Origin of the sequence: Butyrivibrio sp. (genome assembly GCF_017635265.1) — a bacterium.
Lineage (GTDB): Bacteria > Bacillota > Clostridia > Lachnospirales > Lachnospiraceae > Butyrivibrio.
Window position 1 is genome coordinate 1 of sequence record NZ_JAGBLU010000118.1, and the last position, 46,676, is coordinate 46,676.

A 46,676-nucleotide genomic window follows, 5' to 3' on the forward strand; every position below is an offset into this window, starting at 1 on the left:
GAGTTCCGTCATCAATGAAGTTCGTGGTGTAACTGATCGGGCAGACAGCGGAATCCTTATCAAAGTTCATGTCCTTGGCAATGATCCTGTTGACCTCAGCAATGTCGTGTGAGTCTTTCAGAATCTGTGCCGCGGTTTCAGTCGTGCCTCCATAGACAAACACATTAAAAGTGGTGTTCTCCATAATGTGCTTGTACTCGTTCTTGTTTTCAATGCCTGTTCCGCTGATAGAGGCGTTCCATGCGGCTTCCACCTTGTCAGTTACGTTGTTTGTTGTGAACCTCACAACAATCTGTCGTCCAAAATCTACGCTGGTAACAAGAGCCGCCGCAGGATTTTTCTCATCGATGCCATTGTCTCTCAGGTCATCAGGAGTCACCTCATCGGCAAAAAGCGACGATGCGGTAAGCGCTTCAACCCTTGCGGTATAGTATATCTGATTAAAGCAGATGAGCATTTCCTTTTGAACTCCATTCGAATATGCCTTAAAATCCACACCGAAAAGCTTGTCCGCACGCTGGATGCCAAGTTTTGCCTCTATCTGTTTCGAATCATATACGAACGCGCTCCTATAGGACATTTTCGCCGCTGCTTTATGGCCATCCTCGAACCATTTTTGAACCATCGCATTTACCGCAGCCATTACCCTGTGACGATTTGGCTTGTTCACAACCACAGGCTCATTCGTATTTCCATTGATATCAAGGCCTACCGTTATCGGCTTTCTCGGAAGATCCTCCCCGGATATAGCATTCGGTCTTCCATCCACCAGTGCAGAATCCGCATGTACAATAGCACCGGGATAGACGCTGTTAAGGTTCCCACTGATTGCAGATAAATCTGCTGTCTGATCTTCAGCTTTTTCCTTGACGCGGCTTATGATAATAAAACTGTTATCGTCGCCTTCCCTGACGCTCGGTTTGATATCAAGTTGCGGGTCCGTACCCTTGTCAACCAGAATTTTGGACTTATCTGGTGCAAGATCCTTCAGATATTTTTCAAGTATACGCTTGTTATTCGTTACTGTTTCCATATTATGATTGCTCCTTTCCAGATTTTAATGATATTGATGTAATGCCTGTATCATTGAGATACCCTCAAAAATATAACAGCCTGTTCCAGAACAAGACTTCTGTTCAATGTGGTTTTGATTATTCGCGATAGGCTTACCGCTTTTTCATGCCACTGATTTTGCGCTTACAATATACAGCCTGCTTGTTAATGATGAGCAGGCTGTATGTTTTATTCACTTTTTTGCATATACCACAGCGGACTTCTCCATTGTTGCCGGGAAAAACCGAATCCTTATGTTCCACTGATTTAGCCAGTTTGCCCGGAACATTCAGCCATGAAATATATAAAGGCTTCAAGTTACCCAAATAATCATCGAATGGACTATTATCGGCATATCCCGGTATTTATTTTCCCTTTAAAGGGGAGCACCTCTTTCATGCATTGCAGAATCCCCCTTTCCGCACCTGCAACCCGGTGCTGTGTATTCAACATAAAAAGCCGGTATTGTTTTGTTGCACTCTAACTGTATCAAACTGAAATGGTATTTCTAATTACCATATATGAAAGCATTTTTATCTTTTCATATGTGGTAATTATCAAGCGAGTTTCCTTCACGCACGATGAAACAAAAAACGCAGGAGGAAACCCGATATGATATCTTTTGAACCTATGAGAAAACTTATGAAAGAAAAAGGAATCACCCAGTACCAGCTATTGAAGGACGGAGTCTTGCTCCCGGCACACGTGACACGGATGTCATGCAAACATAATTTCACACTGAAATTCATAGACAAGCTCTGCAGGGAGCTGGATTGCCAACCTGGGGATTTGATAGAGTATGTTGGGGATGAGTGAAGAGTGGATATGGTTCTAAATGTTTGATGAAGGAAAGTAGAAATAATTATAGAAATGTACATAACAAGACAGCTATGACATTTGATTATTCAATATCATAGCTGCCTTTCTTATAACAATCCAAGGGGATATTATTAGATTGCCTGATAAAGCTTTATCAAAGATAATATGTAATTATTATCTGATGACTGTATTCAAGAACTTCATACCATGGAATGAGGCAGTCCATTCACTCAAATTATACTCCACCTTGCTCTCTTTACCGTCAGCCGGATCTATAACGGTCATTCCGATCCCATCATTCGATATCTTTTTAATATTTTTGTTTCCAACCGCATAAACATAATGCCGAGGATCTGGTTGGCCACCTAAATCATATCCCATAATAAGAATTGCACTCTCTCCATTTGCCAGATCTTGTATAACATGGGGGTCTTTCAAATGTCTAGTGGGATCAAGAATATGTAACAAATTTCTAAAATTGGCATCCGCAGAAATAACCTCTGTGTTAATTCCCAAACGATTATTGAGATAATCTGAAATTCTAAACGGATTAGAAAAGCCTCTCATCGCATCGGCCATAGCATGATTAAAATTATCAATAATCTGCATATCAGCCATATTAAACCTTACATTATTATAGATGATATGAACTTCTTCCTCATCGTTTACATTGTTAGCGGGCAGATGTCCACCTGCAGTTTCCCAAACCCAGTACGCCGCTGCATATGCTCCACATCTTACATCTCCTCGACTCTGATTAATATATGGCATAAATCATTCTCCTTTCAATTGATACTTCCTGCTCTTTATGTTGTATCCACATTATATTCACTGTCACTTCCAATTCCAATTATCACAAATGAAATTCTAGAAAGCTATTAGAATAAGCAAGGTATATGCAAAACATATTCTCAAAAAAATCTAAAACTATCTGTTCTGAATCTGGATCCACTCACAGCTCTTATTCCTAGTTTCAAAATAATCATCAAAGCAAATGAGAAGGCCAAGATATACTAATTGTATAAAGATGAATAAAGCTACTAAATTGATTTTCATTAAATTGTGGATACCTTCACCGAAGACTATGACAGCGCCAGTTGATACTAATAACATCTTTAATGATAGGTTGCACCATCGTTTTATATAGTAATGAACGCCAATCCAAATACCATAGCAAGCACCAACAATTAGAGCTATCACCAAAATCAAGCTAGTTATCCTAAGAAGCCATGCCATGCCGGCAGAATAGGCATAAAGCTTTGTGGCTCCGCCTATATACCTGGAATAATATGGAGTTTTCAACCAGTAAGTATAGTCATTTATTCCATTCCAAACCCACATGAAGGGCAGTGTTAATGCATCCCACAAGTCATTTAAGAATGCAGGATACGCAATAAGACAGCAGAAGAGGGTAGTAGCAAGAGATTCCCAAGCTATACGCTCCTTCTTCTTTGCTCTATCCACCATGAACTTTGCATTTTTCTTTGCCTCGATCTTGGCCTCAACAGCTTTGTTAATCTTTCCATCAGCCAGTTCCTTGTAGTCAGCTATGTCTTTCTTCGCCTTAAGCTCGGCAGCCTCCTGGGCTGCCTGAGCTTTTTGTACCGCTTCAACATTAGATATATCAACGAGCTTTCTAGTATCAACGAGAAGGCTCTGAGTGTCTTCGAGATCTGCAGCTAATTTCTGCTGTTCTTTCCTGCTCAAGAGCCCGCCTCTGTTCCTCAAGTCGTCGTTCTCTTTCGCGATCGACTGATTTACGCTCTGCACTGATGAGTTCTCTGCTCTGAGCTCTGCTATTACAGATATCAGTTCTGACTTCTCTGACAAGCTGCTCTGTATCTGATTTCTCAGATCCTCTATCCGCATATCCTTCTGATGGTTCTCCGCTGTCAGCTTCCGAAGAGCCTCCGACTGAGCCTCCACCAGAGATTCCAACGATGGCTGATTCGACTTCTGCGTAGTATCGTTCAAGGCATTCAGATTCCTCGGGTTTATTTCCAGGTTCTGTGGCTTCTGTATTTCCAAGCCTGAGTTCATTCTGTCTTTCAAATTCAATTGCTAAATCCTCCTTGTTCACTTTAAGACCTGAAAAGGTCTTTTCAATCTTGCTGTCACGGACCTTATCTCCGCGTTCATTTTCAAATACTATGTGCTTGCGTTTATCCTCCCACTTTACTGACCATCCTTTTTCTGCCATGCCTGAAATGAATTCCTTTTTGCAGGCAGACCTTGGGATCACTTCCATAAGGGCAATACCACAGTCTGCCAAAAAGCTCTTTTTTGAGTCATTGGTAAGAAGCTTGTAAGTGTTCTTATTCCATGCGATGATCTCGCCAGGCTCGATAGGCGTACCATCAAAGTGACGTCCTTTCTCAGCTACATGCAGTCCTTTTTCACGGCAAAGATTATTAGTGAATACCTTCTGCTGCTCCAGATCCTTTTTGGACTGATGGAGCTTTCGGCCATCAATATAGGAAACGCTGTTGGTTACGATATGACAGTGAAGGTGATCTCTATCCTGATGAACAGCAACTACGCTCTGGTGTCCTGAAAAGAACTCCTCTGCAAAAGCCTTTCCAATTTCAAGCACCTCAGCAGGGGTGACCTGTTCATCTTTGTGGAAACTGATCACGTTATGGGCACACATCCTTCCAGAATCCTTATCCCACAGCTTCTTTTCTTCAATCCAGGTCCTGTACACCGCATCGTAGTTGACTGTAGGTTCAAGATACGGTCCGATTACATCCAGATAGCCTTCCTTAACCTTTTCATCCTTTAGCACGTACTCTATGGTATTTCTCAAGCCCCCGTGGCTTTTAGCGGGCTTACCGACTGCCTTATTAATCGCCATCTTTTATCATCCTCCTTTCGAAATTCCAATATCTTATCAGAAATCTCATTCAGTTTTTCTATTGTTGGTAAAACACCCTGACCATTTGCAGCATGTGCCATCTGGTTGATATTGGTAGCTATACCTCTTAGCTGTCTGTCCTGATCAGCAAAATTCCTGCTGATATCCTTTATTACCTCTAACTCCTTGGCAGAGGTGATGTTTGAGTCACGGATTGCACTTATGATAAATGACTGCTGTGTCAATCCGGATTCTTTTATTTTGCTCTGCAATGCATCATACTCAGCAGCATTCATGCGTATGGTGATTGCTTTATTTCTTCTTCGTTTAGCTATTCCCATGATTAAATTTGCTCCTCTCATTTTTTGCGCTGGTTTCCAAAGGGAGCGAGACCCTTTGGCGGAGTGCAGAGGCAGAGCCTCTAGACTATTGAACGTAGAAAGAGAAATTATCCGGGGGATGATTTCTTTTTCTGAAGTCTGGTAGTCGGCTCCGGTGTGCAGAGGTTGGATAAACCTTTGCTGGGGGTTCCAAGGGGGCAAAGCCCATCTGGCAAGTTTAGCGAAAGAGAAAATGCCGATAGGCGTTTTCGATGAAGCGGTGCAATGTGGCTTGCCACTTTGCGAAACTTGCCATATTTTTCCATCGCCGATATGGCATTCAGTGTAGGGTCGGCTCGGCGGGCGATGGGGAAATATGTGGTCTTGCGATTTGCCCGGGCGAGAGATACCGATGCAGGGATGGAGAATGCTGCTATAGCTTCCGGCAGGAAGTGATAGTAGTATTCTTCATCTCTGCAAACAAAGAAGGAGCAAACAGTCCAGTGGACTATTTGCCCCTTCGAAGTGGTCAGGTATCAAACGAACCGGGAAGAAATGAAAGCGGTGCGAACTGCGCCGTTTTCATTTCTGGTAAATCGCCTCGCTGCAGCGAGCAATCTCAGTTTTCGCCCTCATGGCATCATTTTGATGCCGTATGAATTATCAGGTGGCTCCAAAGTGATGCCACATTAAAATTCATCAAGAAAACTGAGAGCATCTTCACTGACAGCCCTATATTCATCTGTCTGTGGCTCATCCTTGGTTATCGCTGTGGTAGTGTGCCTTTTTTCACAAACAGATGCTTTTTTGATCAGCCTATTATCAGCTACCAGCTTATTGGCGACCAGTTCAGCAATTCTTTCGGCAACCACATTTAATGAAATACTTTCCATGCTCTCAGTACTTACTGCACCTTTACATATAAGTCTGAGAGCTACTGCATTCTTGGATATATTTTTCTCTTCAGAAATCCTTTGGAGTAATTCCCAGGCTTCTTTATCCTGGGGATTATCCATACGAAATCTGATGCTCAATCTCTTTTCTGACATACAATCACCTCTGGGAAGAAGGCTCAAGCCCCCTTCCTAAGCTGATGCTGTGCGTTATAGAGTTCTTCGTAGCCCTTGGCTGTAGCACAGATGTCTTCAATAATCTCCACACTTGAAGCATCATATTTTCCGAAGTTCCTTATAAGGCATCCTCCGCCTCCGATGATATGGAGCTTTACAAGCTCCGGATCATATTCATACTCACTGAGCTTTTCGAAGATCATCTCGGTATATCTGACCGCTTCGCGCCTCATTACCGCCTGAATCCTTTCAGAAACTTCAGCGGATCCATTTATGAGGAAATCCTCAATTATGCTTTCATCCGGGATTTTTCCGCATTCTGCCTGAACCTCGTTCATGATATGCTTTACGCACTCATGAACGCCGATCTTATCTGTAAACTTTTTGTCAGATAAGGGGCGGCCGTTTGTTATCACCAGCGTGTTCATGGTGCCGTTGCCTATGTCAGCCAGCATATGCACTCCCTTGTAGTCTCCAAGGGAAGCTGCTATTGCTGCATATCCCTGCGGATAGACTGCAACATCGCATATTCTGATGTGATAGTACTTCCCGCAGTACCTGTAACTGACTTCAGGTCTTTTCATCAGATAATCCCTGAATGAGCTTTTCTGCTTGGACATCCAGTGAAGGGGAAGTCCTGCAGCAAGTATCAGATCGGCTGACCTTAAACCTCTGATCTCAAGCTCTTTTGCAATTGCTGCCAGCGTGAGGATATAGTAGTCACCATCCTCATCCTTATTGGCAATGAATACTTTATGGCTTTCGCCGATAACGTAGTACATGCCATCAAGCTGCAAGACGTTGGTTGCTATTGCAGGCTCCTCGCTATAGGACTTAACTCCGCTCTTAAACACCACATTCCTTGTTTTCATGTTTCCATAACCGTGATCAATTCCGATCACTAACTTTCCATCTGCATACAAATTATTCATACCTTTAAAATCCTCCGTTTTCTCTGATATTTGTTTTTAGTTACATAAGAGCTTCTTTTCCAGCTCTTCAAAGTCATACTCGTTCTGCTGGAAATTGCAGAAGGTATTCTTTCTCGGCGGCGAGCTCTGAAAAGCTGACGGCCTGCCAAGCCGCTCCTTGCACCAGCTCCTTATGGTCTCGTAGTTAAGGCATCCCTTATAGCCACGATCCCTGATACGCTGTATCTGGTAGTCAACGTTTGCCTTGCCAAACTCTGAAACCAGATCATCATATTCAGCATCCGTGAGTGTGTCCGCCTTACACACTTCTTGAGTAATAGATTTATAGTTATTAGATTTATTATTAATATATTGTGGCGGGTTTTCCGCATGCGGTTTTCCCGTATCCCGATTTACCGCATCCCGGTTTTCAGGACACGGTGAAGATTCAGGTTTTATGGGGAATTCTTTGATTATCTTTCTGCCTGGATCATCAGGTGAAGGTGAGGGTGATGCGATAGGAGATTCGTGGACTTCAAGGTTAGTTGAATCAAACTTGCCTCCACCATCCCTGTTCTGCTCTCTCGTGATATAGCCTTTTTCTATGAGGCTGTTAAGAGTCTTGGACACCCTGTCCTTTCCATCCGGGAGGATCTGACAGAGACCTTTGATTGTCAGATTCCAGTTATCCGGCAAAGAAAGAAGGGTAAGAAGCATACCACGCTCTGTTAGTGATAGGTTTCTGTCCCTCATGATGTTTTGGGAGACTACTGTATAGTTTCCCTGAGTTTTATTTTTAAGTATTGCCATTTAGTTGCTCCTTTGACTGGATAAAAAAAAAGAGCTTAAAAAGCTCTCCGTAAACTTAAGTTACAAGTTTATAGAGAGCTTTTTTATTCTACTATTTGTTCTACCAAAAAGTTCTTATTATGTTTTTTATTCCATGTTAATCTGTGTTAAACTATGTTTTGGGACTTGAGCGAGATAGGAAATAAGCCGAGTTGTCACATAAAGGGATAAGATAAAAAATCCCCCTCAATATTCGGGACGCAGAGGCCGCAAGTTCGAATCTTGTCGCCTCGATTCAGAAATAAAGGCTGAGCCGTCAAAAGCTCAGCCTTTACTAATTTACTCTACAAGCTGTCCGTAGAAAAGAAGCTCCGGATTCTCGCTGTCTGTGAGAATCATATATTTAAACGGTTCATCTGCTACAAACTCTTTTACTTCGGGCTCTTCAAGAGCACAAGCTTCAGTCACCATAACTGCTGTAGCAGCTGCGGCTTCAATACCTTTCTCGTCCACCTTGATCTTAGTTTTCTGAATAATATCAGAAATAAAAAGTTGCATCTCGTCGCTCATTATTGAGAAGTCTGCATCAGATGTAAATGCCGCCTCAGCTCCACGGGCTTTGCAGAAATCTATTAGCTGATTTTCTGACAGCGCTGTCTCTGATTCAAATTTCGGAAGCTTAACTTGAACCTGCTGAGAATCTGCTTCAGCCATCCTGGCTATAACATCATCCACTTCACCAATGATAAATACAGCATTTATGCCACCATTCATTGGAAGGACTACAAACTTTCCTTTCTCATCCTCATAATACTTGAACTTGTTTTCCTGATTCATGAAATCTTTTTTTACTGTTTCTCCGGGAAGAGTTTTAAAATCGCCTTCTTCCGTAGCATATTCATAGAAATCATTTACCCAGGAGGTGCGTAGATACAGCGTATTTACCAAAATAAGATCGGCATATGACAGGTCGTTACTGATGTATGGGATTAGACCATTGGTGTTTTCGTTGATCCAGCCATTTACTGTATCTGTAATCTCGTCTTCAGAGACATTTTCAGCAGTTGCTCCGAAAGTATCTCTCACATATTTCATATATTTCACGGACAACTCTCCGCTGGATTTTGTATTTCTCCAGATGGAGTTTTCCAAATTAAAAGCACCTTCCGGCTCCTTGGCATCATCACCGTAATAATCCCTGTATTTGTTAAATTCTTTTCTGGCTGACTTTAACCATTCATCATATGTATCCACCGATTCTGATACACTTTTGTACCATGCGGTCAGCTCATCCATGCTGCTAAATCCCATGGCATTCAAAAGTTCATCTTTTGTCTCATTATCGGCGCCTGCCACAGCAAGTGACAGAGCTGCTCTAAAGGAAGTCGGGGATATCATGTAGTTCTTGTCTTCAAAGCCGGTTTTCTCGATAAAATCTATAAGCGAACTGTTAAAATTCATGTTTATATCCACATCCTTAATCTCCAAAACCGTAACCTCTGAAACATCTGTTGTGCTCACATCTGTATTTGAGCTTCCATCTTCCTTGGACGTTATCTGTGTATTTCCCGGTTTTTCCGTATTCCCACATCCCAAAATAACACCGGTAACTAATAATATTGATAGTAAAACTGATATTATTCTTTTCATAATGTTCTCCCTTGTCATTACTGTCTTACGAATACTCTCCATACTCCTTCATTGGGATCGATGTGCACTACTATCGCATCCTCATTAAGTACAAAGTATTCTGTCTCTGCTGACCTGTCAAAGTTCTGCTGTCCATCTTCTGAAGGTTCGCCATCCGTATATGATGTGACCTTAAGTAAGCCATCGTCTAAGATTTCGCCGATATACTCTTCGCCGGAGTCTTTGTAAATTGCTCCCCCGTACATTAACATTGCAGGATAGTCGGAGTCATCAGACTCTGTAATTACAGATTCTTCTGTAGCTTTTGCTTCGTTTCCCTCTATAGCTTCAATACCGTCTGTTTCTTCACTTGCTTCAGGATTTCCGGATGTCAGCATAGGAGAACCTTCGGTTAATTCCGGGGCAGCTTCTTCACTTTCCTCAGGAATAGCCTCCAATGTTGTGATTTCTTCTGTTTCATCTACAGACTCATATACAGTAGTTACATGATTGTTTCTGATTACAATTCCTGCCACAACCATAAGCAAAAGACCTGCCACAGCAAGATAATAACGCTGAAAATGCGCAATTTTACTATGTCTTGAAACTGTTTTATCAGCATTTTTTATGTACTTTGAATCTATGCCGCCAATGGCATCTAATAAATCATGTTCATTCATACAGTGAATCCTCCGTCTGCAAGATGCTTCTTAAGTTTTTCCCTCATCCTGAAAAGCGTGGTCTTTACTTTACTCTGGGGAAGAGAGTATTTTGCACATATCTCAGTTACGGAATCAAAGTACCAGTATCTTCTGACAAAAATGTTCCGCTGCTCCTCAGAGCATGAATCAAGAAAACGATTTATGCACTCAGAAAGCTCTTTTGCATCAAACTCCTGTGAAACATCAACGCTTCCCGGGATACACTCCTGCATCTCGTCAGTAAGCTCGCAGTACAGGGCAGATCTCTTTTGCCTGTTCTCATGACGAAGCCTGTCTATAGCTAGATGTCTGACAATCTTTCCGACAAATGAAAAAAGATACGTCCTTGGCTCGTTGGGCGGTATCAGATTCCAAGTCTGGAGGTATGCATCGTTTTCGCATTCCTTGGAAGTTTCTGCATCTGATAGTACGTTCTGGGCTATTCTTTTAAGTTTGGTTCCGTATTTCTGAGATGTCTGCGTTATAGCTGATTCATCTCTTGATAAGTAGAGCTCTACAATCTGTGAGTCATCCATGAAGATGATCCTCTCTTTCTTTTTAAGGCCTTCACCTTATATAGCGACATTAATCATAGCATGGTTACATTTTTTGAAAAAATATTATTTCGAGTGATATGTTTTAATGTCCTGAATCGTATTCCAATTATTTTATTATGCATTTTCCGATTGGATTTGGAAAAATCTTACCTCCAACCTCCGGTTGTATATACTTGAAAACTGCGTCATTGTGCGTAACAGTACAATACTCTACAATTGTTCATGTAAGAACTGAAATGAAGCTTCGTTTCTTCAAAAATCACACAAGGAGAACGCGAAAATGAATATTGGAAACAAGATTAAGGCGCTTCGCCTGAAATCCAGCACAACACAGGAGGCGCTTGCAGATGCACTTGGAGTGAGCAGTCAGTCTATATCTAAATGGGAGAACAATGTGTGTGCTCCGGACATATCACTGCTCCCGTCAATATCCGAATTCTTTGGTGTTACAATTGATGAACTTTTTGATTTGTCTGTAGAGCAGAAGTTGCACCGCATTGAAAATATGCTTGATTATGAAAGTGAGCTAACAGACGAAGTGTTTAACAATACAAAGGAGTTTCTGCTGGATATAAAAGATGACTATGATGAAAGCCATCCCGACAGGATGGATGGAAGGATTTACACATTCCTTGCACATCTTTATCATCACAGAATGTTAAGTGACAGCAGATATGTCAGTCAGTATGCAAGAAAAGCTATGAATTTACATCCTAACGCCAAAGAGGACCAATGGCTCCTGCAAAAGAGTGAAGGCGCTGTAGTCTGGGATTGGAACGCAAGGCAGCATAACAGCACTATAGAATTTTTCAAGGAATTAGTCGAAAAGTATCCTGAAATCGGTAGGAATTACTTGTTTCTTATGGACAACCTGATTGTGGATCATCGTACCAAGGAGGCTGTAAATTATCTTGCTTCCTATTCAAAACTTCCTGATCATAATGCTGTTCTTGTTCCAGTATATGAAGCATATATTGCCTTTGCCGAGTATCGTGTTGAGGATGCATGGAAAATAGTATCCCATATCGAGGAGAAGTTTCATGACAGCTACGATGCGATGTTTGAAGTAGCCGGCATTTACGCATCCAATGCAAAATACGATGAGGCTTTGGAAAAATATCACAAGGCTGAGGAAATATATGTAACTAACCACAAGGAACATATATGTATGGATCATCTTCAGGCACAGGCAAGAATTTATGAAATACTTGGAAAATTTGAGGATGCCATTAAGTATGTCGAACTACAGATTAAATATCTGGAAGAAGAGTGGAATATCACTGAAGGTGCGGATGTTGCAGCTCTTTTTGAGGAAAAGAGAAGACTTCTAGATAAGATAAAGGCAGATTTTTGATTTAAGCTTTCTTTTATCACCTAGCTATATCTTCATTTATTGTTCATTATTATGTTAATATTTATATAGAATAACAATCATGGAGGTAAGAGCAGGCATGAGAACAAAAGAAAAGAAAATCATAAATCATAAAATTCTCGATAAGCATTGGCTTATTGGAACAATAGGACTTATGCTTTGGGGCGCGATCATAAGTAATGTTGTTGCATCGATAGCTTTTATCGTACTAAAAAGAATCATTCCATTACCAACAGAAGATATTAATTATATTGGTTTAATAGTTGGTGCTTTCATTACACTATGTATTTATAAAAGATGGTTCTATCCCGAATATGAGGGCACTCTTAAAACAGTTAATCTTGGCAGATGGATCATTATTGGTTTTATCATAGTTATAATATGGCTTTTGCCGGATGTTATAACTTCCCTCATTCTAAAAACAAACTTTGCACCTCCCACATTGCACTCTGTCCTTATGGCCTGTGTCGCAGGAACTGTTGAAGAAACAATATTCAGAGGACTTCCTGCTTCATACCTGATGAGGCAGATAAAAAAGAAATCTCTAATACCATGGGTAGTCATAACAACAGGATTAGTATTCGGCCTGGTACATGCTGCAAACATATTAGCAGGCGCAAGAATAGATTCTTCTATTTTACAAGTAGTTACCGCAACCTGCTCAGGCATCATGTTCGCGGCACTTTTCCTTCGAAGTGGAAGTCTTTTACCATCAATTATCGCTCATACAATTAACGATATATATGCTTTCATGAATGTTGATCTAGTATCAGAAGGAATACTGGATGGCGCTCTAAAAACTTCAGATATAGTTCTAAATCTTGTTCTTTCTGTAGTTGAACTTGTAATTGCCTATTTTATTTTGCGCCCGGCTGTATGGGACGAAGTTATGGAAACCTGGAATAGAAAATGGAACCAGCCCAATGAATCAACTTAAAGATAAAAGCGGATTTGAGAATTTCTCAAATCCGCTTTTTTGATAAGCAAATGTATCCACCTTCTTTTGTTACTCCCAGAACAATTCATCAAGTGTTTTATCAAGAGCCTTGCATATAGCAATACAAAGGCTGATTGTGGGATTGTAGTCCCCCTTTTCTATGGCATTGATTGTCTGCCTTGATACCTCGCACAGATCGGCAAGTTGCTGCTGGGACAGATCCTTGCCGGCGCGGGCAGCTTTCATCTTAAGATTCTTCATCCGCAGAACCTCTCTTATCCAGGAAATACTTGATTGCTATGCCAGCAAGCACTACTGCAAAAGAAACTGCAAACAAAGTATTAAATGAAAAACTTGTTGCAAAACCTGCATCATTAAAGCCGCGATCAAGACTTACTATTGCACAGTATGCATTGCTTATAGTAACTATAAGCAGAACTATTATCCATGTTTTTGCATTCTGGCCAACCTGCAGATATGCATCGTTAAATATGCAGTACAATGTGTAAACAACTATACCGATGTATGCAGATGCAAGTACCACAAACTGTGGAGAAACAAACTCTTTTGTTATTCCATAAAAGAAAAAAGAATAAAATGCGTTGATAACGACAACTGTCATGAAGCTTATCTTATAGCCCTTGCCTCTTATAAGTATCTGCCTTTCGTCGTAGTGCTCCTCTCCTGCATGATACTTTTTCCTAAGAAAAAATGATATCAGTAAAATCGCAAATGTAACTGCAAGTCCAACTAATACTCCCAATGAATAACTACTCATAACTAACCTCCAAAAAAGAATCAAATTTATAAACTACTTTCTCAGCTGATAGTTACATAATACATTCGCGATAGCAAAATGTCAACTATATTTTACATTTTGTCGTTGTGATTTTCTCTTCTTTTTCTTCTGACTCTGTTGATATGCCTCACAAAGTCCCCATTTTCAATAAGTTCAGCCAAAATGTACTGCTCAAGAGCCGGAACTGTACAGGAATAAAAACCAATCTTATCCCTAAACTGATCTTCAAGCCTCTCAGGAATTACCATATAGGCCGTTCTCATAAAAGAGCCGATGGTTCTGCTAAAAGTATTAACATAGATAACTCTTCCACTGTCATCCCGTGAATACAGCGTCTCTTCAGGCTTTCTGCTCTCTGAAAACTCTGATTCAAAATCGTCCTCTATAATGATTCCATTCCGCTTCCGGCTCCATTTGATATACTCAGATTTCTTTGCAGCAGAGGCCGTAACTCCTGTTGGAAAGCTTCGATATGGGGTAACATGAAGGACTTCTGCGCTGCTTTCCCACAAGGATTCGCTGTTTATTCCATCAGCTACCAGCGGCAGTTTATCGGTAGTTACCCCCTCTGCCTCATAGACATTTAAAATTTTGTGATAGGAAGGATCCTCAATAGCAAAAATCTTTTCTCTCCCCAAAGCTCTTACTATAAGGCCATACAAATATTCGGCTCCGGAGCCTATGACAATTCTTCTATAATCCGCCTCTATCCCCCTGTTTTTGGCAAGATAATCCGATATGGCCATTCTTAAGTTTTCGCAGCCATAAGCGTCAGGCCTTACCTTGATCTCTTCCCCGTATTCTGACAACACTCTTCGGGCGGTCCTGGCATATATGTTAAAAGAAATCTCTTCTGCCTTCTCGGCCACTTTAAAACTGCTTACTTTTCTAATTGGCTGCTCTGACTTATTACCATAAAAATATTCATTTTCCCTATAGCTTACAAAATACCCAGATTTTTCTTTTGAAAAAATATATCCCTCTTCAAGCAAAAGCTCATAGGCATGCTCAACCGTGATAACGCTTACTCCGTAATTTTCAGCAGTGACACGCTTTGACGGGAGTTTTGTATCATACCCATAAATGCCTGAAACTATCTTTTTCTTCACGTCCTCATAAATTTCAATATATCTGGTCATATATTTTTCTCCATTTTTGGTGATTTTAATAGTACCACCTTGATGTTATATTACACATTATGAAAAATCAATATGGAGGAGCAATATTATGAATAATCAGGAGAAAAACAAGACTTTAATAAAGCTGACCTATTCAGGCCTCATGGCAGCTCTTTGCTACGTCGGATACGCCATCTTCCCTGCAATCAACGCTGCCGGAACCAAGATTCATGTAGGAAATGCATTTGTAGTCCTCGGGGCACTTTTACTTGGTGGCCCTTATGGCGGAATCGCAGGAGCAATAGGCCTTTCACTTGCCGATATCCTTGGAGGGTACGCTCAGTCAGCTCCCAGAACTTTTATCTGCAAGCTTGTTATCGGACTGATTGCAGGTCTCGTTGCTCATAAAATTGCCAATATTTCACATAATCATCCAAAGGCTTACCTTGTAAAGTGGTCAATTATTTCTGCCATTGCAGCACTTGGTTTTAACTGCATTTTCGAGCCATCACTTAAATATGTATGGTACACTCTTTTAACTCCCGATGCTGAAAAAGCAGCATCAGCCATCAAGGCTTTAGTTGCAATAACAACTTATACAACCATCATCAATGCAGTTATCAACTCAGCCATCGCTGTAATTGCCTATCTGGCACTTCGTCCGGCCCTATACAGACTTGGTCTCTTTGGCGAAGTTGATTCAACATCACTTCACGAAAGCAATGCCTGAAAATGATATGACAGAGTAGATCTTTGCTTGCGAATACCCGCCTCGGACGCGGTTTCATTTATGCAACACTTCCTGTCATTGTTAAAGGCTCAGGGTGTCACTCCCCTGAGCCTTTTCATTTTATTCGGCTTTCTCAGCCTCATTTTTCTTTTCTGCATTTTCTGCCTCATCAGGCGCTTCTACTCTTTCAACCTTATCACTGAGGTCTTCAAGAATAATCTTCATCATATCTTCACTTGACGGATTCTCAAGATCCGCAACTCTTCTGGCCTGATTAGTTATTATCTCTTCAAAGAGGTTTCTTACTTCTCTGGCATTTGCAAAATTATCAATATTTTCAATCTTTTTAGCAGTAATAAGCGCCCTTATCTGATGCTTTGCGTCCTCTTCCACAGTATAATCATATTTATCACAATTCATGTAGAATATTTTTTCAAGCTCATCGATATTATAATCAGGGAACTCAATATACTTGTTGAATCTGGACTTTAGTCCCGGATTGCTATCGATGAATTTCTTCATTGGCCCCGTGTATCCGGCCACAATAACCACGAAGTCATCTCTGTTATCTTCCATTGCCTTAAGGATCGTATCTATAGCTTCCTGACCAAAGGCATCATCTTTCTGCGCAAGGGCATAGGCTTCATCAATAAAAAGAACTCCTCCCATAGCTTTTTTTATCTGCTCCTGAGTCTTAATCGCAGTCTGCCCCACATACCCTGCAACGAGTCCTGATCTGTCAACCTCGACGAGCTGTCCCTTTGAAAGAACACCGATCTGCTTGTATATCCTGGCAATAATTCTTGCTACAGTTGTTTTTCCTGTCCCGGGATTGCCTGTAAAAACAAGATGAAGAGAAACCGGTACGGATTTAAGCCCCTGTTCCTTTCTGGCCTTTTGAACCTTAACGAAAGAAGTCAGTTCTTTCACATCATCCTTTATTGTATCAAGGCCGATAAGCTTGTCTAAATCCTCCATTGGATCTGTTTCCGGTTCAGGCTCTTTTACTTCTTCTGTTTTCTCAACTGCAGGACCTGACTTCACAAGCGCTTTTGCCTCATCAATGGCATCTCTTGCCTGTTTTACAGCATCTGCTTCGCTCTTAGCCTCAGGCTTTTTTACATCAGTAGTTTTAGGAATACTTGTAAAAAAGTCATTATACATACTCCCTAATAAATCTCTATCCATTATTTTTCCCCTAACACGTTTTTTACAAAAAGAAAAGCGGCAAACCATATGGTCTGCCGCCCAAAATCTGCTATTAATCGTTTAAGAACCATCCGCCTCTTGTGAGGAATGTTCTATTGGTTACAAGTGCATCAACGTCCTGTCCAATAATCTGAGAAGCCTGTGCCTTGTAAGTAGCAGCCTGCGCAGTACCTAAATTCTTATAGAAATCATAAGACATTTTCTTGCTTCCATCAAGGTTTTTAAGTCCCTGTGCAATATGGCTTTCCATCTCATGAGCATCATCTGTCTCTCTAAAGAGGATAAAGCTTGAGATATAAGGATTGTTCTCAGCCATTGTATAAGCGTATGTAATTGAAGCTGCCTGAGCATCCTCTCCAAAGCTTGATGTAAATCCAATCTCTGAGAGAGAAATATTACGCACGTTCCCACTTGGTGCAAGGAATGATGCCTGACACATGTAATCTGTAAGTATGTAAATGTTCTCCATTGTGATATAAGGTGTTGAAAGAGAATTACTTACATACTGTGACTGCTGTTTCCATGCATATGGATCAAAAAGCGGTGCATTGTAAGGATGAACCGAAAGTGACCAGTCAATGTTACCTTCACGATTTATGTAATAGTTAAATCTGTCCAGATACTCTTTTGACAGAAAGCATCCCGGATTGGATTTTCTGCACCATTCCTGGTCAAAAGAAGTATACACTCTGGCATTGGCATTGACAGCCTTAATCTCGTTGTAGAAAATACGGAATGCCTTAACATACTCGCTGACATTGAGCTCAAGGTTGGTTGAGTTCATGTAATACCATTCAGTTCTGGCATTTACTTCATTACCAATTACCCAGTTATCAACAGTTCCGTACGCTCCACCTGAATATCTCTGAGCAAGGAAAGCTGCGATTGCCTTAAGATGCTGTGTTCCGCCGTCTTCCTTGGTATTCATGGCATATCCAGGACAAACATGCTCATCCCTTGAAAGCGGATGAATAAGGTCAGCTGCTGCATCTGTTTTGTTGTTAAGGACTGTCATTGTAAGCTGGAAGTTATTGATTGAACACCAGCGAACAAATCCGTCATACTGGGCAAGTGCTGTACCGTTAAACTGATAATCAACACCATTGTAGTTAAATGTGACCACATTGGAACCGTCTCCAGGTCCTACGATATCACCCATGTAAAGGTTATAAACCATCTGTGCGATTCCAAGATCCTTGAAAGTTGCCTCATCTGCACTGTTTGGCAAAATACCCTTCATACCGTGGTCATTACGTGCAACTGTCTTTGTAGCAATAGCTTCAGGGTTTGTGATGTAATGTTCATCACTTACCTGAACCATTGAACCACTGCTCTTTACTGCTACTAAAAACTTTTTACTTAAGTTTGAATCCGCTGTATAGAAGTTAAGAGGGAAAGTAAAAGTAGCATTTCCTGCTCTCTCTGTTGTAGCTACAACCTTTCCAACCGTTCCATCCTGATAAACTTCGTCAGCATAAAGATAATATTTGCCATCATCAGAAGAAGGCAGCGTACTTGCTGAAACATTAACTACTACCTGATCTCCCTGTATTGTGCATGAGCTTATGCTTACAACTCTGCCTGCAGCAATTGCCACAGCTCCTGCATTATCTGTAATATGGCTATAGCTTGAAACTGCACACATAACTGTAAGTGTCGTCAATGCTGCGCCAATTACCCTCTTGATTAAAGATCCTTTTCTCACAACATTCCTCCTGGTAAAAACGATAATTTATAGACCATTAATAATATAATTATTCTCTGTGCTTATGTCAAAAAAATTTACGCTTTAACAATACTTTCTACAAATGCATCGACCTGTGGCTGGTCTGAAGCATGAAGAGCACTCTTAATGGTCAATATACTTTCAAGTATCGTTACATTTTTAAGAAGTGACAATTTGTCAGTCATAAGTTTTGCTGTCATTGGAGCCCATGTTCCATTTTGTCCGAGAGCGAATACGCGATTCTGAACTCCCAGTGCAATCATGTCATTTATAAAGGCCTCCATAGGAGGATATATGCCTCCGTTGTATGTAGGACAGATCAAAACAACTTTTTTGCATCTCCACACTTCTCCTATCAGATAGGAAACATCTGTGCCGGACACATCATATACTTTAACGTTTCCGCCATTTTCGCGAATTCCTGCTGCAACTGCTTCTGCCGCACTGGCTGTATGTCCGTATAAACTGCCGTAAACTACCAAAGTGTCCTCAGTCTCAGGTGTATATGTGCTCCATTTCTGATATTTCTCCATAAGCCATTCTATATTCTTTCTCCAGACAGGTCCATGAAGAGAAAGAATCATCTGAATATCAAGTCCTGCTGCCTTCTTCAAAGCAGCCTGCACCTGCATTCCGTATTTTCCGACAATGTTTGCGTAATATCTCCTTGAAGAATCAAGAAACTCTTTTTCATAGTCATACTCATCTGCAAAAATTCCGCCGTCAAGTGCCCCAAAGGTTCCAAATGCATCGGCCGAGAAAAGAGCTTTTGAAGCATCGTCATAAGCAAGAAGCACTTCAGGCCAGTGAACCATTGGCGCAGCTACGAAATGGAATGTATGCCTGCCTGTTGAAAGTGTATCTCCCTCTTTTACCTCAAGCTTATTATAATTTGAAGCGCCTTCAAAAAACTGCTCCATAAATGTAAATGTCTTGGAATTACCTACAACCGTCACATCAGGGAAAAGAGAAACTACCGTATCAATAAGTGAGCAGTGATCCGGCTCCATGTGAAGTACTACCAGATAATCAAGCTTTTTTCCCTTTAAAACTTCCTTAAGATTCTCGATATACTGATCTGACACAGAAATATCCGCTGTATCAAAAACCACTGTTTTTTCATCATCTACAAAATAGCTGTTATAAGAAACACCTTCGGGAATCGGGAAAATGTTCTCAAATCTTGAAAGTCTTCTGTCACTTCCCCCAATCCATACTATGTCTTCTGTTATTTTTTTTATCCCTCTCACAGTATATCCCTCCATTTTTATGCATATGTCTATTTTCTCATACTTACGCATTAAAAGATATTTATTATTTCTTAAATTCCAAAATTGTTTTTTCTACCACCTTAATATCTATAGGCTTGGAAACATGCGCATTCATGCCTGCATCAAATGCCTGCTGAACATCATCTGCATAGGCATTGGCTGTCATGGCTATGATCGGTATCCTCTGCGCCCAATCTGTCGGTATCGCTCTTATGGCTGCTGCTGCCTCATATCCATTCATTACAGGCATCTGGATATCCATGAGTATCATATCATAATCGCCTTCCTGTGCTGCTTTAAACATCTCAACTACTTCCTGTCCGTTACAGCCTCTTGTTACAGTTGCTCCTTCCATGCTCATAAGCTCTGTAAGGATATCCGCATTGATATCGTTGTCTTCTGCTGCCAGGAATTTCATGCCTTCAAGAGGATTCTTTTCTTCTACAGTATTACCGGAAGATGATCTTGAAGTCATATCTTCAACAATCTGCTTAAGGGATGATATAAATACCGGCTTAGGAATAATATCGTTAGCTCCCGCCTTTTTAAGCTCATCCTCCACATCCTCGTAGTTGTCAGCCATCACAAGCACAAGACTGTTATTTCTTCTGTCTTTTGATCTCACCATTTTAACAACTTCCGAAGCAGACATGGCTTCTATCTCATTATCAATAAGGATCATATCTATGAGCTTTTCAGCACTGTTGCAGTTCTCTATTGCGTGTATAGCCTCAAATCCTGTCTTGGATTCTATTACCTCTACCGCATCAACTTCCAAAGCTGACCTTATCTGTTCGTAGCTTTCCAAAGACTCTGATACGAGCATTACGCAGCTGATTCCGTGTGCCTTCCAGAAGTCCACATCCTTTTCATCAACTGCTTTTAGTCTAAGGTTGACGATAAATGTACTTCCCTTTCCTTCTTCACTTTCAACACGGATTGTGCCGCCCATAAGTTCAACAAGGCTCTTGGTAATGGCCATACCAAGTCCTGTTCCCTGAATCCCCTTGGTTGCGCCTTTATCTTCTCGCGTAAACGCATCAAAGATTTTATCTTTATATTCAGGCTTCATTCCGATACCATTATCTCTTATGGTAAACCTCACGTTTTGGAAACCTTCGGAAGAAGATGGCGACTCGTTGATAAGAAATTCTATCTTTCCGCCTTCCGGTGTGTATTTAATGGCATTTCCGAGAATGTTCATGAGAATTTCGTTTATTCTCTGTTTATCTCCCATGAACGTATCGTGTTCCATCTCCTCTATCTTAACTATATACTCCTGATTCTTGGCCTTTGCCTGAAAGCTGATGACAGAATTGATCTCCTCCAAAAGAAGTCCTATGGCAACTTCCTTAATATCAAGAGTTGTCTTTCCGCTTTCAATCTTACTCATATCCAGAACGTCGTTAAGAAGTGAGAGCAGATTCTGAGATGCAAGGCTGATCTTATGTGTATATTCTTTTACTTTATCCGGTTCCTCTGAATGCTTGTCAATAAGAAGATTGAAACCTGTAATAGCATTCATAGGTGTTCTGAAATCGTGGGACATATTTGCCAAAAAGCTTGTCTTTGCTTTATTGGCTGTCTCTGCCGCATTAAGCGCTTCCTGAAGCTGATGATTTCTTCTGATCTCCTGTGTCCTGTCATACAACGCAATGGCCATTCTCTTGCCGCCATCATCGATTGTACATATCATTGCTCCGCGGTAATACAGATGCTCTCCGGTCTTAACATTTTCAAGCCTTATCTCATCAATGATAACCGAATCACCACTCTCATTACATTTTTCAATAATATCTTTTAGACGCTCTTCTTCTCCTTCTCTTTGCGCCTTAGTAATAACTCTTATGTCTTCCTGCAGTTCCTCCATCGGAATTCCCAGAATACCTTCGGCATTGGATGTAAGGAAATTACATGTGAAATCTTCTTCGTTTACAACTGCCAGAATATCGTTGTTCTTTTCTACTACGAAATCAAACAGCCATTCCCTATAGTGAATATCACTCTCCTTAACCAAAAGATCTTCCTGATTGCGGCGATTGATCTCATCCACCATGTATTTAAGCTTAGACGCCATATCCTCCATGGAATCCGCAAGTTCTGCTATTTCATCTCTTCCGTCGTCATGTATGTTAATATCAAAGTTTCCGTTTCTTACAAGGCCCGCTGCTTCATTTAGTTTGCTTATACGCTTACTTATTCTGTTTGAAAATGTTGTTGCTATAATAATGGCAATAATGAATATTATGTCTGCTATAAGAATAACTGAAATCAACAATGATCTCGCATCTGCAACAATTTCATCTCTGTCAACATAGTAAAACAGTCTCCAGCCATTCCCCATTTTACCTGCTGCCATAAGAAAATATTCATTGGTAGTCAAAAACTGTTCCGTATCTTCCTGAAAATAATCGCTAAAGATAGTAGCATTTATTTCATCATTTAACTTTTCATTTTTTATCTTTTTTTCTGTAATTACTGCACCTGATTCATCACTTATTACGATGCCATTATTCAGGTAGCTTGACTTATTTGTAATTGAAAAGAAATAATCGTTTTTAACTTTTAATACAACTATTCCGATTACCTGAGAAGACGAACTTACATCAAGCAGCGACTTGATTATATATATTCCTCCTTCACCATCTGTAACCCACTGAGAGCCGTAATCTTTTTCACATAACCTATACCACTCTTCTATTTTTTCATTGTCTGGTCTGCTTAAGAATTCTCCAATATGGTCCGTGTTCAAAAGCTTAGAATAAAAGTTTATGGACTCTATGCTCATATCGCTTCCGATATAGTACCAGATAAGGGGTTCTATATTCTCAGTCAGTTCTTCTGTTAAAGCAAAAGGATCTTCCTGAACATACTCAAGTTTACTTCTAAAGCTCTCCTCATATGAAAAGAACTTAATAACATCGTTCTCTCTTTTAGTATTATTTTCAATACCATATGTAATAACATCGGAGCTTCCACGCATCGCTACCTTTGTCTGTTCGATAAGATTATTTTTGGCCAAAAAATATGAATAAATACCCAGTATTGCCACCGGCACCACAATAAGAACCATAAAGGTTATTATCAGTTGTGCTTTGAAGCTATAAAGATTTATCTTTTTCTTTTTTTCGATCATCTTTTATCCTCAATTAAATGAATCTATCTGTTTTTCATGGCATTGATCTGTATGTCAGTCTCCATCAGCGCCATATTCAAAGGCTTCTTTCCTACGATTACCTGCTGAAGTTCCTTTCCGAATATTACATTCATCCCCGGTCCGTCCTCTCCCCATTCGAGAACCGGTAAAAATACCTGATTTGTATCAAATGCATCCTCTATTCCTTCGAAAGCTTCAGGATTATCAAAATTTGTTCCTCGAAGATACGTCCTGCTGCCTACTCTGTCCTTCCATATAGCAAATTGACCTTCATTATTCGAAAGAGCTGCCACTACTTCTTTTGCTCCCTCAAGATTCATAGCATTGGCATTTACTGCAAATCCAAGATTACATCCCCCTATGATCAAAGGTCCGTATCTTCCCCATCCCATAGGAAGTGTCCCAAGCTCCATATCGGGATTTGCAACTCTGATCCTGTTATAATCCTCCGGGCCTGCAACCAACATGAAGCTTTCCCCTGATACAAACTCTTTTATCGCAGCCTGCTTATCCATATTGTACATGTCGGCTGTAATAATCCCGTGTTTTATCATTTGTTCCCAGTCTTTAAGAGGTTCAAAAAGATCATTATAAAAAACAGATCTGCTATAGTTTAATCTTGCTCCAAAACCACTTCCATACTCTGTTCCAAAGTAATTGGCCTGAAGTACGGATTGAGCGCTGTTTGACACAGTCTGATAATCCATAAATCCGGCAGAAAGCGCCTTCATTCTTTTTCCTCTGATCATAAAGTCACACATAGCAATAAATTCCTGTGTGTTTTTCGGAACTTTCATACCATACTTGTCAAACAAATCTTTATTTATGTACATGCACTCAAAGCAGGTTGTACCGGGAACTGCGTAAGTATCTTTGTCATACCAAAATGCATCCAGAGCCTCTGTGTCGAAATTACTGCAATATGCTGTTAATGGAATAATATATCCGTTTTTGGCATTTTTTCTTGCCATATTCTGATTGACATAAATGATATCAGGCGCACCCTTAAATGAAAGCTGTGCATCTATTATGGACTCGTAATGTGCCTTATCAATATAAACAAATTCAAACTTGTAATATGGAAATCTGTGGACAAGATATGTCCTTAGATTGGAAGTGTACGAGTCATCATACCATGTTGCTACTCTGATAATCTCTGCTTCTTCCATGTTTTTAGAATCCATAGTGTCTTCCACTATTTGCTCATCTGTAACAGGCTGTGGACTATTATCTCCGCAGCCTAGAAATACGCTTAATATAAGCGCAATATCTAAAACAATACTAACAAAGGTTTTTTTTAGCCTTTCGCCGTCCATATTTCCCTCATAAAAAATATGCATCTGCCGTTAGTTTTATCTAAGTAAAATATTCTTGACCTCTCCGATAAATAAAATGTGATAATTTCCATCGGAATAAAACTTCTCTTTTATTTCATCATCAATTAAAGCATCTTCATCAAATTCTCTCTGATAAAGAACTTTACATGTTATTATCTCTCTTGCCTCATCAATAAAAGGTATTCCGTCGTCATAATTAATATTCAGTCTGGAATTGGCAATCTTGTCCTCATCCCTTCCTGAAACCATATGAAGATATTTGAGCGCGCCGCGGTACTTATCCTGATTCATAAAACTGATCGAATATTCCCCCGAAGCATTTATAAGTTCACTTGTATATCTGCCTTTTCTGGCAAATATAAAAGTCACTCTCTTATCCCAGATATAGCCAACTCCACCCCAGGTGGCACACATAGTGTTTACCTTGTTGCCGTCAGCAGCTGTGATAAGAATCTTTTCTCCTACAAATTTGTACGGTCCTGTTTCAAGATCATCCGGATTAACCGGTTGAAATACATGTAACTCGCCCATATGGTCCTCCTTTAAAAGTCCCTTATCCTATCCTCATCTGTAAGTCCTGTATTTTCAATATTAATTATCGTTACGCCGTAACTATAATCATCGCTTACTTTAATAGTAACATGGTCTCCTACCTTATGTCCAAGTAATTGTTTTCCAAGAGGAGACTCAACACTGATAAGTCCTTTCAGAGAATTTTGTCGCATTGTTGTAACTATTTTATACGTTTCTTCGGAATTATCGTCATCAAGTCTTACCACTACAGTTTTATTCATTCCAACTTGATCATCTTTAGTATTATCGTCAATAACTTTGGCTGTCTTAATCATTCTTTCCAAAAATCTTATACGACTTTCATTTTGATTCTTGGCTTTTTTAGCTGCATAATACTCAAAATTCTCAGAAAGATCGCCTTGAGCCCTTGCTTCTTTTACATGCTCCAAAAGTTCTTTTCTCACAACAACCTTGCGGTGCTCAATCTCAGCTTCCATATCCTCAATATCTTTTTTGGTTAACTCATTATGCATTGGAATAATCCCCCTGTTTCTTAGTAAAAAATATAACGTTAAAAAAAGCGAAGCCAAAAGGGCTTCGCTTTTTAACAATACTATTATCAAGCCTTTCCAACTGATCCGAAGAGCTCCATCTTTTCCTTAACTGTAGCCTTGATTGCTTCAGCACCGGGAGCAAGAAGTTTACGAGGGTCAAATCCCTTTCCTTCAAGATCCTTACCTGCTTCAATGTACTTACGTGTTGCATCAGCAAATGAAAGCTGGCACTCTGTATTAACATTAATCTTAGATACGCCAAGTGTAATAGCTTTTTTGATCATATCTGCAGGGATTCCTGTACCACCGTGAAGAACGAGAGGCATAACTCCTGTCTTCTGCTGGATAGCATCAAGAACATCAAATCTAAGTCCCGGCCATCCTTCAGGATACTTACCGTGAATATTACCAATACCTGCTGCAAGCATATCTACGCCGAGATCAGCGATTCTCTTGCACTCGTCAGGATCAGCACACTCACCCATTCCTACTACTCCGTCTTCTTCTCCGCCGATTGAACCAACTTCAGCTTCGATAGAAAGACCAAGCTGATGAGAAACGTTTACAAGCTCAGATGTCTTAGCTACGTTCTCTTCGATGTTATAGTGTGAGCCGTCAAACATGATTGATGTGAATCCGGCTTTGATGCACTTATAGCATCCATCATATGTACCATGATCAAGGTGAAGTGCTACAGGAACTGTAATTCCAAGGCTCTTATCCATTGCCTTAACCATAGCTGCAACTGTCTCAAAACCTGTCATGTACTTACCGGCACCCTCAGATACACCAAGGATTACAGGAGACTTAAGTTCTTCAGCTGTTAAAAGAACTGACTTTGTCCACTCCAGGTTATTGATGTTGAACTGACCAACTGCATAGTGGCCTTCTTTTGCTTTTACAAGCATGTCTTTTGCGGATACTAACATTTTGTTTATCTCCCTTTGTATATGTAGTTATTGATGGTTAATAACATTATATACTCGTTATATTAAAAAATAAAGTTAAATAGTTCACAATCATCCGAAATCAAGAGTATTATCAGCCCAGAACTCCTCAGTACTGATAGGCGCATGGCTATCATAGCGAAGTACAAGTCCCGATAGTCTCGAAAGAGTGATTGTCAAAAAACCATTTTTTATTTTGCTGCTGCCAACATCTGTCCTGAATCCACTTCCATCACTTAAGATAAGCTGGCTAAGGCAGGCATCATTAGGAATCCCGAGAGCACTTACATCTATGTCTTTTGTAACTTCAAATTCGTTATTATTGATAAATACAACCGTAGCTGCTTCTCTATTAAATCTCCCATAACATATTACGTTATTATCTGCCAAAAGTTCTTTTACAGATCCGGTCTTTAATTCCCTGTAAGCCTTATGAATTCGAATCATTTCCTTGTGGAAACTTATCATTTCCTTATCTTCTTTTCCCCAGGGGTAAGTCCTTCTGTTGTCCGGATCAGTAAATCCGCATACACCTGCTTCATCACCATAATATATAGTCGGAGCTCCTGGCCATGTCATTTGAACCATGACTGCCTCTCTCATTACGGACTTCTTAACACCTGTTTCGGCGGAAGCCGGCATAAGAGTATCGCATCTTCCTACCTTTTGACTTGTCCTTGTAAGAAATCTTGAATGATCATGGTTGGAAAGCTCGTTCATGGCTGTGTAGAGAGAAGGCATACTGAAGTTCTCGCCGCCTTCGTACAACATCGTGTCAAAAAATTCTCTTGCATTGCCATATTTCAAGGGTTTGAAATCATCGCTATGCTTCTCCATTCCTGTAAGAAACCACGTAAGAGGCTCCATAAAGGCATCATAATTCATAACGGTGTCCCACTCATCGCCACAAAGCCAATCTTTAGCTTTACCATAATGCTCTGCCAGAATTATTGCGTCCGGATTTGCCTTTTTTACTTCTTCTCTGAATCTTTTAAAGAAATAATGATTGTATTCCGGTGAGTGACCTATATCTGCGGCTACATCAAGTCTCCAGCCATCTGCATTGAACGGTTCCGATACCCACTTTCTGGCAATACCAAGAATATATTCTTCCAGATTCTTTGAGCCTTCATAATTAAGCTTGGGAAGAGTATCATATCCCCACCAGCCGTCATATTCAGCATTATATGGCCATTTTCCACCGGTAAAAGAAAAATAGTCATGATATGGGCTGTTCTCAGAAATAAATGCTCCATGCTCATATTCACTATTATTTTCATATATTCTGTCTTTATCCATCCACTTATTAAAAGATCCGCAGTGGTTAAAGACACCGTCAAGTATTACCCTGATTCCTCTTTTGTGAGCTTCACTAACAAGAGAGGCAAAGAGCATATCGCTGGCTTCAAGGTTCTTCTTACTTGTTACTCTTTTTATATATCTGGTGGCGCCGGCATTTTCCTTGTCGTTATCACCCAGCAGATTTCCACCATCATCCACTATTTTTCCAAAGTGAGGATCAATATGGTCATAATCCTGTGTATCATATTTATGACATGATGGTGAAACAAACAGCGGATTAAAATAGATAACCTCAATTCCAAGATCCTTAAGGTAATCAAGCTTATCCATTACTCCCTGCAAATCTCCACCATAAAACTCTGCATAATCTGTGACAGGATCCGGGTACTTTCCCCAATCTGTAATCTGCACGGATTTACTGCCATTGTATACATATTCACCGGAAAGGACATCATTGCCGGGGTCACCGTTACAGAATCTTTCAACAAATATCTGATACATAACTGCGCCCTTGGCCCAATTAGGTGTGGAAAACCCGGGAAATATCCTAAAAAGCATGCTATCTTTTATCTGATCAACCGGTCCTCTCTTGTCAAAGAAAACCTTATCGCCGTCTTTTCCATTGATTTCAAAATAATAAGATACAGGCTTATCCCCCACGTTAAATGACACATCATAATAGTCAAAAGCTCCGTCTGTCTCTACGTGCTTCATCGCACGTTTTTCAGAATTCCAAATAATAAAGACATCGGATGCTTCTTCTTTGGCGCATCTAAACCTGAAATCAGTTTTTCGGTTCTTATCCGGCTCGGTTGGTCTTAAATAATCCATTGTCATATCATGGAATAATAGTTTTCTGTTCATTGTCAGTCCTACTTTTCTTATTAATGCAAAAAAGACAGCGGGTAGCTGTCTTTTTTAGAGAAGGTATTTCTTTCTTATGGGGTATAGCAAAAAACTATATAATGTATTGGGGGGTTACGCATATTATACTAACACCCACACCCCTTAGCGTAAAGACCAATACTCCACAAATATACTAAAAACAGCTCTTGGTTTTTGTGCATTTTGTACAATCAGATCTCTATTTCTATATTCTCAGGAAGTGTATAGCCCTCAAAAAGCGCCTCAAACTCTTCCCTTCCAATCTTCTCTTTTTCAATAAGCAGCGCAGAGCTCTTGTGTAATACATCTTCGTACTGAAGTATTATTTCCTTGGCTCTTGCATAGCATTTATCAATAATAGCCTTTACTTCTTTATCAATCTCACCGGCCATAAGTTCACTGTGATTCTTTTTGTGAGAGATATCATATCCAATGAATACATCCTCTTCGTTCTCGTCATAGTTGATCACGCCGATGTTACTTGACATACCATACTTTGTAACCATGCTTCTGGCTTCCTGTGTTGCTTTTCTGATATCGCTTGAAGCACCTGTCGTAATATCACCAAATATAATCTCTTCCGCAATTCTTCCGCCCAGAGATACCATAATATCCTGAAGCATTTTCTTTTTGGAAAGGAACATATCATCATTCTCCGGAAGTGGCATAGTATACCCTGCTGCCCCAAGTCCTGTAGGAATGATTGAAATAGTGTGAACAGGTCCCACATCAGGAAGCACATGGAAAAGAATGGCGTGTCCGGTCTCGTGATATGCGGTAATTTTCTTTTCTTTTTCTGAAATAATCTTGCTCTTTTTTTCAGTTCCGATACCAACTTTAGTAAAAGATGCGTTGATATCTTCCTGATTGATGAACTTTCTGTTTTCTGTTGCAGCCTTAATGGCAGACTCATTTAACAGGTTTTCAAGATCCGCTCCCGTGAATCCGGCTGTTGTCTGCGCCACCTGCCTGAGATTAACGTCATCTCCAAGGGGCTTGTTCTTGGCATGAACCTTTAAAATAGCCTCTCTCTCACCGATATCAGGTCGTGTAACAGTAATCTTCCTGTCAAAACGTCCAGGTCTCATAATGGCTGGATCAAGAATATCCACTCTGTTGGTAGCAGCCATTACAATAATACCTTCATTTACACCAAATCCGTCCATCTCAACAAGCATCTGGTTAAGAGTCTGCTCTCTTTCATCATGCCCGCCGCCCATTCCGGTGCCTCTTCTTCTGGCAACAGCGTCAATTTCATCGATAAAGATAATACATGGAGAATTCTTTTTGGCGTCAGCAAATAAATCTCTCACTCTCGAAGCACCTACACCAACGAACATCTCGACAAAGTCAGAACCTGAAATGGTAAAAAACGGAACTCCGGCTTCTCCTGCCACTGCCCTTGCTAAAAGTGTTTTACCGGTTCCCGGCGCTCCTTCAAGAAGAACACCTTTAGGAATTCTGGCTCCAACCTCTGTAAATTTTGCAGGATCCTTCAAAAATTCAATAATCTCAGTAAGCTGTTCTTTTTCCTCTTTAAGTCCTGCCACATCATCAAGCTTTATTTTATTATCTTCAGCAGACTGCAACTTAGCGCGGCTCTTTCCAAAATTCATCATTTTGTTGTTGCCGGAGCCTGATGCCTGCATATTAGTAAACATGGAAAAAATAAAGACCATAAGAACCAATCCTACAATAACAGGAATTATTCCCGTTATCAGGATATTCTCAGACGGCACATCTTTCACTTCGAAATTTATGCCATTTTCTGTTGCCAGAGCCTCGATTGCTGTTACATCAGTAGAATAGAAGGTAATATCATCCTGATTTCCATTAAAGCTAACACGTACCGCACCGGTCGGTGTTTCTGTGTTAGGCATAATAATAACCTTTCTGACATTGCCTTCCTGTATATCTGTTTCAAGCTGTGTTCTTGAGTACGCAACGGAATCCGCTGTCATAAAGCCCTTTGCATACTCAACAAACACTACCATTATGAGCAAAACAATCACTATGGCAAAAATAGAATTATAACCCTTTGTGCGATTCAACTTCTGAATTCCCCCTTTTTAGAAGTTAATTAAACTCAACAACTCCAATATATGGTAGATTTCTGTACCTCTGATCATAATCAAGACCATATCCAACCACAAATTCATCCGGAATCTCAAATCCTGTATAATCAACCTTTACATCTGTAACTCTTCTCTCAGGTTTATCAAGAAGTGTGCAGAGCTTGATACTTGCAGGTTCTCTGTCTCCAAGCATCTTAATGAGATATGAGAGTGTTCTTCCTGAATCTACTATATCCTCAACGATAAGTACATGTCTGTCCTTAAGAGGTTCATCAAGGTCCTTTACAATCTTAACAACACCGCTTGACTTTGTTGAGCTTCCATAACTTGATGCAGACATAAAGTCCATAGTCACAGGTACTGTGATTCTCTTTGCAAGTTCACACATAAAGAATACACCACCTTTTAACACACATACAAGATGTACCGTCTCACCCTGATAATCTCTGCTGATTGCTTCTCCAAGCTCCTTGATACGCTTGTCCACTTCTTCCTCTGTAAGTAATACACGAACTGACTCAGACACTTTAATTACCTCCATTATCTATAGCTACAGCTAGTATTTTTTTAGTATTGTCACTAATTTTATAGGAACAACTGATTCTATATCCGGGAACCCACATGCAATGGTCTCCATCCGCCAGAATCCACAAGTCGTCTCTTTCGCTCACAGGTATTTTTTCATCTGTCATAAATTTGGATAATTTCTTCTTTTTGACAGCACCGTTTTGCTCTATACAGATATAGTCATCCGGCTTCCTGTGCCTAAAAATAACTTCTTGTATTCTATCACAATCAAACCATTTAGTATATGTATCTCTCGGAATAGATGTTTTTCCATTATACGACATTATGTCAATTGTTGCGACACCAAATCGGGGAATGTTCAGCTTGATTTTTTGGCCAATTTCAAGTTTCTTAATAACAAGCTGATCATCCTCTTTTTCAAACTCGTTACAATCTTTATTTTCCGTCAAAAACATTATTTCATAACTTCGAATAGCAGTGAAATTATATGGCAAATCCACCCTTGAAGTCCCTTCTTTGCTGCTTATCAGTGACATTACCGCATCAACATGCCTTGCCGTAATATCTTTCCTATTGGGCGTAAGTATCTCAAAGCATCTAAGAACAACGTACTTCTTTATAATTTCAGGCTTATTAGCGAGTTTTTTTAGATCAATCCTAATTCCATTATTGTCTTTTTCTGACACTTCTTCAAACACTTTGAATGCCTGGTCTCTGATATAGTCCTCAGCCATGGCAAAATCTTTTGTCGCCCTGTAAATGTGCTCAACAGCTGAGCTATTAATTTCTTTTTCCACATATGGAATAACCTTATTTCTAAGCTTGTTTCTTGTGTGGATATTTTCAAGATTTGTGGCATCTGTGCAAAAAGAAATCTCTTTTTCCTTAAGATATTCCTCGATTTCATCTCTTGTCACACACAAAAGCGGTCGTATCACATTGTCCCTGACAGGCCTGATGGCTCCTGCTCCGCGCAGGCCGCTCCCTCTGAAAATATTGTGAAGAAAAGTCTCCGCAACATCGTTTTGGTGATGAGCTATGGCAATCTTATCTGCCCCTTCGCTGATTACTAATTGAGAAAAAAAGTCATAACGGACTATCCTTCCGGCTTCTTCTTCTGATAATTTACCCTCCGCTGCAATCTGAGGTACATTTTTTTCCAAAAGAAAATATTTTATTTTCCTTTCTCTGCAAAAAGTACATGTAAAGTCAGCATCATCTCCGGCCTCTTCTCTGATACCGTGATTGACGTGTGCAGCAATCAGGCTTATCTGCAGCAGTTCTTTTAACTCAAAAAGAACTGTAACAAGCGCTGTGGAATCAGCACCTCCGGAAAAGCCCGCCACAACCTTATCGCCAGGCTTTACCAGCTGATTTTCCCGTATGAAATTCAATACTTTATTTTCAAAATTATTCATAATTCTCTAAAATTAAAACGCAGACCCCTTACGAATATACGTAACGATGTCTGCGTCTGATTTCAAAATTAGTTATTTGCCTTCATTTCTAAAGATGATTTCTCCTGGATAAACAAGTCCAAGCTTGTCTTTAGCTGTATCTTCTATATATTTACGCGTCTGTGTATATCTCTCAAACTCCTGGATCTCTTCTGCTCTGGCAAGTTCTGCATCAATCTGTGCCTGAAGCTCTAACTCCCTTGCCTGATACTCGCTGGCTTTCTGCATAAGTCCAACACTCTTGATAGAAACAACTGTCACAAGAATAAGGACTACAAAGCTAGCCCAGAGAATACCAACCCTGTTTTGAGAACGACGCCGCTTATAGCGTGCTCTGGTTGCCATATCTTACCCCCACACAATGCGGATTACATAATATCTCTAATTACATTCTAATACACTACCAAAGCGGCTGTCAAATATAGCGATACAGGTTTGTAACATCTTCTTTATGGATTGTTTCCTGAACGTCAAGAACCTCTACGCTTACATCTTTGTTACCAAAATTGATAGTTATCTTATCTCCCACCTTGACGTCAACGGATGCCTTGGCAGGTTTACCGTTTATCTGAACTCTCCCTGCATCACAGGCTTCGTTGGCTACAGTGCGTCTTTTTATTAGTCTTGTTACTTTTAAGTATTTATCCAGTCTCATTTAATTTTCTCCTGATGCCTCACTCGCAGCATCGCTGGCTTCTTCTGATTCATTTGTTGTCTTTCCTGTACCGGAAGAATCAATCTGCGAGCTGTCAATATTCTCTTTTGATGTCTCATTTATAGTATTTGTGTCTTCTGTTGAGCTCACATTGGTCGCTTCTTCTGTAGCCTTACTTGTACTTTCAGAAGACTGTCCCGATGTCGTGCCGGAAGTCGCCCCGGAAGAACTGCTGCCGGTTGACCCCGAGGTACTTGATGAGCTACTTGAAGAACTGCCTGAGCTTCCCGATGAAGAGCTGCTTGAGGCTGAACTACTTGATGAGCTACTGCTTGATGAACTACTACTTGATGAACTGCTTGATGCAGAGCTTGAAGAACTGCTTGAGGAGCTTGCCGCACTGGACGCACTCGATGCACTACTTGAAGAGCTGCTGCTATCTTTCTTTTTCACAAGGTCTGAGAAGCTGTACGATACGTTATCTTCCGCCTTGTCTATCTTTATTCTGTAGCTTATGGTTTCATAACCACTTCTTTTAAGTATTACTTCGTGATTTCCGGAAACCTTCTGAACTCTTGTCGGTATTGCCCCAATATAATAGCCATCAAAATACAGCTCTGCATCCACAGGCTTATCAAAATAAATATAATACCCGCTTATGACTTTGTTTTCAGACTCGCTTGAACTGTTACTGCTTACTGTTGATGCCTTGGATGCTGATGCGCTCTTAGATGTAAGCGCACTGGCATCAGCATTTTTTACAGCAAGACTTGCCTTAGCTGTGCTGTTATTTACTGTGGCATTATTTACAGATAAACTCCTTGCTGATGAATCATCTTCAGAGTCTTTCTCAAGCTCTATACTTACTACTGATTTGGCGGTTCCGACCTTAAGATATCTGTTTTGCGTTATGTACCCTTCAGCCATAATCTTCAGATTATGATATCCGTATTGAACGCTCTGCGGTGTTCCTACAAGAACCTTTTTTCCATCTACAAATACTTCAGCTGAAGCAGGAGTAATCTCAAAAGTCACAAGTCCCTCCTTGGGCTTTGAGATTGTAATATCACTGGTATCTACAACAGTTTCCTGATTTCTTGATATGCTGACTTCAGACTGATAATTGGCACCATTACCAATAATCTGTAAGTTGTATTCTCCCTCAGGGGCGCTAAGGAGCATATTGGGAGATATCTTGTGAATAACCTCGTTATCAAGTTCAATCCATGCTCCAACCAGACTCTGCTCTTCAACAACGTCAGATGAAAGGCTTACGTAACCATGTCCCCCGGTAACGATAACACTATATATATCCCGGCCTATACCGGAAACCTTGATCTTATCTGTAGAAAGAATATTTTCGGCAATAGCAAGCTCACCGTCAGCCATAACAAGTGTTTTATCATTAATTCTGTATATCTCGTCCTTAATTCTGGCAGTTCCGTCATTTCTCACAAGTTCATGATCTTTGGTACTGTCTATTACCCATGCTTCTTTGGATACGTTAAGGGTTGTGATGTGCTTGGTGCTTTTCAGAAATGTCACATCAACGATTTCGCCAACCTCCAGCATTTGCGCTGATAAAACAGTACCTTTGGCATCATACATCATGCTGGTATTATCATAATCAAGGGTATAGGTCTTTCCCGTTGCATGATTTCTGAATCGAATCTTCTTTTTATCTGTATCTATCGCCCTTATAGCAGCGGTATCTGCAGAATCATATTTACCTACCAGTGATACTGTAACTTTGTTTGAAGTTATTGCAAGTGCATCGGTGGATGACGACAACATAATTGCAGTTGCCATACATATAGCTGTTACAATTCTGATTGCACATCTAAAGTTTCTCATGATCTACCCCTCACTTAATCTGATCCTTCAAGAAAACTTCTTAGGCGCTCCGGCTCTAATAAATAGTCTTTGCTGTTGTGCCCGGGATCATCAAGTACATCCTCAAGCATTGCTTTTAATACTCTTCCGATTTCTTTTCCCTGGGACACCCCTGCCCCCATAAGGTCTTTCCCGTTAACAGCAAGATCTTTTATTGTTACTGCTTCTTTCTTTTCTATTATTTCCTGGTATAAATTAAAAGTATCATCAATGAGTTTTAGCTTCTCATCTCTGGCAAATTGGCTCTGTGCCAAAGTATCGGCATATCTGACTTCTATGTACAGCGGAAAATCATTGCCAATTCTGTTCATGGCTCTCCGCACGTTCCTTGGCGTTGCCGGAAATCTGTCATCATGGTATCTGATAAGATTGCATGCCCTGTCCATGGTATCTCTGTCAAATTTAAGCCGTTTAAATATATTCCCTGCGATGTCCTCGCTGACTTTTGCATGACCATAAAAATGACATATTCCATCATTGTCTATACTTATTGTATCAGCTTTTCCCATGTCATGCATCAGCATAGTAAGTCTAAGCAATTTGTCGGCACGTATATTCTGAACCGATTTCACTATGTGCTCACCGACATTGTACATATGATGCGGATTATTTTGCGGAGTATCCATGCATTTATCAAACTCCGGCATAATAACTTTCGTAATGCCAAGCTCATAGGCTGTCATAAGCTTTTCAGGATGATCCGATAAAAGAAGCTTAACAAGCTCTGTCTGTATTCTCTCAGCACTTATTTTGTTAAGTGTTTCTGCAAGCTCAGTTATTGCCTCTCTGGTTTCATTCTCGATTCTGTAATCAAGCTGTGCCGAAAATCTTACAGCTCTCATTATCCTAAGCGCATCTTCCGAAAATCTTTCCTTGGGATTACCGACACATCTGATGACACGTTCCTTTATATCCTCAAGTCCTCCAAAACGATCGATCAGTCCCTCCTCTTCGTTGTAGGCCATGGCGTTTATTGTAAAATCACGCCTCTTCATATCCTCGGTCAGACTTTTTGTAAAAGTAACTTCGCTTGGATGTCTGGAATCTTCGTATTTGCCATCTATCCTGTAGGTTGTGACCTCATAGCCTTCTTTATCCACCATCACAGTGACAGTTCCGTGTTCAATTCCTGTATCTATCGTCCGTTTAAAAAGCTTTTTTGTATCCTCAGGAAGGGCATTGGTAGTGATATCCCAATCTCCGGGAACTCTTCCCAAAATACTGTCTCTGACACATCCTCCAACAGCATATGCCTCATATCCGGCTCTGTGGAGTCTGTCCAATATCATTTTTACATTATCCGGTAATTTAATCTTCATACCTTCATAATAGCTTAATATGGCTAAAAAGTGTATACTTGTCTTATAGTTGCGAGGACAAAAAATGAAATACAAATATGAACGTAATATATTTGTTGCCCTGGTCTTTGCCGTATTGTTTGGTGTGCTCATTCTCCTTGGTTCATTCTCAAAGATTGCAGCTCCATTCAAGGCACCAATTATTGCTCTTGATAATAATTGGCAAATTTCCCTAAATGGCAACACATTTGATTCACATAATCCCCAAAGCACAAAAATCGGTGTAATTAACGAAGGCGACGTTGTTGATATGATAACAACCCTGCCTGACCTTTCGGATTATACCGCCCCTTGTATCGCTTTTTACGCAATTCACTCAATTATTGAAGTGTATGTAGACGATGAACTCATCTATTCCTTCGGGAAGGATGCTTATGAATCCGGTCAGACAGTGCCTAAGCTCCACCCTGCAGTTGCTTTAAAAAGAGAATACAGCGGCAAAACCATCAAAATAACTCTGATAGGAAGCAAAGCTTCAGCATTCTCCGGTCTTTCAGATTTTTTTGTCGGTGAAAGAAGCGATGTTTTTATTGCCGGAATTTTTGTCAGAAGATTTAGCCTTTTATCAGGAATTTTCCTTATTTCATTAGGCTTTCTTTTAATTATTCTTTCACCTTACCTTCTATTTTATCACAACAATGATTTCAGGCTTTTCTTTAGTGGATTTATATCACTTATGCTTGGATTTTATATAATGTCCTACTACGGTCTGATAAATATACTTATAGGTAAGCCAGGTATAAATACCATTTGCGAATATGTATCACTTTACAATATTCCGACATGCATTCTGGGATATCTGATGTCTGTTTTTTCCGGTAAAAAGAAAAAACTCTTTCTTGGCATGTTCACACTTAACATGGTTTTATTTTTTATTGCCATAATTCTGCATTTTACTCAGATTGTCCGCTTTACGGATTTTACAATGACTTTGCATGTTATAGCGGCCATCGAAAGCAGTATCGCAATGTTTATGATCAGCAAAAGGCTTATCGGCAAGAAAGTCTCTTCAGATAAAAAAATGCTTCTTTCAGATACGATTTTCCTTTTGGGACTGTCAATTTTTATGATTGCAGCTCTTGTGGACATAATTATTTACAACTATAACAAGTATTATTCGGCAAAAGGAGAAACTAATTCTGAAATAACCCTGACAACAATCGGCGCACTGATCTTTGTATCCTGCCTGCTTATAAGCTATCTTTACTATAATATATACAGCAGTAACTTCGATACACTCCAAAGTCATATCGTTAATCTTGCTTACACCGATGCTCTGACAGGACTTGCCAACAGAGCCCGCTGTGAGCAGGTTATGGCCATGTTGTCTGAAGACCGCGGAACATATACCATTGTCAGTCTGGATCTTAACAGGTTAAAACAGGTAAATGATTCTCTGGGACATCATGAAGGCGATCGTCTCATAGTAGGATTTGCTACTATTTTATCTGAATGTTTTTGGGACGCTAACCTGATCGGCCGAATGGGTGGTGATGAGTTTATAGTGGTAATGACTGATGAGCATGCGCTAAACTGCACCAAAAGAATACATGAGCTGTACAATATAATTACTGAATGGAACAGCAAAGAGCAGGCCTTTCAATACAGCACTTCTTATGGTTATGCCTATAGCTATGAAGTACCTAACGGTCTTGCCAATGAGGTATATATGCTCGCCGATTCCAGAATGTATGAGATGAAAAAAGAACATAGAAATAATGCCGGAAAGGAGACTGAAAATGCGTAAGTTATTGTCTTTTCTGGGATTATCGGGTGTAATACTAATACTTATAACAACATTTTCACTGCACTTTTTTAAATTTACTCCCCACTACCGTACAGAAACTCTTGAAAATGGCTGGGTGGTTACATATAGAGATCAACGCTATATCAATACTAATCTTGAGCACCTAAGTGATCAGATTGGCTATACTTTTTCCAGAGGTGATATAATAACGCTTAGTCTTAACAAACCTCTCCCGGATTTAGAGTGCGACTATCCTTTTCTTTTCTTTAAAACGCAGTTTTGCGCCTACGAATTATATCTTGATGATGTGCTTGTTGATTCTTGTGATCTTGAAGCTCTCGACAACAACGGATTTGTCGGAACCGGATATAACATGGTTCCTTTGGGAGATGACTATGTCGGCAAAAAAATCTCCATCAAACTTTATGTCACAGAGAACAATACCAAAGCAGATATTTTAAGCCCTGTAATAGGAAATTTTGATGATCTGGTAAGAAAACTTATCTACAGCGCAATTTTCCCTCTGTTCACAGGTGTTTTTCTTATTCTCTTTGGACAGGTGTTTTTGGTAATATCGCTGACATTCTATCTCAGGACCTCCGGTGTTAAGGTTCAGATTATCAGCTCGTTTATAAGTGTACTTTTGGGATTGTGGATTGTTACTGCTTTCGACGTATCGATTTTTATCATTAATAAATCTATATCCTCTTTGATTTCTTATTCGTCGATATACTTGATAATTCCTTGTATATACTTACTGCTTAATGAGCTGCATAAAAGACAGGATAACACAATATTAAAAATCATGGGCTTTTCATCATTTGCCTTCTCTGTTTTGTTTATTTTGCTTCATATCCTTAATATTGTTCATATAAACCACTTTTTATATCCGTATTATGCTTTATCATTTGCAGGAATACTCATCTTTTTCTTCTATGTTTTTCGGGATGTTCAAAACCGGAAAATAAATGCTTCGGTCAGCATAATAATGCTTGGTCTTTTTGTTCTTAGCCTTTGTCTGATACTTTATGCAGGAATTGCGCTATCGATGCGCTTTGTAGACTACAGACAAAGCTTTATTGCAACTGTTTCTATTCCTACCGGTGCAATATTTTTCGTTATAACGCAGTTACTTAACTACTTTATTTTTATGACCCGTTCTTTTGCCCAGAGAAAAGAATATGCTTCTCTTTCCCAGATAGCTTTTGAAGACAGTCTCACAGGCTTGTTTAACAGGGTAAAAAGTGATGAAAAGCTTGCTGAACTTGATAAAACCGAGAACGATTTCTGCCTGATAAGTCTTGATCTAAATGGCTTAAAAGAAGTCAATGACAATGCCGGTCATCCCGCCGGTGACAGATTATTAAAATCTTTTGCTGCAACGCTTTTGGAAACATTTAAGGACATCGGAATATGCTATCGCATAGGCGGTGACGAATTTCTGGTAGTTACCGAAAATACCGATAGTGATACTCTAAATTCACTTCTTAAACTGCTTGATAAAAAATTGCTTGATCTTGACGAGGAAGATCCTGAAATAAACCACAGTGTTTCCTATGGATATGCATTCCGCACCGAGACATCCGAAAAAGATGCCCATGCAGTATTTATGCTGGCAGATAAAAGAATGTATGACTATAAGCGTAAGCACTATGCCAAAATGATGGCAAGATAAAAGAGAAGCCGGCTCAATTTCCGGCTTCTCTTTTTATACTGGCAATAAGTAAATCTGCTTTTTCAATTATTGACTTATATGTATCTGCATCTATATCTTTTACCCAGCTGTTCTTATTGGAAAGACTAATTGGGGTTCCGTCTACAAGACTTATTGTATTGTATTCGCCATAAGTTGCTGCGGGCTCATCCTTGGTGATTCCTCCCCATCCGGAGAAACGCTCAGGAGCAATCGCATCATCCATCTTACAATCAAGGAATACCGATTTTGCTTCTTCTCTCCAGGGGCGCCCCAAAAATACAGACGCTTTATCACAGCCATCCTCGCCTTTTACAACGCAATTTCTAAAAACAAATCCAAGATTATCCTTGCTTCCGCAGGCTGCTGTTATATAGCCGTTTACAAATCTCTCGCTGTCATCCTCATCATGAGGCTGAAGTTTTCTGTTATTGCACTGTATAAAGCAGTCATCAAATACCGCATCTGCTCCGCCAAAAATAAAGTCTACATCACCGTATATCTCACAGTTTTTGTAATACTGCTTTGTCATTTTTCTGGGAGTAAGCACCCTTGGTCCCATAAATCCGTTTTTTTGCCTCTCGGTTAACGGAAGCGGCGCACAAAAAAGTGTATCCTGATATCCTGTCATCTTAACTTTCTCAAATATACACTCCTCCGCATCCGCATATACTGCAAGTGCCTGACCGTGAGTTCTTCCGTCACCGACAGTATTTTTTATGGTCATATTTTTTACGACAACTCTTTTTCCGCCAAAGAAAGCTGTTGCTGTGCGGAAAGTTCCGCGTTTTGTGCCATCCTCCATTTCATCAAAAGCGCCATCATTATACTCTAGTATTGTTTTGTCGATTCCCTCGCCTATGAAAGTAATGTTGCTCTTTTCACAAAATATTTTTTCGCAAAAAACACCTTCTCCTATACGGATTACGGTATCTTCTTCATATGGAGCAGCCTGAATGGCCTCATTAATTGTGGAATAATCTCCATCCTGCTTTTTTACACTTATTTCAAGCATATGTAGTCCCCTGTTCTTGTTTATGCCAATTTTATTTTACTATAACTCACTTGGAAAATTCTTCAAGTATTTCCTGATGAAAACAATGTTCTCCATCCCTTATATCATGGACAATTTCATTTTCTTTTCCATATAACTCATATGCTTTTTTTATGATGTCAATCTGCTCATAAACATTTAAAAGCCCCCTTGGACCATTTAAATGATCATCCCTGCAGGATTGGATAAAAAGCTTTCTGGGTGCTATAAGCGATGCTATATCCCCCATGTCAAAATGCTCCCACAAGTGCGGAATATAGTTGCAGTTACAATTTCCATTAAGCGTAAGAAGTGAATCTTTATACCCGTACATATATCCGCTTATCAGAACTTTTTTTATCCTGTCATCCATTGCAGCCGCCCAGAGCGCCTGCATCCCGCCTCCTGAAAATCCCAGGCATCCCAGAGTATCCGTATTCCATCCTTCCCGGCTTCCACGGTCAATCATATAATCTATAAGCCGCATGGCATCCCATGTGCACATTCCGCACACAGTTTCCCCAAGCCCTTCTGCCATATGAGCCAAATGAAAACAGGTACTGTTAAGAAAAGATGACTCGCTGTCGTCTCTAAGAGCTTCATCTCTTCTCTCGCCAAATCCTCTGCAATCAGGGCACGCTACCACAAAACCTTTTTTGGCAAGTGAAAGTCCGTAGTCATAATTAAATCTCTCAATCGCTTCTTTTACTGCCGGTATATCTGTGCAACCTGCTACGCTGTATTTTCCTGCTCCCATATGTCCGGGAAGTGCAATATAACACTCCGGATGTTCTACTTCCTCCGGAATAAGTAAAAAAACTGTCATAAATATTCCGGGTTCAACCTGCAAAATAAGATGCTCTCTTGTAATAACGGATGCATTAAAAGAGGCAGGTAACTGCACCTTCTCGTCAATGCACGGACTAAGATCACACTTTTCCATAACATTTAATCCGAGAAGGTCAGTCAACGTCTTGCGGCTTTCGCTTTTCCATTTAATGAAATCTTCTATACTGCTGCCGCAAAACGCATCCTGCCTCGCGCGCTCATCAAAGCGCTTCTGCATCGCCTCCAAGCATCCATAATATTTTTTGATATGTAATGTTTTAGCAATGCTTTCCATTTTTATTTCTCAACCTTTAATTATTCAAAGCTTTTAGATAACGATCATACTGCTGCTGACGGATACTTACAAGTTCAGGAAGATTAAGTGCTTCAAGTCCGGAAATATATCCGTCAAATTCTGTAGCAATATCTTTTGTACCTGTTATAAACGCTGTAGAATTCTCATCAACATTTGTCTGGATATCTTCCAGATACATATTGATTGTATCACTTTCATCGGAAGTTGCATAAATCATCGGCCAAGGATCAACAACATACTGACGCATATCAGCGTTAATCTCTGCATGCCAGTCAGCTACAAGAATATCTGTTGCTTCTACAGACTGCTGTGCCGGGAAAACAAATGAAGGATTGATACCAAACTGCTGTAACCAGTCATTATCTTTACCCTGTTCTGTGTATTCTCTTGAACCGTCTGCGTTTACTACATAGCTCTCGCCTTCAATACCCCACTGATAGTAGTCCTGACAATGCTCGCTCATTGAGTAATCAAGGAATTTACATGCAAGCTCAATCTGGCTTGACTTGGAGCTTACACCAAACATACCTGAAAGGAAGTTTCTTCCTACATAGAAGCCTTCATGTTCTCCTGAAAGTGGCTTAACTCCTACAAATGCTGTAGCTGCAGTTCCATCATAATATGGAAGAACATTTGAATACATCATTGACATAGCCCAGCTATAGTCGAATGCAACACCTGTAAGATCATTTGAAATTCTCTCAATAACCTTGTCTCTGTCAAGAGAAGTGAACTCAACTTCAAGAAGGCCTTCTGTGTAAAGGCTGTTCAGGAACTCCAGATACTTGCGGTAATTTTCTGAATCTGCTGCCGCATATGTAACTGTTCCATTTTCATCAGCCTGGAATCCGCTTACAAGATCAAGTCCGAATGCCGGTCCGAACATATATGGAAGGAATTCGCTCATAACTGACATAGGGATTTCATCAGATGCATCTCCATTTCCATTCATATCGTTCTCTTTGAAATATCTTAAGAGTTCTACGAATTCATCAAGTGTTTCGGGAGCTTTTTTACCTGCTTTATCAAGCCATACCTGATTGAACATAAGCACCGGCTGATAGTCGTGAGCTACATTTACGCCTGCAACATAATAAATATGACCATCTTCAGCAGTAAGCTCAGCCTTCTGAACAGGGTTTTCATTTAACCACTTAGTAAAGTTAGGCATATACTCGAAGTACTCATCAAGCGGAACAAACATTCCTGATTTGATGTAAACCTGATTGGGATCATTATCAGGAATCTTAACAATATCAGCATCGATATTGCCTGCTGAAAGCATAAGTGTGATTGCTTCTGCATAGCTGTTGTAATCAAGAAGCTGCCAGTTTGGTTCAACTCCTGCTTCCTCGAATACTTTCTGTACAATAGGTGCCTGTGTGATATCTACGTTAGAATAGTTAGATGTCTGAGCGAGAATTTTTATCGTTCCGCCATCTTCAGAAATCGGTCCTTCTCCTGTGTAACTGAATCCGCTTTCTTCTACCTTTGTTGATGCGTTTTCAATTGCAGCATCAACTGTCTCTGTTTTGTTCTCCCCTGTTGATACCTCTTGTTGTGTGTCAGCACTGCTGCCACATCCTGTGTCTACACTATGATTTGAGCACTGATTTTCCTGATGTACACTACTATTTGAGGACACATTTTCGTCGCTCTTTTTACTCTTCGGACCAAACTTTGTTTTAGCATGATCGAAGCTATCCTTGAATCCGGTTTTGTATATAAAAGTGACCTTATAGGGATCTGCATTTCCGTCATCGTCGTACCCTCCGACAATGACTTTTTCAACAATACTTTCAAAAACCGCTCTATCAAATTCTTCAAGAACCTGATTCTGAGTAAGAGTCTTTCTGAAGCCTTCTATTCTCTTGCGAAGACTATCGTCTCCCTGTACCTGCTTTTCATAGTATTCAAGCTGAGACTGTGCTTCTGCATATTTAACCTCATATTCAGCATCCATTGACATATAGGTTTCTTTATCTATCCCGTCATCAACATATTTATCAAGAAGTTTTTTTCTTTTTTCTTTGTATTGCTTGACCTCTTTCTTAGCCTTCTGATAGTTCTTCTCGTTGGCATCATCTCCAAGAGTCTTCTCTATCCTACTCAGAAACTCATTCATTACTTCCTGATTATCTGAACACAAAAGTCTATATGATTCTATAAACGCTTCCTCTATGACCTGCTCCGGAATACCCTTGGAATCGGGACATAGCTTTTTGCCACCCTTCGTAGATGTAACACATTGCCAAATAGTCTTTTTATACTTGGATGAGCTGTGCCATTTTCTTCTTGTGAGATGACCACCGCAAAAACCACATTCTATAAGAGAGCTAAACGCAAACATTCTACTGTACTTTTCTCTCTTGCCAATCTCAACATGGTGCTGTCTTCCACCGTTACGTCTTTCTCTCAGAGCCTGCGCTTTTTCAAACGTCTCATGTGAGATAATTGGCTCATGATGATTTTTTATAAAAAAGCGATCTTCCTCTCCAAGATTATCAAGCCTTCTCTTAGTTATAGGATCAACAGTAAATGTCTTTCCTAACAGAATGTCACCTGTATACTTTTCATTATTGATAACCCCCATGACGCTTGAAGATGTCCAAGGATTACCCCGTATAGTCATGATGCCTTGCTCATTAAGCTCTCTGGCAATCATCGTGCTTCCGGCTCCTGCCACATATCTTTCAAACATATATCTGACAGTTTCGGCTTCCTTTTCATCTACCGATATCGTTTTGGTCTCTATATCATACTTATAGCCAAGGCAGCCCTGAAATCCTACAAGCTCACCCCGCTTCATCTTCATCTTAAGACCCTTTTTTACATATGCAGAAGTGTTCTCTACTTCCTGCTGTGCCACAGAACTTAGAATGGTAAGAAGGAATTCGCCATCCTTGATAGTGTTAATCTTCTCAACCTCAAAATAAATAGCAACATTCTTTGTTCGGAGCTGCCTCACATACTTTAGGGTATCCAGTGTGTTCCTTGCAAACCTCGAAAGACTCTTTGCAATAACCATGTCGATCTTACCAGCCATGCAGTCTGCTATAAGCCTTTGGAAGTTCTCTCTCGTCTCTGCTTTGGTTCCGGTAGAAGCCTTGTCAGCATATACTTCAACAAATTTCCAATCGGGATTCTTCTTTATTAAATCGGTATAATACTTAACCATAGAGTCATAACTCTTGATCTGCTCTTCATCCGCAGTACTTACTCGACAATACGCAGCTACTCTGAGGCGGTCTTTTCTGCCTACCGCCGCAGAATTGTCAAAGTTTGTCTTTGCTTTTATAACTTCAACTTCCATATCCACCTCTCATTTTTGTATCACTATCGTAATGTACTACGTCAAATATAAAATAATACGGTAGATAAGTCAAGTTTTAAGATCAGATATTACGCCATAATCTCGCATAAGCACCGCTAATATTCTTTTATATTCCCTATCATCAATCAGGTGTTTGATAAGGAGCTGTTTTAGCATGGACAGTTGAATGCTATAACGTAATAGCTTCTTATTATCTATAGCGACCACCTCCACTTCTCATCTCTTCATTAATTAATATCTGCAGGCAAAAGCCTGTCTGCTTCACAGATAAGCTTTTGCCCACAGACATTCAAAAAAATCCTGCAAGTAGTTACCAGGTTCGTAACCCACATTGGCGTTGCACCACCTTCGCTAATTGGTTTCCCTTGGGAAAATGTATCATTATCACTGGAAGTATCATCGCCACGGCAGCCCTTACTGCCGTTAGCCAGAACAGATAACGCTCGCCGAAAAACACGGGTCATCGCATAGTCCACTTAGCAAGCTCCACATTCCATACGTCTTGCAGGATCAACGATATTCAGTTTTCAAAGTTCGATACCACCGCTTAGGTGGTAATTCTTACATCAGACTTGTCAGTCCGAAAAGCCTATAAGAGACACCGTGCCTGCTAAAACACCAAACTCTTATGGACTTTATGAGAGTGACAAATACAAAAGCGTAAGAATGTCAGAAAGCCCTGTTCACTTGTTAATATTTCAGTCTGAATTTAGGAATAATCCTTATCAGACTGATTAAGACCTCCTGCTTGCAATCCTTCAGAGTCTCCTCTGAAAGCCCCGGTGCTACACTCCTCAATATCGACTCCACCTGTGGACTCAGACATTCAAGTATACATCCCATAGCGACCATGTTCCCGCTCCGGGCAGAGACTATCATGTCGTAGTCAATCTTTATTTTTCCTGCCATGCTTCTTTGCCCTCGCTTTCGCTTTTTTAAGTCCCTGATACTTATACGCTTTTGCCCTGTCTGGAGAGATTCCGAGAAGCTCACCTATCTGGGCATAGTCATAATCAAAAGCCTCATGAAGTATCAATGCCTGCGCTTCCCTTTCCGTGAGTCCCGTTAGCAGTATTCTTATCAAATCGTCATTGATTCGGATCCTCATATTTGTGATCTCAAGCTCAATGCCATCCTCAAAGCTATGTTCGTCCTCCGCTGTCATAAACTCTCCGAAGCGCTTCTCATCCAATGCCTCC

The 46,676-nt window shown here is 40.2% G+C and carries 43 protein-coding genes; 6 read left to right on the forward strand and 37 right to left on the reverse strand.

Annotated features, from left to right (window positions below; all coding sequences use genetic code 11):
* Positions 1–1,033, reverse strand: a 1,033-nt coding sequence (locus tag J6O61_RS14665) for a thiol-activated cytolysin family protein (RefSeq protein WP_292214745.1), incomplete at its 3' end; no start/stop codon positions are given.
* Between the two features lie 632 nt (positions 1,034–1,665).
* On the opposite strand from J6O61_RS14665, the gene J6O61_RS14670 reads away from it, so the two are divergent.
* Entirely contained in the window at positions 1,666–1,869 is a 204-nt protein-coding gene (locus tag J6O61_RS14670; protein ID WP_292214746.1) for a helix-turn-helix domain-containing protein, read from the forward strand.
* Between the two features lie 177 nt (positions 1,870–2,046).
* Here J6O61_RS14670 and J6O61_RS14675 read toward each other — a convergent pair whose 3' ends face one another.
* From J6O61_RS14675 to J6O61_RS14720, 10 genes are all read right to left on the reverse strand, one after another.
* Positions 2,047–2,643: a hypothetical protein gene (locus J6O61_RS14675; protein WP_292214748.1), complete on the reverse strand. Its 597-nt coding sequence runs from the start codon at positions 2,641–2,643 to the stop codon at positions 2,047–2,049.
* Positions 2,644–2,799: 156 nt separating this feature from the next.
* Positions 2,800–3,579 carry a DUF6040 family protein gene (locus J6O61_RS14680; RefSeq protein ID WP_292214749.1) on the reverse strand — a complete coding sequence of 260 codons (780 nt, stop codon included), beginning with the start codon at positions 3,577–3,579 and terminating at the stop codon, positions 2,800–2,802.
* Positions 3,515–4,726 (reverse strand): relaxase/mobilization nuclease domain-containing protein, encoded by a 1,212-nt coding sequence (locus J6O61_RS14685; protein WP_292214750.1) that lies wholly within the window; start codon positions 4,724–4,726, stop codon positions 3,515–3,517. Before J6O61_RS14685 ends, J6O61_RS14680 begins: the two co-directional genes overlap by 65 nt.
* Positions 4,675–5,067 carry a plasmid mobilization protein gene (locus tag J6O61_RS14690; protein WP_292214751.1) on the reverse strand — a complete coding sequence of 131 codons (393 nt, stop codon included), beginning with the start codon at positions 5,065–5,067 and terminating at the stop codon, positions 4,675–4,677. Before J6O61_RS14690 ends, J6O61_RS14685 begins: the two co-directional genes overlap by 52 nt.
* A 668-nt stretch (positions 5,068–5,735) precedes the next feature.
* The gene (locus J6O61_RS14695) at positions 5,736–6,095 is read right to left on the reverse strand and encodes a hypothetical protein (RefSeq protein ID WP_292214753.1); all 360 of its coding nucleotides are present in this window, start codon (positions 6,093–6,095) and stop codon (positions 5,736–5,738) included.
* 23 nt (positions 6,096–6,118) lie between these two features.
* Positions 6,119–7,048 carry a ParM/StbA family protein gene (locus tag J6O61_RS14700; RefSeq protein ID WP_292214755.1) on the reverse strand — a complete coding sequence of 310 codons (930 nt, stop codon included), beginning with the start codon at positions 7,046–7,048 and terminating at the stop codon, positions 6,119–6,121.
* A 36-nt stretch (positions 7,049–7,084) separates the two neighbouring features.
* Positions 7,085–7,837 carry a helix-turn-helix domain-containing protein gene (locus J6O61_RS14705; RefSeq protein ID WP_292214757.1) on the reverse strand — a complete coding sequence of 251 codons (753 nt, stop codon included), beginning with the start codon at positions 7,835–7,837 and terminating at the stop codon, positions 7,085–7,087.
* Between the two features lie 318 nt (positions 7,838–8,155).
* Positions 8,156–9,466, reverse strand: coding sequence for a serpin family protein (locus J6O61_RS14710; protein WP_292214759.1), 1,311 nt, complete (start codon positions 9,464–9,466; stop codon positions 8,156–8,158).
* A 17-nt stretch (positions 9,467–9,483) separates the two neighbouring features.
* The gene (locus J6O61_RS14715) at positions 9,484–10,125 is read right to left on the reverse strand and encodes a hypothetical protein (protein ID WP_292214761.1); all 642 of its coding nucleotides are present in this window, start codon (positions 10,123–10,125) and stop codon (positions 9,484–9,486) included.
* A complete protein-coding gene (locus J6O61_RS14720; RefSeq protein ID WP_292214763.1) occupies positions 10,122–10,682 on the reverse strand; it encodes an RNA polymerase sigma factor in 561 nt (186 codons plus the stop codon). The genes J6O61_RS14715 and J6O61_RS14720 overlap by 4 nt, the downstream gene beginning before the upstream one ends.
* Positions 10,683–10,983: 301 nt before the next feature.
* Here J6O61_RS14720 and J6O61_RS14725 point away from each other — a divergent pair, with 301 nt between their 5' ends.
* Both J6O61_RS14725 and J6O61_RS14730 read left to right on the forward strand, forming a co-directional pair.
* Complete coding sequence (locus J6O61_RS14725; protein ID WP_292214765.1) at positions 10,984–12,057, forward strand: helix-turn-helix domain-containing protein; 1,074 nt, start codon at positions 10,984–10,986, stop codon at positions 12,055–12,057.
* A gap of 97 nt (positions 12,058–12,154) precedes the next feature.
* The gene (locus tag J6O61_RS14730; RefSeq protein ID WP_292214766.1) at positions 12,155–13,012 is read left to right on the forward strand and encodes a CPBP family intramembrane glutamic endopeptidase; all 858 of its coding nucleotides are present in this window, start codon (positions 12,155–12,157) and stop codon (positions 13,010–13,012) included.
* Between the two features lie 69 nt (positions 13,013–13,081).
* Here the strand turns inward: J6O61_RS14730 and J6O61_RS14735 are convergent, their stop codons facing one another.
* The 3 genes from J6O61_RS14735 to pdxR form a co-directional block, all read right to left on the reverse strand.
* Entirely contained in the window at positions 13,082–13,273 is a 192-nt protein-coding gene (locus J6O61_RS14735; RefSeq protein WP_292194904.1) for a helix-turn-helix transcriptional regulator, read from the reverse strand.
* Positions 13,260–13,790: a hypothetical protein gene (locus tag J6O61_RS14740; RefSeq protein ID WP_292214767.1), complete on the reverse strand. Its 531-nt coding sequence runs from the start codon at positions 13,788–13,790 to the stop codon at positions 13,260–13,262. The genes J6O61_RS14735 and J6O61_RS14740 overlap by 14 nt, the downstream gene beginning before the upstream one ends.
* Positions 13,791–13,882: 92 nt before the next feature.
* Positions 13,883–14,950, reverse strand: a complete 1,068-nt coding sequence (gene pdxR / locus J6O61_RS14745) for a MocR-like pyridoxine biosynthesis transcription factor PdxR (protein ID WP_292214768.1) — start codon at positions 14,948–14,950, stop codon at positions 13,883–13,885.
* An 88-nt stretch (positions 14,951–15,038) separates the two neighbouring features.
* Here pdxR and J6O61_RS14750 point away from each other — a divergent pair, with 88 nt between their 5' ends.
* Positions 15,039–15,659 carry an ECF transporter S component gene (locus J6O61_RS14750; RefSeq protein ID WP_292214769.1) on the forward strand — a complete coding sequence of 207 codons (621 nt, stop codon included), beginning with the start codon at positions 15,039–15,041 and terminating at the stop codon, positions 15,657–15,659.
* A gap of 120 nt (positions 15,660–15,779) precedes the next feature.
* On the opposite strand, the gene J6O61_RS14755 is transcribed toward J6O61_RS14750, so the two are convergent.
* The 16 genes from J6O61_RS14755 to J6O61_RS14830 all read right to left on the reverse strand — a co-directional run bounded on the left by J6O61_RS14755 (position 15,780) and on the right by J6O61_RS14830 (position 36,487).
* A complete protein-coding gene (locus J6O61_RS14755; protein WP_292214770.1) occupies positions 15,780–16,847 on the reverse strand; it encodes an AAA family ATPase in 1,068 nt (355 codons plus the stop codon).
* Positions 16,848–16,920: 73 nt separating this feature from the next.
* Positions 16,921–18,573, reverse strand: coding sequence for a DUF5722 domain-containing protein (locus tag J6O61_RS14760; protein ID WP_292214771.1), 1,653 nt, complete (start codon positions 18,571–18,573; stop codon positions 16,921–16,923).
* A gap of 77 nt (positions 18,574–18,650) precedes the next feature.
* Positions 18,651–19,844 carry an FprA family A-type flavoprotein gene (locus J6O61_RS14765; protein ID WP_292214773.1) on the reverse strand — a complete coding sequence of 398 codons (1,194 nt, stop codon included), beginning with the start codon at positions 19,842–19,844 and terminating at the stop codon, positions 18,651–18,653.
* A gap of 64 nt (positions 19,845–19,908) precedes the next feature.
* On the reverse strand, positions 19,909–23,001 hold the full coding sequence (locus tag J6O61_RS14770; RefSeq protein WP_292214775.1) for a response regulator: 3,093 nt from the start codon (positions 22,999–23,001) through the stop codon (positions 19,909–19,911).
* A 23-nt stretch (positions 23,002–23,024) separates the two neighbouring features.
* Positions 23,025–24,338 carry an ABC transporter substrate-binding protein gene (locus J6O61_RS14775; protein WP_292214777.1) on the reverse strand — a complete coding sequence of 438 codons (1,314 nt, stop codon included), beginning with the start codon at positions 24,336–24,338 and terminating at the stop codon, positions 23,025–23,027.
* Positions 24,339–24,374: 36 nt separating this feature from the next.
* Positions 24,375–24,890, reverse strand: coding sequence for a flavin reductase (locus tag J6O61_RS14780; RefSeq protein ID WP_292214781.1), 516 nt, complete (start codon positions 24,888–24,890; stop codon positions 24,375–24,377).
* Positions 24,891–24,901: 11 nt separating this feature from the next.
* Entirely contained in the window at positions 24,902–25,405 is a 504-nt protein-coding gene (gene greA / locus J6O61_RS14785) for a transcription elongation factor GreA (RefSeq protein ID WP_292214783.1), read from the reverse strand.
* A gap of 86 nt (positions 25,406–25,491) precedes the next feature.
* A complete protein-coding gene (gene fba / locus J6O61_RS14790) occupies positions 25,492–26,355 on the reverse strand; it encodes a class II fructose-1,6-bisphosphate aldolase (RefSeq protein WP_074886865.1) in 864 nt (287 codons plus the stop codon).
* A 90-nt stretch (positions 26,356–26,445) separates the two neighbouring features.
* Positions 26,446–28,539: a glycoside hydrolase family 13 protein gene (locus J6O61_RS14795; RefSeq protein ID WP_292214785.1), complete on the reverse strand. Its 2,094-nt coding sequence runs from the start codon at positions 28,537–28,539 to the stop codon at positions 26,446–26,448.
* A gap of 212 nt (positions 28,540–28,751) precedes the next feature.
* Entirely contained in the window at positions 28,752–30,611 is a 1,860-nt protein-coding gene (ftsH, locus tag J6O61_RS14800) for an ATP-dependent zinc metalloprotease FtsH (protein WP_292214786.1), read from the reverse strand.
* A gap of 25 nt (positions 30,612–30,636) precedes the next feature.
* Positions 30,637–31,161, reverse strand: coding sequence for a hypoxanthine phosphoribosyltransferase (hpt, locus tag J6O61_RS14805; protein WP_292214787.1), 525 nt, complete (start codon positions 31,159–31,161; stop codon positions 30,637–30,639).
* A 1-nt stretch (position 31,162) separates the two neighbouring features.
* Positions 31,163–32,581 carry a tRNA lysidine(34) synthetase TilS gene (tilS, locus tag J6O61_RS14810; RefSeq protein ID WP_292214788.1) on the reverse strand — a complete coding sequence of 473 codons (1,419 nt, stop codon included), beginning with the start codon at positions 32,579–32,581 and terminating at the stop codon, positions 31,163–31,165.
* A gap of 72 nt (positions 32,582–32,653) precedes the next feature.
* Positions 32,654–32,965, reverse strand: a complete 312-nt coding sequence (locus J6O61_RS14815; RefSeq protein WP_292214790.1) for an FtsB family cell division protein — start codon at positions 32,963–32,965, stop codon at positions 32,654–32,656.
* A 70-nt stretch (positions 32,966–33,035) separates the two neighbouring features.
* A complete protein-coding gene (locus J6O61_RS14820) occupies positions 33,036–33,275 on the reverse strand; it encodes an RNA-binding S4 domain-containing protein (protein ID WP_022772257.1) in 240 nt (79 codons plus the stop codon).
* Positions 33,276–35,129: a PEGA domain-containing protein gene (locus J6O61_RS14825; protein ID WP_292214792.1), complete on the reverse strand. Its 1,854-nt coding sequence runs from the start codon at positions 35,127–35,129 to the stop codon at positions 33,276–33,278. It abuts the gene before it with no gap.
* A gap of 14 nt (positions 35,130–35,143) precedes the next feature.
* On the reverse strand, positions 35,144–36,487 hold the full coding sequence (locus J6O61_RS14830; protein WP_292214794.1) for a CCA tRNA nucleotidyltransferase: 1,344 nt from the start codon (positions 36,485–36,487) through the stop codon (positions 35,144–35,146).
* A 64-nt stretch (positions 36,488–36,551) separates the two neighbouring features.
* Between J6O61_RS14830 and J6O61_RS14835 the strand changes: the two genes are divergently transcribed.
* Together J6O61_RS14835 and J6O61_RS14840 are read left to right on the forward strand one after the other, a co-directional pair.
* Positions 36,552–38,273 carry a GGDEF domain-containing protein gene (locus J6O61_RS14835; RefSeq protein WP_292214796.1) on the forward strand — a complete coding sequence of 574 codons (1,722 nt, stop codon included), beginning with the start codon at positions 36,552–36,554 and terminating at the stop codon, positions 38,271–38,273.
* The gene (locus J6O61_RS14840; protein WP_292214798.1) at positions 38,266–39,948 is read left to right on the forward strand and encodes a GGDEF domain-containing protein; all 1,683 of its coding nucleotides are present in this window, start codon (positions 38,266–38,268) and stop codon (positions 39,946–39,948) included. The genes J6O61_RS14835 and J6O61_RS14840 overlap by 8 nt, the downstream gene beginning before the upstream one ends.
* Positions 39,949–39,961: 13 nt before the next feature.
* On the opposite strand, the gene J6O61_RS14845 is transcribed toward J6O61_RS14840, so the two are convergent.
* The 7 genes from J6O61_RS14845 to J6O61_RS14875 form a co-directional block, all read right to left on the reverse strand.
* A complete protein-coding gene (locus J6O61_RS14845; RefSeq protein WP_292214800.1) occupies positions 39,962–40,981 on the reverse strand; it encodes a pectinesterase family protein in 1,020 nt (339 codons plus the stop codon).
* Between the two features lie 46 nt (positions 40,982–41,027).
* Complete coding sequence (locus J6O61_RS14850; protein WP_292214802.1) at positions 41,028–42,065, reverse strand: alpha/beta hydrolase family protein; 1,038 nt, start codon at positions 42,063–42,065, stop codon at positions 41,028–41,030.
* A 73-nt stretch (positions 42,066–42,138) separates the two neighbouring features.
* Positions 42,139–45,456 (reverse strand): extracellular solute-binding protein, encoded by a 3,318-nt coding sequence (locus J6O61_RS19765; protein ID WP_330613794.1) that lies wholly within the window; start codon positions 45,454–45,456, stop codon positions 42,139–42,141.
* 69 nt (positions 45,457–45,525) lie between these two features.
* Positions 45,526–45,690, reverse strand: a complete 165-nt coding sequence (locus tag J6O61_RS14865; protein WP_330613795.1) for an SHOCT domain-containing protein — start codon at positions 45,688–45,690, stop codon at positions 45,526–45,528.
* A 14-nt stretch (positions 45,691–45,704) separates the two neighbouring features.
* The gene (locus tag J6O61_RS14870; protein WP_292214804.1) at positions 45,705–45,953 is read right to left on the reverse strand and encodes a hypothetical protein; all 249 of its coding nucleotides are present in this window, start codon (positions 45,951–45,953) and stop codon (positions 45,705–45,707) included.
* A 214-nt stretch (positions 45,954–46,167) separates the two neighbouring features.
* Positions 46,168–46,386 carry a helix-turn-helix domain-containing protein gene (locus J6O61_RS19770; protein ID WP_442861709.1) on the reverse strand — a complete coding sequence of 73 codons (219 nt, stop codon included), beginning with the start codon at positions 46,384–46,386 and terminating at the stop codon, positions 46,168–46,170.
* On the reverse strand, positions 46,364–46,676 hold a 313-nt coding region (locus J6O61_RS14875), incomplete at its 5' end, for a sigma-70 region 4 domain-containing protein (RefSeq protein WP_292214806.1). The genes J6O61_RS19770 and J6O61_RS14875, both read right to left, overlap by 23 nt.

Excerpts from the sequence above, each read along its gene's own strand:
- J6O61_RS14690 (WP_292214751.1), bottom strand. The coding sequence starts at position 5,067 with ATGGGAATAGCTAAACGAAGAAGAAATAAAGCAATCACCATACGCATG.
- J6O61_RS14700 (WP_292214755.1), bottom strand. The coding sequence starts at position 7,048 with ATGAATAATTTGTATGCAGATGGAAAGTTAGTGATCGGAATTGATCAC.
- J6O61_RS14675 (WP_292214748.1), bottom strand. The coding sequence starts at position 2,643 with ATGCCATATATTAATCAGAGTCGAGGAGATGTAAGATGTGGAGCATAT.
- J6O61_RS14830 (WP_292214794.1), bottom strand. The coding sequence starts at position 36,487 with ATGAAGATTAAATTACCGGATAATGTAAAAATGATATTGGACAGACTC.
- J6O61_RS14685 (WP_292214750.1), bottom strand. The coding sequence starts at position 4,726 with ATGGCGATTAATAAGGCAGTCGGTAAGCCCGCTAAAAGCCACGGGGGC.
- J6O61_RS14775 (WP_292214777.1), bottom strand. The coding sequence starts at position 24,338 with ATGGACGGCGAAAGGCTAAAAAAAACCTTTGTTAGTATTGTTTTAGAT.
- J6O61_RS14845 (WP_292214800.1), bottom strand. The coding sequence starts at position 40,981 with ATGCTTGAAATAAGTGTAAAAAAGCAGGATGGAGATTATTCCACAATT.
- J6O61_RS14720 (WP_292214763.1), bottom strand. The coding sequence starts at position 10,682 with ATGGATGACTCACAGATTGTAGAGCTCTACTTATCAAGAGATGAATCA.
- J6O61_RS14740 (WP_292214767.1), bottom strand. The coding sequence starts at position 13,790 with ATGAGTAGTTATTCATTGGGAGTATTAGTTGGACTTGCAGTTACATTT.
- J6O61_RS14710 (WP_292214759.1), bottom strand. The coding sequence starts at position 9,466 with ATGAAAAGAATAATATCAGTTTTACTATCAATATTATTAGTTACCGGT.
- J6O61_RS14795 (WP_292214785.1), bottom strand. The coding sequence starts at position 28,539 with ATGAACAGAAAACTATTATTCCATGATATGACAATGGATTATTTAAGA.
- J6O61_RS14825 (WP_292214792.1), bottom strand. The coding sequence starts at position 35,129 with ATGAGAAACTTTAGATGTGCAATCAGAATTGTAACAGCTATATGTATG.
- J6O61_RS19765 (WP_330613794.1), bottom strand. The coding sequence starts at position 45,456 with ATGGAAGTTGAAGTTATAAAAGCAAAGACAAACTTTGACAATTCTGCG.
- J6O61_RS14835 (WP_292214796.1), top strand. The coding sequence starts at position 36,552 with ATGAAATACAAATATGAACGTAATATATTTGTTGCCCTGGTCTTTGCC.
- fba (WP_074886865.1), bottom strand. The coding sequence starts at position 26,355 with ATGTTAGTATCCGCAAAAGACATGCTTGTAAAAGCAAAAGAAGGCCAC.
- J6O61_RS14725 (WP_292214765.1), top strand. The coding sequence starts at position 10,984 with ATGAATATTGGAAACAAGATTAAGGCGCTTCGCCTGAAATCCAGCACA.
- J6O61_RS14770 (WP_292214775.1), bottom strand. The coding sequence starts at position 23,001 with ATGATCGAAAAAAAGAAAAAGATAAATCTTTATAGCTTCAAAGCACAA.
- J6O61_RS14815 (WP_292214790.1), bottom strand. The coding sequence starts at position 32,965 with ATGGCAACCAGAGCACGCTATAAGCGGCGTCGTTCTCAAAACAGGGTT.
- J6O61_RS14820 (WP_022772257.1), bottom strand. The coding sequence starts at position 33,275 with ATGAGACTGGATAAATACTTAAAAGTAACAAGACTAATAAAAAGACGC.
- J6O61_RS14705 (WP_292214757.1), bottom strand. The coding sequence starts at position 7,837 with ATGGCAATACTTAAAAATAAAACTCAGGGAAACTATACAGTAGTCTCC.
- greA (WP_292214783.1), bottom strand. The coding sequence starts at position 25,405 with ATGCATAATGAGTTAACCAAAAAAGATATTGAGGATATGGAAGCTGAG.
- J6O61_RS14730 (WP_292214766.1), top strand. The coding sequence starts at position 12,155 with ATGAGAACAAAAGAAAAGAAAATCATAAATCATAAAATTCTCGATAAG.
- J6O61_RS14755 (WP_292214770.1), bottom strand. The coding sequence starts at position 16,847 with ATGGATAGAGATTTATTAGGGAGTATGTATAATGACTTTTTTACAAGT.
- J6O61_RS14670 (WP_292214746.1), top strand. The coding sequence starts at position 1,666 with ATGATATCTTTTGAACCTATGAGAAAACTTATGAAAGAAAAAGGAATC.
- J6O61_RS19770 (WP_442861709.1), bottom strand. The coding sequence starts at position 46,386 with ATGGCAGGAAAAATAAAGATTGACTACGACATGATAGTCTCTGCCCGG.
- J6O61_RS14695 (WP_292214753.1), bottom strand. The coding sequence starts at position 6,095 with ATGTCAGAAAAGAGATTGAGCATCAGATTTCGTATGGATAATCCCCAG.
- J6O61_RS14750 (WP_292214769.1), top strand. The coding sequence starts at position 15,039 with ATGAATAATCAGGAGAAAAACAAGACTTTAATAAAGCTGACCTATTCA.
- J6O61_RS14840 (WP_292214798.1), top strand. The coding sequence starts at position 38,266 with ATGCGTAAGTTATTGTCTTTTCTGGGATTATCGGGTGTAATACTAATA.
- J6O61_RS14780 (WP_292214781.1), bottom strand. The coding sequence starts at position 24,890 with ATGGGCGAGTTACATGTATTTCAACCGGTTAATCCGGATGATCTTGAA.
- J6O61_RS14850 (WP_292214802.1), bottom strand. The coding sequence starts at position 42,065 with ATGCAGAAGCGCTTTGATGAGCGCGCGAGGCAGGATGCGTTTTGCGGC.
- J6O61_RS14715 (WP_292214761.1), bottom strand. The coding sequence starts at position 10,125 with ATGAATGAACATGATTTATTAGATGCCATTGGCGGCATAGATTCAAAG.
- pdxR (WP_292214768.1), bottom strand. The coding sequence starts at position 14,950 with ATGACCAGATATATTGAAATTTATGAGGACGTGAAGAAAAAGATAGTT.
- tilS (WP_292214788.1), bottom strand. The coding sequence starts at position 32,581 with ATGAATAATTTTGAAAATAAAGTATTGAATTTCATACGGGAAAATCAG.
- J6O61_RS14735 (WP_292194904.1), bottom strand. The coding sequence starts at position 13,273 with ATGAAGAATCTTAAGATGAAAGCTGCCCGCGCCGGCAAGGATCTGTCC.